This window comes from Actinomycetospora sp. 2LY8.5 (genome assembly GCF_057180585.1).
The window spans coordinates 1-42,555 of the sequence record NZ_JBXUHE010000047.1 but is presented as its reverse complement, the minus strand read 5'-3'; the positions used below and the strand labels follow the sequence as shown (position 1 = coordinate 42,555).

General features: G+C 70.7%; 41 protein-coding genes and 1 pseudogene. 24 read left to right on the top strand and 18 right to left on the bottom strand.

Features of this window, described 5'->3' with window-relative positions; translation table 11 throughout:
• The 5 genes from AC2A1K_RS31030 to AC2A1K_RS31010 form a co-directional block, all read left to right on the top strand.
• Positions 1–804: dolichyl-phosphate-mannose--protein mannosyltransferase (locus AC2A1K_RS31030; RefSeq protein ID WP_483900209.1), on the top strand; the 804-nt coding region annotated here is incomplete at its 5' end.
• Positions 805–1,109: 305 nt separating this feature from the next.
• Positions 1,110–1,238, top strand: coding sequence for a lasso RiPP family leader peptide-containing protein (locus tag AC2A1K_RS31025; RefSeq protein ID WP_483900208.1), 129 nt, complete (start codon positions 1,110–1,112; stop codon positions 1,236–1,238).
• Positions 1,239–1,283: 45 nt separating this feature from the next.
• Positions 1,284–3,134: an asparagine synthase-related protein gene (locus AC2A1K_RS31020; protein ID WP_483900207.1), complete on the top strand. Its 1,851-nt coding sequence runs from the start codon at positions 1,284–1,286 to the stop codon at positions 3,132–3,134.
• A gap of 11 nt (positions 3,135–3,145) precedes the next feature.
• On the top strand, positions 3,146–3,403 hold the full coding sequence (locus AC2A1K_RS31015; protein ID WP_483900212.1) for a lasso peptide biosynthesis PqqD family chaperone: 258 nt from the start codon (positions 3,146–3,148) through the stop codon (positions 3,401–3,403).
• On the top strand, positions 3,400–3,819 hold the full coding sequence (locus tag AC2A1K_RS31010; protein ID WP_483900206.1) for a lasso peptide biosynthesis B2 protein: 420 nt from the start codon (positions 3,400–3,402) through the stop codon (positions 3,817–3,819). Before AC2A1K_RS31015 ends, AC2A1K_RS31010 begins: the two co-directional genes overlap by 4 nt.
• Before the next feature lie 106 nt (positions 3,820–3,925).
• Here AC2A1K_RS31010 and AC2A1K_RS31005 read toward each other — a convergent pair whose 3' ends face one another.
• Positions 3,926–4,741, bottom strand: coding sequence for an ABC transporter permease (locus AC2A1K_RS31005; protein WP_483900205.1), 816 nt, complete (start codon positions 4,739–4,741; stop codon positions 3,926–3,928).
• A complete protein-coding gene (locus tag AC2A1K_RS31000) occupies positions 4,738–5,622 on the bottom strand; it encodes an ABC transporter ATP-binding protein (protein ID WP_483900211.1) in 885 nt (294 codons plus the stop codon). The genes AC2A1K_RS31005 and AC2A1K_RS31000 overlap by 4 nt, the downstream gene beginning before the upstream one ends.
• An 849-nt stretch (positions 5,623–6,471) precedes the next feature.
• On the opposite strand from AC2A1K_RS31000, the gene AC2A1K_RS30995 reads away from it, so the two are divergent.
• Together AC2A1K_RS30995 and AC2A1K_RS30990 are read left to right on the top strand one after the other, a co-directional pair.
• Complete coding sequence (locus AC2A1K_RS30995; protein WP_483900204.1) at positions 6,472–7,488, top strand: hypothetical protein; 1,017 nt, start codon at positions 6,472–6,474, stop codon at positions 7,486–7,488.
• 15 nt (positions 7,489–7,503) lie between these two features.
• Positions 7,504–8,118 carry a GNAT family N-acetyltransferase gene (locus AC2A1K_RS30990; RefSeq protein WP_483900203.1) on the top strand — a complete coding sequence of 205 codons (615 nt, stop codon included), beginning with the start codon at positions 7,504–7,506 and terminating at the stop codon, positions 8,116–8,118.
• Positions 8,119–8,176: 58 nt separating this feature from the next.
• Here AC2A1K_RS30990 and AC2A1K_RS30985 read toward each other — a convergent pair whose 3' ends face one another.
• The 5 genes and pseudogenes from AC2A1K_RS30985 to AC2A1K_RS30965 form a co-directional block, all read right to left on the bottom strand.
• A complete protein-coding gene (locus tag AC2A1K_RS30985) occupies positions 8,177–8,845 on the bottom strand; it encodes a response regulator (RefSeq protein WP_483900202.1) in 669 nt (222 codons plus the stop codon).
• Entirely contained in the window at positions 8,842–9,795 is a 954-nt protein-coding gene (locus AC2A1K_RS30980; RefSeq protein WP_483900201.1) for a sensor histidine kinase, read from the bottom strand. The genes AC2A1K_RS30985 and AC2A1K_RS30980 overlap by 4 nt, the downstream gene beginning before the upstream one ends.
• Positions 9,792–11,225 (bottom strand): serine hydrolase domain-containing protein, encoded by a 1,434-nt coding sequence (locus AC2A1K_RS30975; RefSeq protein WP_483900200.1) that lies wholly within the window; start codon positions 11,223–11,225, stop codon positions 9,792–9,794. Before AC2A1K_RS30975 ends, AC2A1K_RS30980 begins: the two co-directional genes overlap by 4 nt.
• 60 nt (positions 11,226–11,285) lie before the next feature.
• Positions 11,286–11,980, bottom strand: a pseudogene (locus AC2A1K_RS30970) (IS5 family transposase); the annotation flags it as partial.
• 4 nt (positions 11,981–11,984) lie between these two features.
• Positions 11,985–13,271 (bottom strand): FAD-binding oxidoreductase, encoded by a 1,287-nt coding sequence (locus AC2A1K_RS30965; protein ID WP_483900199.1) that lies wholly within the window; start codon positions 13,269–13,271, stop codon positions 11,985–11,987.
• 167 nt (positions 13,272–13,438) lie between these two features.
• On the opposite strand from AC2A1K_RS30965, the gene AC2A1K_RS30960 reads away from it, so the two are divergent.
• Complete coding sequence (locus AC2A1K_RS30960) at positions 13,439–14,338, top strand: trypsin-like serine peptidase (RefSeq protein WP_483900198.1); 900 nt, start codon at positions 13,439–13,441, stop codon at positions 14,336–14,338.
• Between the two features lie 108 nt (positions 14,339–14,446).
• Complete coding sequence (locus tag AC2A1K_RS30955; RefSeq protein ID WP_483900197.1) at positions 14,447–14,653, top strand: hypothetical protein; 207 nt, start codon at positions 14,447–14,449, stop codon at positions 14,651–14,653.
• Positions 14,654–15,904: 1,251 nt separating this feature from the next.
• Here the strand turns inward: AC2A1K_RS30955 and AC2A1K_RS30950 are convergent.
• The 3 genes from AC2A1K_RS30950 to AC2A1K_RS30940 form a co-directional block, all read right to left on the bottom strand.
• A complete protein-coding gene (locus tag AC2A1K_RS30950; protein ID WP_483900196.1) occupies positions 15,905–16,351 on the bottom strand; it encodes a hypothetical protein in 447 nt (148 codons plus the stop codon).
• A gap of 347 nt (positions 16,352–16,698) precedes the next feature.
• On the bottom strand, positions 16,699–16,884 hold the full coding sequence (locus AC2A1K_RS30945; protein ID WP_483900195.1) for a hypothetical protein: 186 nt from the start codon (positions 16,882–16,884) through the stop codon (positions 16,699–16,701).
• 369 nt (positions 16,885–17,253) lie between these two features.
• Entirely contained in the window at positions 17,254–17,631 is a 378-nt protein-coding gene (locus AC2A1K_RS30940) for a hypothetical protein (protein WP_483900194.1), read from the bottom strand.
• Positions 17,632–17,941: 310 nt separating this feature from the next.
• Between AC2A1K_RS30940 and AC2A1K_RS30935 the strand changes: the two genes are divergently transcribed.
• From AC2A1K_RS30935 to AC2A1K_RS30905, 7 genes are all read left to right on the top strand, one after another.
• Entirely contained in the window at positions 17,942–18,688 is a 747-nt protein-coding gene (locus tag AC2A1K_RS30935) for a heparin lyase I family protein (RefSeq protein WP_483900193.1), read from the top strand.
• Positions 18,689–19,932: 1,244 nt separating this feature from the next.
• Positions 19,933–20,976 (top strand): hypothetical protein, encoded by a 1,044-nt coding sequence (locus AC2A1K_RS30930; RefSeq protein WP_483900192.1) that lies wholly within the window; start codon positions 19,933–19,935, stop codon positions 20,974–20,976.
• Positions 20,976–21,296, top strand: a complete 321-nt coding sequence (locus AC2A1K_RS30925; RefSeq protein ID WP_483900191.1) for a hypothetical protein — start codon at positions 20,976–20,978, stop codon at positions 21,294–21,296. The genes AC2A1K_RS30930 and AC2A1K_RS30925 overlap by 1 nt, the downstream gene beginning before the upstream one ends.
• A 7-nt stretch (positions 21,297–21,303) precedes the next feature.
• Positions 21,304–22,173 carry a hypothetical protein gene (locus tag AC2A1K_RS30920; protein WP_483900190.1) on the top strand — a complete coding sequence of 290 codons (870 nt, stop codon included), beginning with the start codon at positions 21,304–21,306 and terminating at the stop codon, positions 22,171–22,173.
• Positions 22,173–23,999: a TrbL/VirB6 family protein gene (locus tag AC2A1K_RS30915; protein WP_483900189.1), complete on the top strand. Its 1,827-nt coding sequence runs from the start codon at positions 22,173–22,175 to the stop codon at positions 23,997–23,999. The genes AC2A1K_RS30920 and AC2A1K_RS30915 overlap by 1 nt, the downstream gene beginning before the upstream one ends.
• Positions 23,996–25,495, top strand: coding sequence for an SCO6880 family protein (locus AC2A1K_RS30910; protein WP_483900188.1), 1,500 nt, complete (start codon positions 23,996–23,998; stop codon positions 25,493–25,495). Before AC2A1K_RS30915 ends, AC2A1K_RS30910 begins: the two co-directional genes overlap by 4 nt.
• A 45-nt stretch (positions 25,496–25,540) precedes the next feature.
• Positions 25,541–27,148, top strand: coding sequence for an ATP-binding protein (locus AC2A1K_RS30905; protein ID WP_483900187.1), 1,608 nt, complete (start codon positions 25,541–25,543; stop codon positions 27,146–27,148).
• Positions 27,149–27,286: 138 nt separating this feature from the next.
• Here AC2A1K_RS30905 and AC2A1K_RS30900 read toward each other — a convergent pair whose 3' ends face one another.
• From AC2A1K_RS30900 to AC2A1K_RS30890, 3 genes are all read right to left on the bottom strand, one after another.
• Positions 27,287–27,745, bottom strand: a complete 459-nt coding sequence (locus AC2A1K_RS30900) for an SRPBCC family protein (protein ID WP_483900186.1) — start codon at positions 27,743–27,745, stop codon at positions 27,287–27,289.
• Between the two features lie 79 nt (positions 27,746–27,824).
• The gene (locus AC2A1K_RS30895; RefSeq protein ID WP_483900185.1) at positions 27,825–28,406 is read right to left on the bottom strand and encodes a TIGR03086 family metal-binding protein; all 582 of its coding nucleotides are present in this window, start codon (positions 28,404–28,406) and stop codon (positions 27,825–27,827) included.
• Complete coding sequence (locus AC2A1K_RS30890) at positions 28,403–28,963, bottom strand: TetR/AcrR family transcriptional regulator (protein ID WP_483900184.1); 561 nt, start codon at positions 28,961–28,963, stop codon at positions 28,403–28,405. The genes AC2A1K_RS30895 and AC2A1K_RS30890 overlap by 4 nt, the downstream gene beginning before the upstream one ends.
• 92 nt (positions 28,964–29,055) lie before the next feature.
• Between AC2A1K_RS30890 and AC2A1K_RS30885 the strand changes: the two genes are divergently transcribed.
• Entirely contained in the window at positions 29,056–30,051 is a 996-nt protein-coding gene (locus tag AC2A1K_RS30885; RefSeq protein ID WP_483900183.1) for an NAD-dependent epimerase/dehydratase family protein, read from the top strand.
• 299 nt (positions 30,052–30,350) lie between these two features.
• Positions 30,351–31,502 carry an aminotransferase class V-fold PLP-dependent enzyme gene (locus AC2A1K_RS30880; RefSeq protein ID WP_483900182.1) on the top strand — a complete coding sequence of 384 codons (1,152 nt, stop codon included), beginning with the start codon at positions 30,351–30,353 and terminating at the stop codon, positions 31,500–31,502.
• Positions 31,503–31,544: 42 nt separating this feature from the next.
• Here AC2A1K_RS30880 and AC2A1K_RS30875 read toward each other — a convergent pair whose 3' ends face one another.
• Complete coding sequence (locus AC2A1K_RS30875) at positions 31,545–32,852, bottom strand: amidohydrolase family protein (protein ID WP_483900181.1); 1,308 nt, start codon at positions 32,850–32,852, stop codon at positions 31,545–31,547.
• Positions 32,853–33,139: 287 nt separating this feature from the next.
• Positions 33,140–34,714: a carboxylesterase/lipase family protein gene (locus tag AC2A1K_RS30870; protein ID WP_483900180.1), complete on the bottom strand. Its 1,575-nt coding sequence runs from the start codon at positions 34,712–34,714 to the stop codon at positions 33,140–33,142.
• A 193-nt stretch (positions 34,715–34,907) separates the two neighbouring features.
• Here AC2A1K_RS30870 and AC2A1K_RS30865 point away from each other — a divergent pair, with 193 nt between their 5' ends.
• From AC2A1K_RS30865 to AC2A1K_RS30855, 3 genes are all read left to right on the top strand, one after another.
• A complete protein-coding gene (locus tag AC2A1K_RS30865) occupies positions 34,908–35,459 on the top strand; it encodes a TetR/AcrR family transcriptional regulator (RefSeq protein WP_483900179.1) in 552 nt (183 codons plus the stop codon).
• Between the two features lie 82 nt (positions 35,460–35,541).
• Positions 35,542–36,228 carry a hypothetical protein gene (locus AC2A1K_RS30860; RefSeq protein WP_483900178.1) on the top strand — a complete coding sequence of 229 codons (687 nt, stop codon included), beginning with the start codon at positions 35,542–35,544 and terminating at the stop codon, positions 36,226–36,228.
• 33 nt (positions 36,229–36,261) lie between these two features.
• A complete protein-coding gene (locus AC2A1K_RS30855; RefSeq protein WP_483900210.1) occupies positions 36,262–36,465 on the top strand; it encodes a helix-turn-helix domain-containing protein in 204 nt (67 codons plus the stop codon).
• 99 nt (positions 36,466–36,564) lie between these two features.
• Here the strand turns inward: AC2A1K_RS30855 and AC2A1K_RS30850 are convergent, their stop codons facing one another.
• Positions 36,565–37,548: a hypothetical protein gene (locus AC2A1K_RS30850; RefSeq protein WP_483900177.1), complete on the bottom strand. Its 984-nt coding sequence runs from the start codon at positions 37,546–37,548 to the stop codon at positions 36,565–36,567.
• 111 nt (positions 37,549–37,659) lie between these two features.
• On the opposite strand from AC2A1K_RS30850, the gene AC2A1K_RS30845 reads away from it, so the two are divergent.
• Positions 37,660–38,925 carry a sensor histidine kinase gene (locus AC2A1K_RS30845; RefSeq protein WP_483900176.1) on the top strand — a complete coding sequence of 422 codons (1,266 nt, stop codon included), beginning with the start codon at positions 37,660–37,662 and terminating at the stop codon, positions 38,923–38,925.
• Entirely contained in the window at positions 38,922–39,602 is a 681-nt protein-coding gene (locus tag AC2A1K_RS30840) for a response regulator (protein ID WP_483900175.1), read from the top strand. The genes AC2A1K_RS30845 and AC2A1K_RS30840 overlap by 4 nt, the downstream gene beginning before the upstream one ends.
• A gap of 42 nt (positions 39,603–39,644) precedes the next feature.
• Here AC2A1K_RS30840 and AC2A1K_RS30835 read toward each other — a convergent pair whose 3' ends face one another.
• On the bottom strand, positions 39,645–40,730 hold the full coding sequence (locus AC2A1K_RS30835) for a hypothetical protein (RefSeq protein WP_483900174.1): 1,086 nt from the start codon (positions 40,728–40,730) through the stop codon (positions 39,645–39,647).
• 675 nt (positions 40,731–41,405) lie between these two features.
• Between AC2A1K_RS30835 and AC2A1K_RS30830 the strand changes: the two genes are divergently transcribed.
• Complete coding sequence (locus AC2A1K_RS30830; protein WP_483900173.1) at positions 41,406–41,834, top strand: hypothetical protein; 429 nt, start codon at positions 41,406–41,408, stop codon at positions 41,832–41,834.
• Between the two features lie 51 nt (positions 41,835–41,885).
• Here the strand turns inward: AC2A1K_RS30830 and AC2A1K_RS30825 are convergent.
• A partial coding sequence (locus AC2A1K_RS30825; protein WP_483900172.1) for an IS256 family transposase occupies positions 41,886–42,555 on the bottom strand: 670 nt, incomplete at its 5' end.

Sequence of the window (42,555 nt, the reverse complement as noted above, 5' to 3'; positions counted from 1 at the left end):
GCGGCGTCGTCCAAGGCTGGAAACCAGCCCTCGGCGCCCTCGCGCTGGCCTACCCCGACCGCATCGGCCCCTACCTCACCTGACCACCGACAGATCAACTTACACAGACAGATTGACAGGCTCCCGTGGATCGCCTCCGAGACCGGCACCGACCGCCACGCGGTCGGCCAGCAGCTCGCGCCCGGCGGCCCGTTCGGATGGCTCCCGGACTGGCTACGCGGATTGATCTACTACAGCACCAAGGTCCTCGAGTTCCACGCCACCCTCGACACCCCGCGCGGAGCGCCCCATCCTTGGGAGTCCAAGCCGTGGACGTGGCCGATGGGGCTTCGGCCCATGCTCTACTACTACGAGTCGGGCCCTCAAGCGCCTGGGTGCGGCAGTACCGACTGCGTGTCAGCGATCATGCTGGTCGGCACCCCCGCACTATGGTGGATCTCGCTGCCCGCGCTCGGGTGGGCCCTGTGGCGCGCTGTGACCCGCCGCGACTGGCGCTACGGCACTGTCCTGGCCGCCTACGGGGCAGGGTTTCTTCCGTGGTTCGCCAATATCGACCGGCAAATGTACTTCTTCTACATGACCCCGACCGTCCCCTTCCTTATTCTGGCAATCGTACTCGCTCTCGGAGAGATTCTGGGGCGCTCCCGAAGCGGACTCGAACGACGCCAGACCGGAACGCTCGTCGTCGCCGTCTACACCGGTGTCGTCGTAGCCAACTTCGCCTGGCTCTGGCCCATCCTGATCGGCAACCCCATCACCGCCGAGCTATGGAATGCTCAACTATGGCTGCCTTCTTGGAGATGAGCCATGACCTCCGAAAAGAGCAGCGCTCGACTCCGAGCTGCCCGCACGAGATGATCTTGTGCCATACCTGCGCATCACTATGGGTGACCCAAGAGACTCTCAGTCCCAAGCCCACCTCCCCACATGCCGGGGACCTTACGCCTAGACGTCACAGACAGTAGTAGGCAGAAGACGGTCATTCTACTAACCAGGTTGCATGCCCACCGGGTTGCCCGTACCCGTTGAGGCCATTCATCCGGCGTGCGACGGTCGTGATGCCGAGGAGATCCTCTCTCGGCGCCCGTGACCTAAGTGAGGAGGAACGGATGAACACCGAGGAACAGGCAATGTCGTACGAACCGCCGCAGTTGGTCGAGCTCGGGGAATTCTCCGAGATCACCCTCGGCCCGACGACCTACCCGGTCCCAGACGGCGCTGGCTACTACACAAGCTGACGTCCGTCAGTTTGGCCCCGCTAAGAGAGCCTGGAAGGGCTGGCCGTGCTTGAGACACCTTGGTTCGTGGCTTTTCCTGATCACGACGTGGGCGACGCACTTGAGCATCAGGTCGCCTCTCTAGCTCATGTCACCGAGCGGGTTCTCCATCCTTCCGGTCGGCCGTGGGTCGTGGGCTCGTGGCCGACCGGAAGCGGCCAGCACGTCGCTTCCAACGACTTCGACATCCTCGCGCTCGGCGTATGCGAGCCCCTCTTCGCCAGGCCCCTTGAGCGTTTTCGAACCTTGGAGGCCTTGGACTCATTCGCGGAACTCTTTCCCGGTCAGTATTTCCTAATTGCACGCTCGGACCGTTCAATTCGCGCGCAAGGCAGTATCAGCGCCACACACGTGGCTTTTCATGCGCTCGTGAAGGGCCAAACGCTCTACTCGGACCGTCCGAGCCTTCTTGCCGCTCTTCAGCAATCGTCTATTGATCGCAACAGTGTCGCTCTCCGGCTCTTGTCTCCGACCATCACGTACCCACTCGATGAGCGGCCACTATGGGCAGGTATCGAGCGGTTACCACCTGGCTCAGCTCTTATCAGCGGGCCGGAAAGGTCGACGAGCGGTCGGCAGTGGTGGGAACCCCCTGAGGCCATAAGTCCGCTGGAGACCGGCGCTCGAAAACTGGCTGATGCGTTGACGAGTGCCGTGTCCCGACACATACGCGGAGCTGGGCACATTACAGCCGACATGTCCGGCGGCCTTGATTCAACGACGCTGACCTTTCTCGCCGACAGACGGCTCATCGATACCAGCCGAGGCGCTTCCCAACCGCGGCTAACCACGGTCCACTGGGCGGAATCAGACGCAGCAAACGATGACGCTATCTTCGCTCAATCCGCGGTAACGTCACTCAGCGCGTGGGGTCACGAACAGCTCAGCCAGGAAGAGATGCCCGCGTGGTTTGACGACCTCACAACCCTGCGGGTGGACCCCGACGAACCATACCGCTGGGTCAGGGCGCAAGCCCGCATCGCATACACCGCCCGCGTTCTTTCCCGACTCGGCTCGCAGCTCCATCTCGCAGGACACGGCGGCGACGAGCTCTTCATGACCCTTCCTTCCTATTTGTACGGACTCGCCCGCAGCAACCCGTTGGTTGCCCTGCATCGTGTCCGGGCTCACCGAGCTCTGTCGCGCTGGCCCCTTACCTCCGTGGCGCGACAGCTTGCGGATCACCGAGATTTTGGCCGGTGGCTGTTGGATGCGAGCCGCGAACTCGACGCGTCGCTGCTCGCCAGGAACGAGCCACAGTTGGGCTGGGGGCCGCCGATTCGCCTACCTGCGTGGGCGTCCGACGATGCCTTCCGAATCGTGCGGTCGCGTATTGCGGAGTGCGCGCAAGTCGCGCCCCTCTCGCCTAACCGGAGTCAAAGCGAGACCCTGCAGTACCTGCGAGGTGGCGGCGCCATTGCCTCGCAGGTCACCCGTGTGATGGCTGGCGAGGGTATAACCGTCGCCCTTCCATACCTCGACCACGACGTCATCACCGCGGCTCTATCGGTCCGCTCTCATGATCGAATGTCACCGTTCACGTTCAAGCCACTTCTAGCGCGAGCCGCCGACGGCATTGTCCCGGTCGACATTCTCAGGCGGACCACCAAGGGAGACTTCAGTGTCGACATGTTCCGGGGCCTCGAAAGGAACATTGAAGCGATCGAGGCCATCGTCTCCGACGGCCGTCTTGCGGAGATTGGGCTGATCGAACCGAGGAAGCTGCTTAAAGTGCTGCGTGGTCCCCACGCCGACGTGCGCAAACTGATACCGATTGAGGCTACCGTCGCCGCTGAGCTCTGGGTTCGGAGTGCCTTGTCGGCTCATGTTGACAACAGAGACGTGGTGGCACCGTGAGTTATGAGGCAATGCACCTTCACCCGGACGTTCTCATCACGTCCTCTCCTTCTGGAGACACGGTGCTGCTCGACGGGATGTCGGGCAAGTACTGGCAGCTCAACGCCACTGGAGCACGTGTCGTTCGCGTACTCCTCGATGACGGATCGTTCGATGACGCTGTGCAGGCGATTTCCCTCGACAGCCGGACACGGACCCCTGCCGAGGTTCGCCAGGACGTCGAAGCGTTCATGGACGCGCTACTGGAAGCGGGGCTCGCGCGCAGATGAGTATTCCAGTCGCACTTTCATCGACGACGACCGAACTCAGCACTCGTGATCGGTTGGGCGCCCTGGCCGCAGTCGCGGCCGCACGGGGTCTGGCCAAGCTTCCACCGCGGCGCATCCGCCGCGTCCTTGCCTCGGCTTGTCGCGGCGCTCGTCCAGCCAGCTATACAGAGGCCGAAGCCGCGCGCTCCGCCGTAGTCGCAGTGAGCATGCGGTGCGCGGGACGGGGCTGCTTAGAGCGGTCCATCGCGACAGCATTGCTGTGTAGGTTGAAGTCTAGCTGGCCTGATTGGGTTGTCGGTGTACGGTCCAGGCCATTTGGAGCACACGCGTGGGTTGAGGCTGCCGGACAGATGGTTGCAGAACCAGTTCCTAAAGACTATTTCGCCCCGATTCTTCAGGTTCGTGCTCATGACTAACGTCGTCGCGAGCCTCCCTGATCTACGTAGCTCCCGGGGTCAGCATGCCTTGCGGGAGCTGCATTTCTTCGGTTATCGGCATGCTATCCCTCCGGCCGCCCCTACATCACGCGCCGCGGGTCGTGTTTCCAGACACGCGCCGAGCCATTCGACGTAGGACCAAGGGAGCCAGAAGCGAACCGAGAACTATCCAGGCCGCCAGGACAGCAATAGTCGGCAACGGGCGCCACGAACCGGAGACCTCGACTGCGGCGAGGGGGTCCGGTAATAGCGCGCTTCGCGTTCCAAGGCCAAGCCAGTACAGCGGAAACATCTGCCCGACCCACTGCAACCATGGCGGCAGGGCGGTAAGGGGGTAGACTAGACCCGAGATGCCGACAAGAACCATCACGAGGATCATCGCGACCTGAATGCTGTGAACGCTGCGAAACAGCGAACCTATAATCGCGCCGAACGGCAATGTCGCGAAGAGTCCAACGATAACGACGACCATTAGGGAAAGCCAGGCTGTCGGCTCATTGAGGCGCAAGCCCCTGAACAGCAATGCCGCTGGGGCCAGTACCACCGTCACACTTGCTAGGGCCATCATGGCCTGCCCAAGAACCTTCCCAACCAAGTACCCCACGATCCCGTGTGGGAGTGTCTTCGCGCGCAGGAGTGTCCCGTCCTCGCGCTCGACCACGAGCGCTACGGCAAGGCCCACCACGGCAGTCAGGACGAGACTCACAACGAGCAACCCGGGGACTGCCTGGCTCCCGAGGGAAAAGTCAGCCCCCGGGACCTGACTGTCGCGTAGGAGATACATAATGGTCAGGACGATCACGGGAAGAAACGTCCAGTTGAGGACCTGTGGCCAGTTCTGGCGGACCTCGATCCACCCGCGCTCCACCCCCGCGAGGACAGCATTGAGTATCGGCGTCATGACCACTCCGCAGCCAAGGCTTCGGGGGTCCTCGCGCGACCATCGGCCTCGAACTCGCGTACGAGAGCCAAGTAGACGTCCTGCAGGCGAGGGCGGCGCACCTCCAGGTCGTCGACCGAGTCTCCATAGTGGCTCAACAGCGCGTGAACGAACCCGGTGGCGTCGGCAGTTCGCCGACGGTGCGGGTTTCCGTTGATGGTGAACCGTATCTCGGCCTCGCCGGAGAGGCGCGCGGAGAGCTCTGCAGGTGTTCCGGAGGTTAGGACGCGGCCGCCAGCCAGGATCACAATCCGGTTGGCGAGTTTCTCGGCCTCGTCCAGGTCATGGCTGGTGAGCAGGACCGTCGTGTCGTCTTGAGTCGAGAGTCTGATGACGAGATCGTGGAACTCCTCACGCGCCTGAGGGTCGAAGCCGGTCGTGGGTTCGTCGAGAAACAGGAGCTCGGGGCGGCCAACCAACCCAATGGCGACGTCCAATCGTCGTCGCTGACCGCCAGAGAGGTTCCCCACCTTCGTAGTTGCCTGCGCGGTCAGCCCGACGCGGGCCAAGAGCTCGTCAGCGTCGTACGGACGATCGCGGCCGAAGGTGCGGTAGGCGACGTAGAAGCGGCCCAGGTGTCCGAGAAGGTCACGGACCCGCCATCGAGCGTGGTCCCGCCATGACTGCAAGACAATCCCGACACGGGCTCGCCACGCCTCGGTAGCCTTGTCTGGGTCGACGCCAAGGACGCGTACCGAGCCAGCCGATCGACGGCGAAGTCCCTCGAGAATCTCGATCGCTGTGGTCTTGCCCGCACCGTTCGGTCCCAGCAGCGCCACAACCTCGCCGCATTCCACCTTCAGGTCGAGCCCCTGTAGAACATCCTCGGAGCCGTAGCGCATCCGGACGTCGTCGGCTTCGATGACCAGCTCCACGGGCCCTGGCTCCTCATTGATCCCCGCCGCACCGGCTGATGTCGGTTCCGGCATCCCAACCTCCCCACCTTGAGGCGCGGCCCGTTTTCGGGTCGGCCAGCCGAGCGACCCCGGTTCCAACCCAGAGCACCCGAGCCCACGCATCTCGCCGCCGGCCGAGGTCCAGCATCCAACACACCCCCGAACGCTGAGAGCCGTTTGCGCGTATCCGACGACCAGCCCCGCCGCCGGGCTCGTGGCAGGCGCTCACACAGCGACACAGTTCGGCTTGGATCTTCCGGGACTGCTTGGCTCAGCTTGGAGCCGTAGCCTTCACACAGCAATATCGACTCCAGCGCAGCACGTCCATCGTAGCTCGGCGCGTGACAAAGTTGTTATCAAGTCGAATGCTATACAGCGGACCAAATGATCTCGCCCGAGCGAACCTCGAGGTACCGCCCGAAAAAGTCGATCAGCCAAACGTCACTCCGTCAGACGCGGAGACATGACACAAAGTACAAGCTGGCTTGCTCACTACGGAAGTCGGGCCATTCAAGCAACCACACGCCAGAACCCCCGTGACACCGTCCGTAAGGCTTTTGAGTTCTATTACCTTGCGCTACGATTTGCGATGTATGCCACGCCCGCACTTCAACTCCTGAAGGAAGGATCGGCACGATGTCAGCCACCACTGAGACAGACGCGCCCCAGGCCGAGCAGCCCGACCTTGACCTTACCCCCTACCTGGTAGACGAGACCCTTGAGTCGCCCGACCACGACCGCGCCGAGCGGCTTTCGTGGAATCCGCCCGGAAACCCCGTGATCTGGGTGTAGCCAATGGGTAGATCGACGGCGGGCGCGGCACCTGGAGCATCTATCGGTGCCGCGCTCGACAACTTCCTGGAGTTTCTTCCGGACGGCGTGGACCACTGGATACTGTGGACAGAGTCAGCACATTCGTTAGTCCGCAGCGCGCTGCTGCGGCGACTCACGATTGTTCACGACCTCGTTCTGGGGGAGACCGAGCCCGAGGTCGTCGCACGAGTTGCTAAGGAGGAGCTGGCGGACGCTGCCACCGGGTTCCTCTGTTTCCAGCTCGTCGCAGGTGAGTCCGAGGGCTTGTATCCGCCCTACCAGCGGGCGCTCCACAAGTTCATGGACTGGCCCCCCGGGCGAGTACGCCTGATGAATGACGTCCACGACGAGAACTTCGCCAGCCTGTTCTCTGAGCCGCCGTCTAGTCTCGCCGCTCGGTGTGCGGCCACCGCTGAACGTCTGCGCGCAAGCAGACAGCTCAGCTATTCGCCGGTCGACGGTAGTCGCCGGCGGCTCGACCTCATTTGCCCTCAGGAAGGCTGGACCGTATACGACGGCGTGAATGTTACGACCGACTATCAGCTTCCGATCGGCGAAGTAGCGTGTGAGCCGCTGAGCGTAGACGGGCGACTTGAGGTTGACGGCTGGATCATCGGGACAATTCCGTTCGGCGCGAAGTACGGCCGAATTACGCCCCCAGAACTCTCGATTGAGTTCGCGGGCGGTCGGATCGCCGAGGTTACCGGTTCCAACCAAAAACTAGTCGACGACTTATCAGTTTGTCTCGAGCGTGTGCCTGGTCTTCGCGCGATCGGAGAGCTTGGTGTCGGTCAATCACCTGCCATAGCCGAACTTGCTAGCGGTGGGACGTTCCGGCCCTCGCGTTGGTACGAGCGACACCTCGGTGTACATATCGGGCTCGGCGCGGAGCTGCCCGAAACAAAAGACCCTAACGAGAGACAGACGAACCATCACATCGACATTATTCAGGCCGCCGGCGAACTCTGTGGCGACCAAGGATCGATTCTTCGATGGTGATGGCGGCGAGCCGATATGGGCGAGGACGTCAACTGGCGCATCAGGCGAGCAACGAGACTGGACGTGCACGGCCTGGCTGAGTTGCACATCTTAGCCTCGTTGGCCGCGAAGCCAACGACTCAAGGAGACTGCGCGGAGCCCTGCGACCTTCTTGTTGCAGCAAATCGAGAGCCCTGGCACGAAGCGGTCGAGGCCGCCGAGAGGGACTCTTCGCGTACAATTCTCGTGGCAGAGACCTCCCAGTGCCATCTTGTAGGGTTACTATCGCTAAGACCGAGCTCTAACGCGCACGTCGGGGAGTTGTGCGCGATGTATGTTTCGCCATGTCATTGGCGACGCGGCGTCGGGACAGCGCTCCAGCAAGAACTCCTCGAAAGCCGGGACGTCTTGCGGTCCTATCGCGCGGCGACGCTACTCGTAGCCGAAGATGACGACAGGGCTCGTGGGTTTTACCGCAGAACCGGATGGCTTCCTCTGCTCACGGAGAGGTCGGCGCAGACACCACAGCGGGGCCGGCCGCTCCCGGCGAAGGGCGACGACGAGAGCACGAGCTTGGCGATCCGCTATATGTGCAGTCTCGACTCCGTGCCAGGCCACCGAAGACTGTATCGCCACATCCGGCCGGTTTAGACCTGGTCTCAAAACCTCCAAGGTGTCGCTGCGGCTCTGTTTCTGTGACTCCCGGTGTTCATTGCTGGCTCGCGGCGGTCCAGATGACGGCAGCGCGGACCCGGTTGTCCACCCCGAGCCGGGACAGCAGTGCGCTCAGGTGGGCCTTCACGGTGCCTTCCGAGACGAACAGTTCGCGGCCGATCTCGTGGTTGGACAGGCCTTGGGCGAGTAGGGCCAGAACGTCGCGCTCCCGGTCGGTGAGGGTGGCGACGAGCTGACGGGCCTTGGCGCGTTGACCGTCACTGTCGTCGTCGGGCCGGTCTTGCAGCCGGCGCAGGACGCGTGCGGTGATCCGTGGGGAGAGGTAGCCCTCCCCCTCGGCGGTGGCACGGATCGCCGCGAGCAACTCCCGTGGGTCGGCAGCCTTGAGCAGGAAGCCGTCCGCCCCGGCGCGCACGGCACGGGCGACGTAGTCGTCCTCGTCGAACGTGGTGAGCACGGTCACGGCGATACCGGGCTGGTGGCGGCGGAGCTCGTCGATCGCGTCGAGGCCGTCCCCGCCGGGTGTGGGGCCGGGCATTCGGACGTCGAGCAGCACCACGTCGGGTCTGTGAGCTTCGGTGAGGGCGATGGCCTGGCGGCTACTGGCTGCTTCGGCCACCACAGTGATGTCGTCGCTCTCGAGGATGGTGCGCAGGCCAGCTCGGATGAGCGCTTCGTCGTCAGCGAGCAGGACCCGGATCAACGCGGGGCCCGGAGCTCGGTGGTCCAGCCCTCGCCGGCCGGCCCGGCGTGCATCTGCGCGCCGAGGGCGCAGGCCTGCTCGTGCAGCTGGACGAGTCCGCGCCCGGTGCCGGGCTCACCTGCCCGACCGGGTCCGTTCGCGACGCGCAGGACGAGCTCGGCCGGCTCGACGGTGTACGAGACCGTGATCGGCGCGCCCTCGGCGTGGCGGGCGGCGTTGGCGATGCCTTCCCGGGCGACGTGTTCGGCGAGGCGGGCCAACGGCTCCGACACGTCGTCGGCGTCCCCGGTGTCGGGGTTGACACGCTCGAGCTCGACCTCCAAGCCAGCGCGTCGGGCCCGCTCGACTACTTCGTCTACGGGGGTGGGGGTGCGAGCGGGCTCGAGCAGGTCGAGGGCGCGGCGCAGGTGGTCGGTGGCGGCTGCGGCGGAGGCGCGGAGGTCGGCCGCGGCGTCGCGTTGGGAGGACGAGTAGCCGCTGAGCTCGAGGGCGCCGGCGCGCACTCCGAGCAGGGCGAGCTCGTGTCCGAGGGTGTGGTGGATGTCGGCGGCGAGCCGTGAGCGCTCGGCCAGGCGTGCCTGTTCGGCAACAGCGGTCCGCTCGGCGATCAGAGCCTCGTTGCGCGCCTGCTCGGTCGCGAGCAGCTCGACCTGCTGGCGCCGCGCCCGGGCCAACGACCACGGCAAAGCCACCGTCAACCCCGCGACCACGACCGCGGACACCGCCTCCCACACATCGAGAGCGGCGAGCACGACGACAAGCACACCGCCGGGCAGCAGCGCCCACCCAGCGCCGCGGATCGGGCGGAAACGGCCGATGGCCGCCGCGGCGGGAACGAGCACGACGTACAGCGGACCCGACCACGGTTGCAGGCCGCCGTCGAGGCCCAGCCCGGCGACCAGTCCCGCGAGGACCAGCACGGCGTGCTCGGCCATACGAGGCGCCCTCACGAGTCCGAACCTAGCCGAGCGGCGCTGCGCAGCGCAGCGACACGGGCGGTCAGCGTCACCGCCCCTGCGGCACCCGCTACGACGACGAGGGTCGTGACCGACGCCAGGAAGGTGGACATCACCGCCCAGGTCAGCGTGCGGCCGAACAGCACGCCGGCGATCCAGGGCAGGCTCACCGCCACCGCGAGGGCGGCGGTGGAAGGGAGGAGGCGCAGCACAACGATCCACCGGCGCGACGAGGCCCGCCGTTCGGACCATCGACGTGCTCGGGCGACACCGAGCGCGCCGAGCACCACCGCGAGCAAGGAGGCTCCGGCCAGGACTCCGTCGACGAACCGACGTGTGGGCGATGGCGGATCGACGGGCGCGCCGGCGGCCGCGGCGTAGAGCCGCCGGGCCATCTCGTAGGTGTCGTCCGACATCGACGCGCTCTCGGTGGCCACCGCGACACCGATGCCGGTGCGGGGGTCGACGATCTGTGCCGAGCTGCGGGACAGCATGCTGCCGGTGTGGCCGAGCATCGGGTGGTCAGCGGTGGCGTCGTCGACGATCCAGCCCATGGCGTAGGTCCGTCTGGGGTCGGCGGGGACGTGCGTGGCGGCGAGGTCGGCCGCGGATAGCAGTGGGGCTCCGTCGCCGTTCTGGAAGGCGAGCCAGCGGCTCATGTCGCGAGCGGTGGACACGACCCCCGCTGCGCCTCCCGAGGACAGCAGCGAGGCCGGCCAGGTACGGGGCACCCACACCCCAAGCACAGACACCGCCCCGGGCTGGGCGTCGGTACGGGCCCCCACGTGGGTGCCGACCATGCCCAGGGGCACGAGGACCTCCCGCCGCAAGATCTCAGCGAACGGGGCACCGCCCGCCACCTCCAGCAGGCGCGCGACGACCTCGTAGTTGCCGTTGGTGTAGGCGAACCGGGCACCCGGATCGGTCGCGAGGGTCGCGCTGTGCAGACGCCCGACCGCGGCGGCCGGATCCCACGCGTTGTCGATGGCCTCGGCGTGAGCAGTCACATCGGTAAGACCGGAGGTCTGGGTGAGCAGGTGGCGCGGCGTGATGAGCGCTCCGCGCGGGTCCGCCACTCCGAACTCCGGCAGCTGGGCGGCGACGGGGCGGTCGAGGGCGATCTCGCCCCGGGCGGCGAGGCGCAAGGCGGCGACAGCGGTGAAGGACTTGCTCAGCGACGCAAGGCTCAACGGGGTCGTAGCGGTCATCGGTGCGCCGGCGTGATCGACGCCGCGGCCGCCAGCGTAGAGCAGGGAGGCGCCGCGGGTCACCGTCACTGCGAAGCCCGGCAGGCCGCTGCGGGCGGCCTCCTCATCGACCTGAGCCGCAACGTCGGCCACGGGCGGGGAAGTTGCCGCAGCAGACGGCATGGTCAGTAGGAGCAGCAGGACCGGGAGAACCAGCAGGAGCGATCGGCGGGGCACGGCAGCGAAGGTCGCAGCTCCTGCCCGATCGCCGGATCGGTCGACCGGCTGGAGGAGTGGCTAGCCCGACGCAGACTTCGGCGGAGGCCGCTCCTCAGCGTGCCTCACGAGGCGACGGAGATTGATGATCGAGACAGCGAGCAGCAGCAGCGGACGCAGGGTGGCTTCGGCGCGGTCGTAGCGCAGACCGAGGCGCTTGAAGCGCAGCAGCCAGGACACGGTGCGCTCGACGACCCAACGGTGGCGTCCGAGCTTGGCCTTGTCTTAGATGCCGCGGCGAGCGATGCGGACCTTGATCCCGCGCCGATGCAAGTAGCGCCGGCAGCGGGGGTAGTCATATCCCTTGTCGGCGTGCAGCTTGGTGGGACGGCACCGGGGTCGGCCAGGTCGGTGGCGAGGTCCGCGCACGGCGGGGGCAGTGTCGAGCAGCGGCTCGAACAGCTTGCTGTCGTGGGTGTTGGCCGCTGAGGGCAGCACGTGCAGCGGCAAGCCGTGGTGATCGACCAGCAGGTGGTACTTGGAGCCGGGCTTGCCCCGATCTACCGGGTTCGGGCCGGTCAGCTCGCCCCCCTTTTCGCCCGCACCGACACCGCGTCGATGCTCGTGCGGGACCAGTCCAGTACGTCGGCGTCGGAGAGCTCGTCGAGCACGCGTCGGTGCAGCCGGTCCCAGACGCCGGCGACTTGCCAAGCGCGCAGCCGTCTCCAGGCGGTGTGCCCGGAGCCCCCGCCAAGCTGTGGCGGTAGGTCGCGCCAACGGCTAGAACCGTTCGGTGCTGATGCGGGCGCGGGGGACGCCGCGCGCGCCGAGCGCGTCGACGGCGGCGGCGACGAGGCGACCGCCGCCGGAGACGTAGTAGGCCCGGTGACCGCTGTCGGGCGGCAGGGTCCGCGCGAGCAGTTGTGGGTCGATCGCGGCGCCCCCGGTGCGGCGCACGGTCAGGTCGAGGCGGCGGGCGAGGAAGCGGTCGAGCTCGAGACCGAACAGTTCCTCGCCGTCGCGTTCGGCCAGCAGCAGGTGATGTGGGCGTGGGTCCTGGGCTTCGGCCAGCGCGCGCAGCGACGCGGCGATCGGGGTGATGCCGACGCCGCCGGCGATGAACACCAGCCCGTCGGCCGAGGCCGGGTCGCCGGGGTGCAGGTTGGGCACGAAGCTGCCGTAGGGACCGTCGACCCAGATGCGCTCGCCGGGCTCGAGCTCGGCGAGCCGGTGGGTGAAGGGTCCGCAGGTGCGGATGGTGATCTCGATACGGCCGTTGCGGGCGGCGTGGGCGATGGTGAACGGGTGCTCAGCGGTGGCTGCTGGGTGGCGTCGGTGTCGTAGCCACACGAACTGGCCGGGCTCGAGCGAGAGCGGTCGGCGCAGGTGCAGCGGCGCGAGCACCAGGGTGACCACGCGCGGGTTCTCCACGCGCACGGCCTGCACGACGTGCGCGCCGCGGTCGATCAGCGGGCGTACCAGCCAGCGGCCCGCGAGCACGGCCAGCGTCATGAGGGCGAGCGCGCCGAGCACGGCGGCGTTGAGCGGGTCGGAGACCAGCCGCCCGAGCAGCAGCACGTGCCCGGCCACGAGCGCGAACATCGCGATCCCGCCGGCGGCGTGCCAACGGGCGCGGCGGGCGTAGTCGCGGTCCCCGGACCGCGGCCGGACTCGCAGGCTGATCAGCGCCACGAGCAGCGCGGCGCCGATCCCGGTTTGCACCGCGGGCCCGGCCGCCAGGGGGTTGAGCGCGGCCAAGCCGTGGGGGCTGCTGGCCACCGCGAGGATCACGTGCGCCGCGCTCATGGCCGCGGTCGCGGCGCCCAGGCGGATGTGGAGGGCCTTGCCGGTTTCGATCCCCAACGCGCGCAGCAGAGCCTTGACCCGGGAGAGCAGCACGATGGTTACGACCATCAGCGATGCCGCGAGCAACCCGCTGTAGGCCGACAGGTTGTCAAGTAGCCCGTCGTCCTGGGTCGCGGCCGCCACGGGGGCCACGGCGACCGGCGCGAGGATCGCGACGTCGATGACGGCCAGCCATCCCCACCGTCCGAGCTTGGTTCCCATGCCAGGACAGACCGGCGACGACACCGCCCCGGTTCGTGGTCCACGTCACATGCGTGTGTGGAGGTGGAGGGACCATCCGGGATGGGCGCGCGGTCTGTCCTGGCATGGGGTCGACTACCCGCCGGACCAGCACAGCTCCGGCCGTTGTTCGGGCGGTTGTTCGAGCGGTGGCCGTCGCCGCTGTGCTGGTCACGCTGGTGACCATGGGTGCTGCGCTCTCGCCGGCGCGGCCCACCGACCCGGCGACCGCGCCCGCGAAACCCCTGGTGTCCGGCGTGTGGCTGGCGGCAGGACCCTCCCCGGTTCCCAAGGTGCCGCTGGCCGACGTGGCGACCGCCGAACCGATCAACGGGCAGGCGGTGGGCTCAACGGTGGGCCAGCTGCTCGCCCGCGACGGCGGCGGGCGCCAGCGGTTGTGCAGCGCCACGCTGGTCGCCTCCCGGTCCAGGTCGGTGGTGGTGACCGCGGCGCACTGTGTCTACACCCCGCCGCAGGTGGCGGGGGCGACGATCGCTCCGCCAGGGCAGCGCGGCTGGGTCGAGTCCACCCAGTTCGTGCCCGGCGCCGACGGCCAGCAGCGCCCGTTCGGGGTATGGGAAGTCGAGCAGATCGCGGTCGACCCACGCTGGCAGACCGACGGGGACCCCGTGCACGATGTCGCGTTCCTGCGCCTGGCGCAGCGCGACGGGCAGCGTGCCGGGGACGTGCTCGGCGCCCAGGGCATCGGCGAGGCCCCGGAACAACCATCCGGCCCGCTGTCAGCAGTCGGCTATCCCGCCGCCGGGCGATTCACCGGCGACGAGGTCCTGCGCTGCTCAGCCGACCAGCCCGAAGTCGAGCCTGGGCTCGGCGGCGACTACACGATCCCGTGTGACATGACCGAGGGATCGTCCGGCGGCCCTTGGCTCGCTGACCTGGACGAATCGTCCGGGCTCGGGGTGGTCCAGGCCGTCACCAGCCTGCGCGTGCTCGGTGACGAGCGCATCGCGGCGGCCCGGTTGGGCCCCGAGGCGATGGCGTTGTTCGCCGCGGTCGACGACCAGCTCGAGCAGGCCCCACCCGAGTGAAGCCCAGCTCCTGTCCCCACCGAGAGCCGCCGCCAGGGACCGACACGGTGCCCGCGCCGGTCTATGAGGCCGAGGACGTATTCGGCCGACGATCGGGGAGGAGCGGTGATGACCACCGAGGGCGAACACGACGACGACCAGCTCGCGGGCGACGACGAGCTGTGTGCGCGACTGATCGAAGAGATCGACGACACCAACGCGATCTTGGAACGGGTGCGGCGGCGGCCGACAGTCCGCGCCCAGGTCGCCCGCCTGCTGCGCCCTCAGGTGATCCTTCACCGCCGCGGCGAGACGCCGCCGACCACCGATGCCTGAGCATCACCCGGCCCCTGAGGCCGGGGGCCGCCGAGCACCCCAGCAGCGAGCCTCGGCGCGCTGCCCGACGAAGAACTCCCCCACGCCGGGACCGATGCGGTCTCACACCCGGTCTGTGTAGGCGCAGGGAAGTCCATGTCCAGGGAGCGATCACGGTGGCAATCACATCGGCGGGGCCCTATGGCCAGGCCCGGAATGCGACCGGCGACGGCGCGCCCGGAGGACCATCATGACCCGGTGGGGTGCTGACTCCGGCGGGGACCGGTGGGACTCGCGGCCGGCCAGCCGCGCCCCCCGCGAGACAGGCGAGTACGGCGAGTACGGCGAGTACGGCGAGTACGGCGAGTACGGCGAGTGCGCGACCGAGACCACGATGCCGCTACCGCCGGTCGACGACCGCGGCGAGCCCGATGACGACCGAGAGTCCGGCCAAGGTGGTGCGGCGGGCGCCACGCCGCTCGACCGGCTCGGCTGGGGAGACCCGGGCCCGGAGCGCCGCCGACCGGCCGGCGGCAGGCGGGCCCCAGGCCCGGCTGCGGGACGCGCGGTGATGGCGGCCGCGCTGGCGGTCGCGGTGTTCGGAGCCGCCGGTATCGCCGCACTGGCCAACGCGGGTGGCCCCGACGTGATCGCCGACCCCGGACGCAGTGGATTGACGAGCCCGACACGCCCAGCCCCTTCCCGAGACCTCGAGCCGACCCCTACACCCGACCCGACACCTGCCCAGGAACTCCCGCCCCGCACCGCTCCCGAACCGTCGATCACACCGGGGATTCCGAGCCCTGCAGTGCCGGTCCAGCCGCCGATCACCGACGCCGACGAACCGTCCCTGCCCGACGGGCCGCCGCTGCCCTCCGACGACGCGCGCGGAGACTCCGATGCCGCCGGCGACGATGACAACGCCGAAGACACAACGGACGACACGGCGGACAACACAGCTGACGACACGGTCGGTGGCGAAGCAGGTGAGGAGTACCCCGGGCCTCGCTCGGCGCCGCCACGCTCAGAGACCCCGGACAGTGCAGACGACGCGGATGACCCGTCAGGGGACCCGACCCGGCTGATCCCGATCAGACCGGAACCACCCCAGGACTCGCAGGCCCCCACCGAGACCCTCACGCCCGAGACGGCCACGACCACAACGGCCCCGACCACAACGGCCCCGACCACAACGAGGTCGGTGGCCCCCACGTCCGCGCCCCCCACTTCGGTACCCCCTACGTCGGTGCCCCCTACGTCGGTGCCGACGGATCAGCCGGGGGGACCGCGAACGATCGGGCCGATCGTGATCCCGGCCGAGCCGGACGGGTCGCTACCCGCGGGCGCGATCGTCATCCCGACCGGACCGGACGGCGCACTGCCCACCGGAACAGTGACCGCCACCCCGGACTCTGAGCGGGGCGAGCGGGACGGCACGGCGAGCAGCACGACGCCCGTGGAGCCGCCCACCACGACCGCCACGACGGCCACCCGCGGGCCCGCGCCCCGGCCCGATGAGCTGCCGAGAACCGGCGCCGAGCCTTCGGGCGGGGCCACGTCGCGCCCCGCGTCGCCGACCACCTCGGGGTCGTTGCCGCCGGCGGCGGGGCGTCTGTCCGCGCTGCTGCCCACCCAACCGCCCGGGACGAGGTGGGAGTGCCGCCCTCTGACGCCCGGGGTCGACGGGACCTCGGAGTCGAACCGGTGGTTCAGCTGCACACCCGTCCGCAGTGCGGACCCGGCGCCGGCGAGCGGCGCCGCTGCTGCTTCACCACGACCGGCCGGCCGGGGCCGTCGTCGTGGTCCTTCCCGCTCTGGCCTGGAGGTCGTGTGATGGACAACTGGTTGTTCGAGGTACGCCGCCGCGTCGAGTCCGGCTGGGACCGGCTGCTGGACATCGGTGCCGAGCTGCGTCACACCCGCGGCCAGCGCGGGCCCCGCAGTCGTCCACGAGGCTCCGCATGGTCGGGCCGAGCGTGGTCGAGGCGGTCGTGGTCGGAGCGCTCGTGGGCATCGACCGTCGCCGCGGCCGTGGCGATGGCCGTCGCGGGCGGCGTCGTGGGCCACTACGCCACCGAGCCCGCCACGCTGGCGATCGAGTCGACCGCGCAGAGCGCCGCGAGCCCTGACAACTCCAGCGACACCGGCACCGGTACGGGTGGGGGAGCCGGTGCGGCTACGGGCTCAGAGGTGTCGATCTCGTCGGCCAACGGCGCCGACGATGCCAACGAGTCCAACACCACCGGGAACACGGGTGCAGGCACCTCTGACGATGAGCCTGCCGAGGCCGAACCGACCCCGGTCACGCCGCCACAGACCGGCACAGACTCCGGAACCGGAACCGGAACCGGAACCGGAACCGGCGGCGGGGCGGGGCAGGCCGACAGCGACACCCGTGCTGGGACTGGCGCTGGGGCTGGCGCTGGCGAGGAGCCGACGGTGTTGGGCCCGATCATCGCGGGGGACACGACGGTCGGACCGATCACGATCACCCCGGGGCCGGACGGGCCCGCGGTGGCCGGGGAGGTCCCGGTCACCACAGGCGGCGCCGCTCCCGGCGACCCCGACGCTGCCGAGGGCCAGCAGCCGGGACAGGGCGAGCAGGGCGGCCAGCAGGGGGGTCAGAGCGGATCGGGGACGCTGCCGACTACCACCAGCGCCCCATCCACCAGCGGCGCCGCTCCGAGTGGCTCGGCGGGAGGTGGCGCGGCGGGCGGTGGCTCCGGGCGCGGTGGTGCTGGGAGTGCCGGCGGCGAGTCCGCGGGGTCGGAGGGCGCCGGCGGCCGGGGTTCGGGGTCGTCGAGTGCTCCGGTCACTTCCGGTGCGCCCGCGACCTCGGGCGCCGCCGGGGGGTCCGGGCAGGGCGCGGCGGGATCGGGTGCTGGGGGCCAGGTCGGCGCGGGCGGGTCGAGCGCGCGCACCAGCGGGGCCAATCCGTCCGGGTCGTCGGGCTCCCCGAGCATCACGTCCGGCGCCCCGGAGCCGAGCGGCAGCGACACCGAGACACCATCCGGGGGCGGGGCATCCGGCGAGTCGGCTGGTGAGGATGAGTACGGGGCTGAGGGCGGCGCCGGATCATCGGGGCAGGGGTCTGGCGCGTCGCCCGGCGGGTCGTCGGGGTCGTCGGGTGCGCCGTCGACGACCCCGACGAGTCCGGGATCGGACGGGCCGGGCGATACCGAGGGCGATCCGGCCGGAGACAGCTCCGGTGGGCAGGACGCGGCCGGGCAGGACGCGGGCGGGCAGGACGCGGGCGGGCAGGACGCGGGGGGCGGCGTCGGTGGCGCGGTCGGTGGCGCGACGGATGCGGTGTTCTCGCTGACCGAGGGGCTGGCCGGGTTCCAGGAGCCCCACGAGGGCAATGTCGAGAACGGGGAGGACCCCGCTCCGGTGGCGAGCCCGAATGTGCCGGGCCATGAGGCGATCCGCCTGGCGCTTCCGGCCGGCGGGAAGCGCTCGGAGCTTCGCCCCGAGGAGGCCGCGCAACAGATCCGTGCCGGTGAGCGCCACTTCTTCGGCTACTCGGCGTTCCTGCCCGAGGACTTCCCGGTCGACTTTCAGGGCTTCCAGGTGATCTGGCAGCTCCACGACGGCGGCACGAACACCTCGCCGCCGGTGGCGCTGGAGGTTCAGCAGGGCAGGTTGTGGCTGGCCAACGTCGGCGAGCTCGTGCAGGACCTCGGCCCGGTCACCGCGGGGGAGAACCTCGCGGTCCAGATGGAGATCGAGTTCGCTCAGGGCGGCGGCACCGTGTCGGTGTGGCGCGACGGCCGGGAGGTCCTGACCGACTTCGCCCCGCCGCAGGGCACGATGATCGACGACTTCGACTACCTCAAGACCGGCCTCTACCGCTCCGAGAGCGGTGACGCCCCCGCGACCGAGCTGTTCCTCAACGACCTCAAGATCGGCGACAGTCTCGAGAGCGTCTCCGGGCTCGCGGGCGCTCCCGCCCCGGGGGGCAGCGGCGTGGGCCAGGTGGCCGGGTCGGCGGCCAGTGCCCTGCTCGGCGCGGCGCTCCCGATCGGGTTCCGCCGGTTGCGGAGCCGGCAGTGGTAGCGGGACCGATCGAGGCCCGGACCCGGTCTTACCCGCCGAGGGGCTCAGACGACGCGACCGACACCGCGGTGACGTCGCCGACTCCTCGGGCCGCGCCACGTCGTCGATCCTCCGGGGGCCCCATGACCGGCAGCCATACGACCTGCTGGCAGCCGTCTGCACGACTGCATCCGCCCCAGTTCGCGGTGCCCAGCGACACCGGGTGGGACGGCAGACGCTGGGACCCCGCCGACTCGACACCGAAATCTCGCCCGGACCCGGCCGCCGACGATTCCTGCGAGAGGTCCTCGGGCGAGGACGCGGAGTCGACCTTGCGCACGTCGACCCTGACCTCAGCGGCACCCGCCGGCGGCTCGACCGAGGATGACGCCGTCGAGGCAGAGGTCACGCAGGTGGTGCGTGGGGTTGGCACGGAAGACTCGAGCCGCGGTGACGTTCCCCGCGACGAGACCCCCCGCGACGAGGCTCCCCGTGACGAGACCTCCCGCGACGTCGCCGTCGTCGTTGAGCCGAACGAACCCTCGGACGGGGGGTCGGGCGAGAGGTCGATGGGGGAGCCGAGACGTCCCACCGAGCCGGCGCGGGTCAACGGGCATCGCCCGAGGCCGGCGACCGGGTTCGTCGGCCCAGCGTGGCCGCCCGCGGCGAGCTCACCGAGCTCGCCGAACTCACCACCGAATGGGCACGGCCTCAACGGATCGGCGTCGCGGCTCGGGGCGGGCCCGCCTCGCCCACTAGAACGGCGCGAGAGCACCGCGGCGGCGGGCTCGCCGCAGAGGGGGCCCAGTATCTCGGACGCGACCCGAACGCAGCGGGTTTCCCCGCCGCCGTCCGCACCCCCGCCGACCACTCCCCAGCCCGCGACGGCGTCCCCGTCGACCGCGGCCGCAGGACCGGATGGAGATCCCGACTGCACGCAGGTCGTGCCCGGCGGGGCTGTGGGCCCGTCGGCCGGGCCCCCAGCGGCATCCGCACCGCCACGAGCCCCGGCCCTCGTACAGGACTCATCGCCGGGCCCGAAACCCGCGGCTACGTCGCCGACGACCGGGCCACCCCCGCTCCTGGCGCCGCCGGGTTTCGGCGCTGCAGCTGCCCCAGGGGTCGGTCCGGCCTCGACACCGAGGTCTGGTGCGGCGCCGGGGACGGGGTCGGCGCTGGCTCTGGTTCCGGACACGCCGCTGGTGCCGGGCGCGGGTCAGGAGGTGGGACCGTCGCGGCGCGCGGCGGCATTGCTGGACGAGGCGATGACCGAGACCGCGCGGGAGGCCTGGCCGCCGATCAGCGACGCGGACATGGAGACATCGCTGGCGGCCGGCGAGCTCGCCCATGCCCGCGCGTTGGCGGACCCGCGTGCGCCGGTGTCCGCAGCGGCGGAGCACGCCGCGTTGGACGCCGTGGCCGACGCGACCGAGCGGGCGGTGGCGGTGGCCCGGCTGGGCCCGCGCCACGAGCCGGGCCGGGCCCCGTGGGGCCGGGCCGGGCTGGTGATCCCGGTGCTCGGCGCCACCAACGGGGTCGGGGCCAGTGTGGTCGCGGCGGCCCTGTTCGACGCCTTGGACGCCGCGGGGGTGCGGACCCTGTTGGTCGACGCGGCCGACCCGCAGCGGTCGGGTCTGGCCGCGGCGGCCCGCAACCAGGGCGTGGCCAGCCGCACCCTGCACCCGGATGTCGGGGTGGCGTTCGCGCGCCGCGGCGACGGGTGGATGGCGCAGATGGCCATCACCCGGGGCGCGGTGATGTCGGCGTCGATGGTGCCCGCCCCCGGGTGGTGGCTGCCCGAGGACGAGGCCTCGGCCCCGGAGGTCACCGTGGTGGATCTCGGCTGGGATCCGTGGGCGATGGCCGCGGCGCCGCTGCGCGGGCCCGGCGCGTGGCTGGAGGCAGGCTCGCCGCTGCCGCGCCCGGTGCTGGTCGTGGCGCCGACCCGGCCGGGCCTGGCGCAGGCCAACCAGCTGCTCGAGCGGCTGCGCCCCTGGACCGACCACGGTCGCGTCGCGTCCCCGGCCGGGCTGGCGGTGGTCGGCGCGCGGCGCTGGCCCCGCGACGTGCCCGGGGTGGCCGCGCGGGCGCTTGGCCCGCTGACCTCCGACGCGGTGTTCCTCCCGAACGACGCCGAGACCCGCACCGCTGGGGTCGGGCCGCGCCCGCTTCCGCCGCGGCTACAGCGGGCGGTGACGCCGCTGCTGGCCGACCTCAACGTCATGCCCGCCACCGGGCGGGCTCCCAAGCGACACACCAGGACCTACCCAGCGACCCACCAAGCTGCCTACCGAAGGACCAGATCGTGATGATGATCAGCGCAGTCTCCGCGCTGCACGTGGTGGCCGACGTCGTGACCCAGGCGCCGCTGGCGGCGGTGCCGAACCCGGCGCCGGCGGCGCCGCCGGGCTCGGAGCGTCTCGAGGAAATCCTGTCGTGGGTGAAGTGGCTGGCGCTGATCAGCGCGGTCGCCGGGTTCTTCGCCGGGCTGGTCGTGTTCGCCGCCGGCCGGATGGTCGATCACCGCCGCGCCGGGTCTACCGGGGCGATGATGGTCATCTCCTCGTTGGCGGTCGGGCTGCTGTTCGGGATCGGCCCCGAGATCATCACCAGCATGGCCGGCGGGTGAGCAGCCGATGTCCAAGGTGATCTCGCTGAACGAGGAGACCCGACAGCGCGACCAAGCGCGGCTGCGAGCCGCGTTCGGGGTGTTCGCGGTCGTGGTGCTCGCGGTGATCGCCGGGCTGGTGTGGGCCGGGCACCAGACGGCCCCCAGCAACCCCGGCTCGGGCGACGACGCCGGCGCGGCGGCCGCGGGCGCGCCCCCGGCCGCCGGGCCGCAGCCGGGAGCTGGGTCGGGGGGCTGGGACCTCGCGCGGCAGGCGGAGCTGGCGACCCGGCCGATGCCGGCCTTCCCCGACCAGGCTGCACTACCCGCCACCCTCGCGCGCGGTGCGGGGCATCCCGCGATGACCGTTCCCGGCGGGACCCGGGCCGGCCTGGTGGTGCCCGAGGGGTTCCCCGGCACGCCGGAAGGTGCGGTCGGTCAGCTCGCGGCGCTGCTCGAGGTGGGCCTGCGCGACGCGAACCCGCGCAGCTTCGACGCCGCCTACCGGTCGGTGTCGCTGCCCGGAGCGCCGGACCCGGCATCGACGCCGCTGGGGGCCGATGTGCGCTCGCTGCACGCCCAGGCGGTGACCGCCGCCTCGGACCCGACCCCGGTCGCGTCGCGCTGGCAGCTCGCCGGGGCCCTGATCAAGGGCGAGACCGACGGGGGCCGGTTCGTGGTGGCCTGCGTGCTCGGGGAGCTGCAGGTCGTGAAGGTGAACTCGATCAGCGCGGGCACCGGTGACTGCCAGGCGATGCGCTGGACCGGTTCCGACTGGCGGATCAGCCCCGGCCCCGCGGCCGCGCGGGCGCCGGTGGTGTGGCCGGGCAGCACCGAGTTCGTCCAGGCCGGATACCGACCGATCCAACAACCGGCTCGGGATGGAGGTGCTCGCTGATGCCCGGCGGAGGACTGATCAGTGATGCCGTCGGGGGGCTGCTCGACGGCATGATGCGCGAGATCTGGACCGGCACCCTCGCGCTGCTGCGCGCGGTGATGGGGCTGGTCGGGGAGCTGGGCAGCCTGGACATCACCCCGGGCGGCGGCGCGATCTCCAACGAGCTGTGGACCACGATGCTGCAGCTCGCCGCGCTGATCGCGGTCACCCTGTTCTTCGCCCAGCTCGCCGCGGCCGCGCTCAACCCGCGCCGGCACATGTTCCAGGCCGCGACCGGACCGGTGCAGTACGGCGTCGCGCTGGCCTTGAGTGTGGCGGTGGTAGCGGGTCTGCTCGGCGCCGCGGACGGGCTGTCCGCGGTGATCCTGGCCCAAGGCGCGAACGTCACCGACACCGCCGCAGCGATGGACCAGCTCGGCCTGGTCGACGACAACAACGCGGTCAAGGCCACCGTGCTCGGCCTGCTCGGGATCATCGCGGTGGTGCCACTGGCCATCGGCTACGGCATCACCCTGCTGTTCCGTTCCGCGTCGATCCTGGTCCTGGTCGCGACGCTGCCGATCACCGCGGCCGGGCTGACCAACCTGGCCACCAAATCGTGGTTCTGGCGGGTCGCGCGCTGGCTGCTGGCGCTGATCTTCCTCAAGCCCGCGTTTGCGCTGTGCTTCGCGCTCGGCTCCGGCATCGTCGCCGCCGCCGGACGCACCGCGGGCCCGAACGCGCCACCCCCGACACAGCCTCCAGTGCCGGTGTCGCCGGGGGCGCCCGCCGAGGGGCTGGCCCCGGCCGACGGCAGTGGTGTGGTCACCCTGCTGCTCGGGCTCGGGATCATGTTCGTGGCCCTGTTCGCGCCGTACGCGCTGTTCCGGCTCTTCGCGTTCATCGAGCCCGGCACCCAGCCCCACCAGGCCATGATGAGCGCGTTCTCCTCGGCCACCGCCGGGCTCAAGTCCACCGTCAGCGGCGCCGCCAACGCCGACATCGGCTCGGTCCTGTCCGGAGCCACCGGCGGCCGCTTCGCCGGCAGCGCGGGCGAAGGAGCCGGCGGTTCCGGGCTCGGCGGCATGCTGCCCGGCTCCAGTTCAGGTGGCGGGTCGGGTGGCTCCGGCGATGACACGAAGAAGCAACAAGCCGCGGCCGCGGGGTTGGCCGTGGCCACCGGCGGCGCCAGTGCCGCCGCCGGAGCCGGTGCCGCCGGGGGCGCGAGCTCGGGTGCGGCCGGGTCCTCCGGGGCTGGTGCCAGCGGCGCAGCACGCTCGGCGGCGGCAGCCGGCGGTAGTGGGGGTGGCGGCCAGGGCACCGACAGCGCGCCGGACACCGGCCAGGCCGACACCACCGAAGAGGACCTGGCCGGCGCCGGTGCCGCCGCCTCCGGTGGCGGGGGCGGGGTCAGCGGCGGCGCCACCGGTTCCACCGGCTCTGCGGGCGGCTCGAGTGGGGGCTGGTCGGTGGCCTCGAAGGCCGCGGCGGCCGCGAGCAGCGTCGGCTCGGCCGCAGGCGGGCGGGTCGGGGCGGCCGCCCAGGCGCTCGGCGGCACCGCCTCGGGGGTCGGAGCTGGCGCGGCCGGGGTCGGTGGGGCGACCCCGATGGCCCCGGCCCCGATGGGCGGCGCTACCGGGTCGGTGGGTGATCACGGGCTCGGGGACTACAGCGGCGGGCACCTCGGCGCGTCCGCGCCCCGGGCGCCGATCGCGCCGCGGGTGGTGCACAGCTACCGCGACGAGAGTTTCGATCCCGAACGGCACTACCGCGACGAGGGCGACGACGGTTGGGGTGACGGTGGGGATGACCAGGGCGACGAGGGCATGGCAGGGGTGATCCGATGACCGAGTCCCACACAGCGACCTATGCGCCGGGGCGTCCGGAGCGCAACGGCTGGATCATGGGGCTGACGATACCGCAGGCGCTGATCTGCGTCGGGGCGTTCTTCCCGCTGGTGTTGCTGTTCGGCTCCAACCGCCCGGGCACCGCGCTGGCGCTGCTGCCGGCCGCCGCGCTGGTGGTGGCGCTGACCGTGGTCCCGATCCGCGGCCGCCCGGCCGCTCGGTGGCTGGTGGACACCGTCCTGTTCGGCGCGGGCCGGCTGGCGGGCTGGTCGTCGTGGCAGTCTCGCGCCGCGGCGGGGCTGCCGGTCGACCCCGACGAGCCCGACCTGCCTGGCCTGCTGTCCCGGCTCGATCTCATCGACGGGCCGCAGATGCCTGGCCACGGGCGGGTCTGCATCCTGCACGACACCGCCGAGGGCCGCTGGGGTGCCACGGCGAGGCTCTCCGCGCGCGGGGTGGGGCTGGCCTCGGCGATCGAGTGCCGCGGCCTGGCCGCCGGTTTGGGTCGCGCGCTCAAAGGCCTGGCCGACACCGACCGCATCGACCGAGCCAGCCTGGTGGTGCGGTCGGTGCCCGATGACGGCACCGCGCACGCCCTGTGGCGCGAACGCCACCAGGTCGACGACGCCCCCGAGCTTGCGGTCGCGGTGGCCAACGACCTGCGCTCGATGGCCACCGTGGCCGTGCGCCAGGAAGCGTTCCTGACCGTGTCGGCCACCGACGACGCGCTGCGCCGCGCGGCCAACGCCGCCGGCGGCGGCGCCGCCGGCCGGGCGTTCACCCTGCACCGGGCCCTGCACGCGCTGACCGAGCCGCTGCAGCAGATGGGCTGCGACGCCCCGGAGTGGATGACCAGCGCCGGTCTCGCCGAGTCGATCCGCACCGGGTTCAACCCGGCCGCGGCCGGGCTGCTGACCCACCGCCGCCTCGAGACCGGCGACCCCGGCCTGCCCCGGGCCGCCGCCGGCCCGACCCGTGCCCCCGGCCCGGCCGCCCGCAGCTACATCCACGACGGCTACACCACCGTCAGCTTCGCGATCATCCCCCCGCGCGCCGGGGTCAAGTTCGGCTCGCTGGCCCCGCTGCTCGCGGTCCGCGCTCCGGGCGAACGCCGCAGCCTGGCGATCCACTACGAGGTCCTGCCCCAACGGATGGCCCAGAAGCTCGCCACCCGCGAACGGCAGACCTCCACGCTGGTCACCGAGGTCCGTGCCGCCAAGGGGTTCGGGACCGCGGCCAAGGACGCCCAGGACCAGGGATCGTCGTATCGCCAGGAGCACTCGGTGGCCGCCGGGGAAGCGATGGTCCGCTACGCCGTGGTCGCCTCGGTGACCGTGCCCTCGGACTGGAACGTCGAAGACCACGCCGAGGCCCTCGAAACCTCGGTGGCCGGCGCCTACCACGTGGTGCGCCTCGAGCTCGCCCAGGACTCCGGGTTCGTCGCCGCCAACCTGCCGGTCGGCCTCGGCTTGGTCCGCATGCGCAACGCCCTCTAACGCCAGCCCCAAGAGCCCACGCCGCGTTCGACGCGAGGAGTACCGGTGACCGGTCCGATCCCCACCACCCCGCCCGCGCGCGGGTCCGCTCGATCGGCCAGGGCGCGCGGCTGGCTCGCGCCGCGCGATACCGCCTCGCTGCTCTCGGACTACGAGCTCGGCGTGCCCACCCGCCCCGCGGCCACGCCACCGGTGAAACCGGCGAAGGTCAACCGGGACGCCCGCCCGCGCCGCGGCCGCCGCGAGAGCGGGCTGGGCTGGACCGCGGTCGAGGCGCCGCTGACCACGCTGCGCACCACCACCGACCAGATCGGCGGGCTCTACCCCCTGCTGGCGACGCCGGGGATGCCGCCGGTCGGGGCGCAGCTGGGCTACGACGCCCTGTCCGGCGGCGCGTTCTACGCCCACCCTGTGGAATGGGTGCTGCGCGGGATCGCGACCAACCCCAACATGATCGTGTTCGGGGAACCCGGCCGCGGGAAGTCCTCCACGATCGCGGCGTTCGTGCTGCGGATGATGGCCTACGGCACCAAGTGCCTCATCGCCGGCGATGTCAAGGGCGAATACTCCCCGCTGGTGCGCGCCCTGGGCTACGAGCCGATCGCGCTCGGCTGGGGCCGGCGCACCCGCATCAACCCGCTCGACCTCGGCCCGCTCCAAGCCCGGTGGACCTCGCTGTCGGACGCCGAGGCCGGCGACGCGCTCAACGACCTCATCGGGCGCTGGTCGCACCTGCTGGCCGCGCTGTCGGACTCCCAGGGCCACCCGGTGAACCCGACCGACACCGAGGTCCTCTCCCACGTCCTGCGGCGGCTGACCGGGATCGCCGAGGGCAACACGCGGCTGCGCCCGATCACCATCCCCGACGTTCACCGCGCGCTCGCCCAGCCCGACGACGAGCTCTGGCAGGTGCACCGTTTCGCCGGCCGCCAGCACTTCCTCGACTTCACCCGGCCCCTGACCGACGCTCTTGGCGCCCTGGTCAACGGCCCCTTGAAAGGTCTGTTCGACGAGCAGACCAACATCGACGTCGACTGGTCGGCCCCGATCCAGTCCCTCGACGTGTCCGGACTCGAGGGCCGCGGCGACAAGCCCCTCGCGGTGGCGATGACCTGCCTGGGGTCGTGGTCGCGCTCGGCGACCGACCTGCGCAGCGACGGCGAGCTGCGCATCATCGTCCGCGACGAGATCTGGCGCCAGATGCGCCTGGGCGCCGGGATGGTCGCCGCCGTCGACGCCGAACTGCGCCTCTCCCGCGCCCAACAGATCATCTCGGTGCTCGCCGCGCACAAGCCCGGCGACATGCTCACCGTCGGCGACACCGGCTCCCAAGCGGTCAACATCGCCAAGGACCTGCTCGCGTTGTGCGACACCCGCGTGCTCATGGGCCAGACCACCGCCGTCGCCGACGACCTCGCCTCCGAGCTCCAGCTCTCCAGCCGCGAACAGGACCTCATCACCGACTGGTGCAACGGCGGCGCCGGCCGCGGGCTCTGGAAGGTCAAGCGCTCCGGGTATCAGGTCCAGTGCCTGCTCACCCCGCGCGAGAGGGCGGTGTTCGACACGAACGCCCAGCTTCGTGGCAACCCTGGTGGGTTCACGAATTCTGAAGGTCTTGGGGTCGCGAACCCGAAGCCCAAGGCACGGCGATAACGGTACAAGTACCCATGGGTTCGGGAACTCACGACTCCGGGCCCGAACACGCAGTGCGATGGGCGGTCGGCGACAACGTCGGGCGGTGGATAGCGGTCGGTGTCGTGGCGACAAGGCGGAGGCGACGTTCCGGCCGGACTAGATTCGGTGGTGTCCAGCCTCCAAGTACGCCTTGGCGCGGTGCAGCTCCCGCGGGATCGCGGTGCGGAGCCAGCGGTCGAACAACGGGTCGACGAACCAGGACAACGGCTTCGCGAAGCGGAAGTCGAGGGCACGCGTGACCACGGTGCCGGCGGCCGTTGCCTCGCAGCGGAAGGACGCCTCGAAGGTGAGAAGTGCGTCCGTCCAGGCCGGAACGCCGCAGATGGAGATGTGATGGCCTTCCGGCACGATGTGCTGTGTGGTCCTCGGGCCGGGCACTCCCATGAGCCTGGGGGTGAAGGTCACCAGCCGCCCCCGTCCGTCCGGCGCGTCCCGGACGGAATGGATGGTCCCCAGCTTCTCATCCACCCTGCGGTAGCGACGGAGGTCCATCACGAAGTCGATGATCTCGTGCGGTGGCCGCCGGATCACGACGGCGGCTTCTCTGTAGGCCATAGCTCGTTCCTTCTGATTCGACACCCAGAGGAGCACCTCGACCTGCCCGCGCTGGGCGATGCACGTTGCCCATGACCCTTCACCGCTGAGCGGATACCGATGGGGCGCGTCCTGTCGCTGCAAGTAGTCGTTCCTGCTCGGTCGCGCCCTCTCGAATAGCCACGGGGGCGGCGTACATGCCGGTCGCGGCGAGCTCGACCTCGAGGGCGCGGACACCGATCAAGGTGGCGTGGACGGCTTCGGGGTCCAGGATGATGGCGCGATCGATGGTCGTGGCGAGGTCCCAGGCGTGAATCAGGGGTTCGATCACTCCGATCGTCAACAGCTCGTCGACGGTGCGTGGTCTTGTCGGGGTCGGTACGACCGTGTCGAGGTCGAGGTCGGCCAGCATCCCGTTGAGTTCTTGCACGGTGGCGTACCACGTCGCGACGAGCTCCGGGCCGGCTCCGGCGACGGTGTCAGCCTCGGCCGGGCGAGGCCCGTGGCCCCTGAGCATCGACATGATCTGTTCTTGGCCGTCGACGAGGTGGCCCAGCAGGTCTCGAGCGGTCCACGGCGGGCACGGCGACATGTGCCCCCAGGCGGCTGGCGGAAAGGTCGCGGCGAGTCCTGTGACCAGGTCAAGTGATCGTTGGTAGCGCTGCGCGGAGCTGGTGGTCACGGTTCGCACCGCCCTTCCAGGAGGGGGGCAAGAGCTCGCCATGCGCCGCAGGCGAGATCGTCGGCCACGGTCGACGGGTGGTCGACCTGGTCGGCCAGCCAACGGCGGGCGTAGGCCTGCGCCGGGCCTGTCCACAGCGCCAGAACCACCGGCAGATCCGGTCTCCGCGTCCAGCCGTGTGCGGTCAGCCACGCGGCGACCTCACCGAAGATCGCCCGGTTCTCGTCGGCGACCGCTGCTTCCAGGCCGCGGGGCGGCGCGCCGGCAGGCGCGGAGAGCAGTAGCCGGGCCAGCGACGGGTTCTCGGCGATCCAGCCCAGGTGCGCGACGACAACGCCTTGCACTCCGGCGCGCGCGTCGTCTGCGCCGCGCAGCACGCGCAGCAGGGTCTCCTGATGGTTGGCCATTCCTTCGGCGATGACCGCGGTGGTCAGGGCGTCTCGCGAGGGGAAGTGATGGAACAAGCTGCCGTTGCTCACCCCGGCACGCGTCCGCACCGCGCCCATCGAGGTGGCCTCCCAGCCCTGCTCGGCTGCGCACGCCAACGCGGCCTGCACGATCCTCGACCGACCTGACAGTCTGGACATAGAGCTACACTCTAGAGCAGCACTCTGTCCGATGACGATGGGGCCGGTGGAGGGAGGCAACGATGCGGGTGGCGGTGATCGGCGGTACCTGGTTTCTGGGGCGACGCATCGTGGAGCGGCTGCACGAGCGCGGCGACGAGGTGCTCGTGATCCATCGGGGCCGCAGCACACCCGAACCCTGGGTGCCGGTCGCGCACCTGCTCTGCGACCGATACGACCTTGCATCGCACGCCGCGGAGGTTCGGAACTTCGCCCCGGAGGCGGTCGTGGACACCTGTGCCTTGACCGGCGCCGACGTCGACGCGGTGCTGCCGGTGTTCGCCGGTCTGCCGGCGGTGGTGCTCTCCAGCCAGGACGTCTACCAGGCCCACACCGGTCTGCGCAGTGGGCGCGATGTCGCGGCGGTGCCACTGGACGAGGACGCCGAACTGCGTCGAGAGCGCTACCCGTACCGCGGCTTGGGGCTCGACGTAGTCCCCGACGACTACGACAAACTCGACGTCGAGGAACGCTGGCTCGCCCACGCGGCCACCGTCCTGCGGCTGCCGTTGATCTACGGGCCGCACGATTGGCAACGCCGTGAAGACGTGGTGTTGCGTCGCCTTCGGGCTGGACGCAGCGAGATCCCGGTGGGCGCGGCGAACCTGCTCTGGACCCGCGGCTACGTCGAGGACCTCGCCGCAGGTGCGCTCGCCGCCCTCGACACCCAGGCCGGCGCCGGGCTACCCATCAACCTCGGCGAGCCCACCACTCGCAGCATTCGCTGGTGGCTGCACCGCATCCTCGAGGCAGCGAACGCCACAGCCGACCTCGTGCAGGTCCCCGAACACCTCCTGCCGCCCGACCTCGCGCTCACCGCCGCGCCCGCCCAACATCTCGTGGTCTCGGTGGCCCGGGCGCAGCGACTGCTCGGCTGGACACCCGAACCGGCCGAACGACGCATCGTCGAGTCCGTGCGCTGGCACCTCGAGCACCCACCCGCCGAGCCCACCTGGACACCCGAGGACGCGGCCGCCGACGACGAGGCCCTCGCCCAGCGGGAACTGTCGGATGCCTGAGCCATTGGCCCGCAGCTCTGCTGTGGCGTTCCGCCTGATGCCTACTTCGGTGGTCCGTGCTGGCTCGGTGCGTCGACGGCGATGGGGTCGCCGGAGAGACGGTCGACGCGGCCCGATGGGACCTGAGCACCACCACCGAGTGTGCCGCCCAGCCGTCTCCGTCACGGCAGTGGGTACGCCGACGCGCCCTACCCGCACGGTGCCCTTGCTCGCTGTGGCCTGGCCACCGTGGCCCCGGCGGCCACGTGCCGCGGTGCGCGAAGCCAGCCCACGTGGCCCGGCCTGAGGAGGGAGCGACGATGGTGACGCTGGGTGAGCAGCGCGACATGTTCGCGGTTCCACCAGAGGTCGCGTACTTCAACACGGCCAACCTCTCGCCGCAGCTGCATGTCGTGCGGGAGGCCGGCCTTGATGCGCTCGAGCGTCGGGCCCGGCCCTGGAGTATCGGCTCCCAGGACTGGTTCACCGACGTGGAGCGCCTGCGCGTTCTGTTCGCCGGGCTCATCGGCGCCAACGCCGACGGGGTGGCCCTCGTGCCGGCCACCAGCTACGGGTTCGCTGTCGCGGCCCGCAACCTGAGAGTGCGCGCCGGGGACAGGGTGCTGGTCCTCGCCGAGGAGTACCCCTCGGGGATCTACACCTGGCAAGCCGCGACCACGGCCGTCGACGCCGAGATGCTGACGGTGCATCGCGAGGCCGGGCAGAGCTGGACCGAGGCGATCCTGCCGGCACTCGACGACCGGGTCGGGGTGGTCTCGGTGCCGCAGGTGCACTGGACCGACGGCTCGATCATCAACCTGGAGGCGGTCGCCGCCCGCGCCCGTCAGGTCGGCGCGCGGCTCGTGATCGACGCCAGCCAATCGCTGGGCGCGATGCCGTTCGACGTCGAGGTGATCCGCCCGGACTTCGTGGTCAGCGTGGGTTACAAGTGGCTGCTCGGCCCGTTCGGCGTCGGCTACCTCTATGTCGCCGAGCAGCACCGCGACGGCGAGCCGATCGAGCACAACTGGATCCTGCGAGAGGGCTCGCAGGACTTCACCCGGCTCGTGGACTACCGCGACCAGTACCAGCCCGGAGCGCGACGGTTCGACGTCGGCGAGCGCACCAAGTTCGAGCTCCTGCCGATGGCCGTCGCCGCGCTCGAACAACTCTCCGCCTGGGGAGTCGACCGAGTCGCGGCCACTCTGGACACCATCACCACGACCATCGCCGACCACGCCACCGAGCTGGGTCTCCACCCACCCGAACGAGCCGGGCGCGGAGCCCACATGGTCGGGATCGAGGTCCCCGACGAGATCCGTGCGCACCTGGTGCCCGCTCTCGCCGCGCATCACTGCTACGCCGCGGTCCGTGGTCGGTCCCTACGGATCGCCCCGCACCTGCACGTCAATGAGGCCGACATTCGGCGGCTCATCGAGGCCCTGACCTTGGCAACCAACGCACTGCGTTAGTAGGGGCGGGGTTCGGGTCGTGGTCCGACGCGGGGATGGGTGTCATGGGCGGCGGTCCACCAGGTGGCCGTTGCGCCACACGTGACGGATGGAGCGCGTGGCGGTGATCTCGCGGGTCGGGTCCCCCTCGACGAGCACGAGGTCGGCGCGGTGTCCGGGCGCGATGCGTCCGCGGCGCTCGAGCCCGAAGCGGCGGGCCGGTTCGGCGGTGGCCGCGCGCAGCGCCTCGGACGGGGTCAGGCCGGCCCGGGTGAGCAGTTCGAGCTCGCCGTGCAGGCTGGCTCCGTGGGCCAGGCGCGGGCCGGCGACGTCGGTGCCCGCCAACACGGGGACCCCGGCGGCGTGCAGGGCGCCCAGGTTGGCGATCGCCGCGGGCAGGACCGCAGGTCGGCAGCGTCCGCCGACCTGCCCGGTCAGCCCGCCGCGTTGGGTGTCGGTCAGCCACGACGCGAGGCGCGGGTGGGAAGCCAAGGCAGGCCCTGTCCCGGCGCAAGCCAAGGCGTCGTAGACGCTGAGGGTGGCGACGACGAATGTGCCCTGCGCGGCGGCGCGCGTGACGAGCTCGGCGGGCATCGGTTCGCCGGGGACGTGGGCAAGCCCGTCGGGGCCGGCGGCTATGGCGGCGTCGGCGTCGCGGCGGCTCCCGACGTGCGCGACGCTGGTGGCGCCGCGTCGGCGCGCGGCGCGCACGAGGTGGCCGATCTGCTCGGCGCCCAACGTCGGGACAGGGGCGCCGTACACGCCGCCGTCTTCGACGATGATCTTGATGTGGTCGGAGCCTTCGTCGAGGCGTGCGGCGACGAAGGCGTCGGCCTGCTGCGCATCGGCACCGGGCGCGAGGGTGGGGACGGGGCCGTATTGGGTGCCGTGGCCGCCGGGCACGGTCGCGAGGGTGCCGGCGCTCCAGTGGTCGCAGAACGGTGTGGGCGCCGTCGAGGTGCGTTGCTCGCGGTAGGGGCCGAGCAGCTCGGTGAAGGTGAACATGTCGATCTCGGTGGTGACCCCGAACCGGGGTGCGTCCCGGTCCGGGGCGAAGGCGTGGACGTGGCTGTCGATCAGGCCGGGCAGCAGGGTGGAGCCGCGGCCGTCGATGGCCTCGACGCCGTCGGGGATGCGCACGTCGGGGCCGACGGCGCGGACGTGCCCGTCGTCGACGAGCACGATCGTCGGGCCGAGGGACTGCTCACCGTCGAACACCGCGGCGTCGCGCACCGCGAACGCGCGGGGGGCGCCCAGGGCCGGGCCGGGTGTCGATCCGGGTGCAGGTCGGGCCGATTCCGGGGCGCTACAGCCGGCCAGGCCCAGGCCGCCCAGGGCCGCGGCGCCGGCCAGGACGGCCCGGCGCGTCACCTGTCGGTGCGCTGGCGCCGGGAGATCGAGACACATCGTCGCTGACTCCATCTGTTCGGGCGTTTCGGAGGGGAGGGGAGGGTCTCCCCTCCCCTCCCCTTCGGGCGATCTTGTCCGCCTGCCCCGAGCGCTGTTGCTGACCGTAGCCGCGTGGCTACTCGATGACCGAGTCGAGGGCGGAACCCCTCGGGCCCGGGGACGCGGCTCGGGGACGGAACGGGCCGAGAGGGTGACGGGCATCGCGGCTGCGCCGTCGCGCAGATGGCCCCACGGCTGCGAGACGAGATCTATTCGGCCGGGGCGTCCCAGAGCCGAAGGCGGTGACGCTCGGCGAGGTCGGTCGCGGGTCGGATCCCCTCGGGCCCGGGTGCGAGAGTCTGGGCGGAGGTCGGCCCGGTGTAGGCAGCCCAGGACGGGGCGCCCTGGCCGCCGGGGTCGCCGTGGCGGGCGAATCGTGTCCAGTAGCCGATCATCTGGTCGGACAGGGCTCGTTGGTGGGGCGCGAGTGGTTCGGTCCAGTCGACGTCGAACAGGTAGGAGAGCTCTGCGGTGTGGTACGCGCCGGGCGGGAAGCGCGCTGGGGGCAGGGCGCGGAACCAGGGCGGGTGGGGGTCGGCGAACTCGTAGGCGAACGTCGGTGCTCGCTCGGAGAGTCGCTCGGCGGCGGCGACGACGCCGTGCGCGTAGTTCCGTGCGGTGAGCAGCTCGGCCAGGGTGGTGGCGGCGCAGGAATCGTCGGCGCAGGGGTATGCGGCGTGGACCGCGGCGGCTCGTGGCCCGGCGATCCGGTCCACTTCGGTGCGCAGGTCGGTCGTGGTTGTGGGGCGTCCGCTGCCGAGTTCGTCGCCGTAGATGCGGAAGCGTTCCTCGTCGCGGTTGAACCCGATCAACGTCGGGACGGCGCGCAGCTGCCCGGCGGCCAGGGCGCGGGCGGGATCCACGGGCAGCAGTGTTGTGCTCGTGGAGGGGCCGACGCCCTCGCCGTCGTCGGATGCCTGGCGTATCTCGGCGACGGACTTGGTGCGCAGGCACGGTGCGGCGGTGGCCGGGTCGGGACAGCCGAGCCGGTCGGCGATCGCTCGGCCGCGCCGTTCGGCGAGGTCGCGGGGGCGTGGTGCGCTGCTGCGCTCCGGCGACCAGGTGGCGGTGCAGTCGGCGCTTTGGATGATCGCCTTGGCGAACAGTCCGTCGGCTGCGGGTGAGGCGAGCTGCGCGCAGACCGCGGCACCTCCGCCGGACTCGCCGGCGAGGGTGACGTTGTTCGGGTCGCCGCCGAACGCGGCGGCGTTGCGCTGTACCCACTGCAGGGCGGCCTGCTGGTCGGCCAGGCCGAGGTTCTCGGCACCCGGCAGGGAGGGGTGGGCGAACCAGCCGAACGCACCGAGCCGGTAGTTGATCGTCACGACGACCACGTCACCGGCTCGGGCCAGCCCGCTCGCGCCGTAGAGGCTGCCGCTGCCGTCCTTGTGGCTGCCGCCGTGCACCCACACCAGGACCGGTCGGCCGGTGCCGACCGCGGCCGGGGCGGTGACCTCGAGGGTGAGACAATCCTCGTCCAGGCTGGGGCGTCCGAGCTCCAGGCCGTTCTGCGCGCACATCGGCCCAGGGGCCGTCGCGTCCCGTGGTTCGCTCCAGGGCTCGGCCGGGCGGGGCGGCGCCCAGCGCAGGTCGCCGGTCGGCGGGGCCGCGTACGGGATGCCGCGGAACCTGGCGATCCCGCCGTCAATGCTGCCGCGCGCCGGGCGGGCATCGGTCTGGACGATCGGCGTGTCGCTCTCGGACCGCTCCCCCGCCCGGTCCGGCTGGTCGGCGGGTGCTGCTGGGGACTCCTGGGCCCCGCACCCCACCAGAACAGCGAGCACGACGCCGAGGGCACCTACTACTAGCGGCCTCGCGGCACGGTGAGTCATGAGCACCCCGATCCCGTCCCCGGACGGGACGCCGATCTCACCGTGACAAGATTTGGGCAAACGCGCAAGGCATATGATCAATGCGTTCGAACGACTAGCGCGGGCGAATCAGTCGATCGCCTGCCCTGTCGCTACGCTGCGAGCCGTGGGCAACCGCGACGATCTGCTGGCCGGAGCGAAACGCTGCCTGCTCGAACGGGGATACGCGGCCTCGACCGTCCGGGACATCGCCACCGAGGCCGGGGTCAGCATGGCGGCGATCGGCTACCACTACGGCTCGCGGGAGGCGTTACTGACGCGGGCCATGGACGACTTGATCGACGAGTGGGGTCAGGCGGTCGCCACATCGATGGGCGGCGCCACCGACCCTCGCGACATGTGGGCGCGCATGATCTCCTCGTTCGCCGCGAATCGCGCGCTGTTCGTGGCGAGCCTGGAGGCCGCGGTCCTCGCCGGGAGATCCGAGCCGCTGCGCGACCTGCTGGCCAACAGCCTCGAGCAGGGCCGCGCCGGCACGGCCGCCGCCGTGCTCGGGGTCGACGAGGACGACCTCGATCCCACCACGATCCGCACGACCGGCTCGGCGCAACTGGCCTTGGTGACCGGGATGTTGGTGCAGCACCTCTGCGACCCCGACCGCGCCCCGTCGGCCGACGACCTCCTCACCGGCCTGCGGCGCCTGGCCAACCCCACCTGAACGCGGAATACGCTGCGCACCCCTTGCGCTCTTATCGTTTATCGATAATATCGAGTAACGATATGTATCGGGAGGTGTCGGCATGGACGCGTGGTGGCAGCAACTGGTGATCCGCTGCTCGCGCGGGGCCCTGTTCCTGTGGGCGCTGTGGCTGATCGTCGCTGCCCCGCTCATCGCGGCGGGCACCGTGATCGGCGCCGTGAACGGCGCCGCGGGCGCCATCGAGTCCGGGGTGCGCGTGCCGGTCATGATCGACGTGCCGGCGCCGGCGCTGACCCCGCAACCGGTCGCGGCCTCCCCAGTGGCGTCAGAGGCGTCGGCGGCACCAGTGGCGTCAACATCAATGGTGTCGTCGGCCGGTGGACCCGACACCGTGCGGGTCGCGGTCGAGTTCGGCGTCGCCGGCCTCGGCGTGGGCACCGCGGTGCTGTGCTGCCTGCTCTGGCTGGGTATCAGTGCCGCGGCCGCGCCGGTGCTGTGGCAGCTCTACCGGCTCAGCCATGACCTCACGCGCGAGCGGTTCACGTCCTCGATCGTGGAGCAGGTGCCCCGACTCGCCGCGCGGATCGTGCTGGCGGGGGCCGCATGGAGTGTGCTGTCCGCGGGGTCGTCCGCCGTCGCAGCCGCCGCCGCACCGATGCCCGCGCACACGTCGGTGACCTTCGCGCCGGGGCTGGCGGCGCTCGGCGGTGCTGGGCTCCTGCTCCTGCTCGCCGTGGCGCTACGTCGGGCCGAAGTGCTGCAGGCTGAGCAGGACCTCACCATCTGATGGTCGTGATCGTCTGATGGGGATGATCGTCTGATCGCTGTGATCGTCACCCTCGACGAGCTGCTCGCCGAACGCGGCATGACCCTTACCGAGCTGTCCTCGCGTGTGGGGCTGACCTTGGCGAACCTGTCGATCCTCAAGAACGGCCGAGCCAGGGCCATCCGCTTCAGCACTCTCGATGCCCTGTGCCGAGAACTCGGCTGCCAACCCGCCGATCTCCTGCGCCATCGGCCCTAGCGGTGATCGTCAGCGCGGAGACTGTCCGCCGTGACCGTCATCCGGGCCCCTGACCTTCGACCCCGCGAGCCGGGGGAGAATCGAGCCGGGGGAGAAATGTCATCCCCAGTTCTGGAACCCGTTGACCGCGCTGAGCAGGTACTGGCCGGCGAGGAGCGCCAACGCTGCGACACCACCCCACCACGCCCCGCGCGTCACCGGCTCGGCGCGCCGCCACAGACGTGCTCCGAGGGGAACGAACACGGTTGCTAAGAGCACCGCGGCGATCAGAGAGTTGAGGTCGGTGCCCTTCAACACGCCGCCGTAGTGGGTCATCATGAACGCCACGCCGAGGGCGGGCGCCCAACCGAGCACCCCGGCGCGATAGGCACCGATCGCAAGAAGCGCCCATGCGAGGTTGTCGCTGCCGTTGACGGTCTGCAGGACATACCAGGCCCCGTAGGTGTCGCTGACCGCCGCCGTCGCGGCCTGCACCCCTTGCGCGTCCACCAGCTGCAGGGCCAGGAAGCTGATGCCCTCCTCGAAGATGCGGACCGTGCTGCCCACGACGGCGATGGTCGCTGCCCAGAACCCCCATCCGGGGCGCGCCCGCCCGATCAGACCGGCCACGGCGAGGAAGGCGGGGATCATCAGCACCAGCCCGGCGGTGTAGAGGGCGTAGGAGGTGAGCATGGTTCCCGGGGTCCTGGCCATGGCGGCGAGCTGCGCGGGGAAAAAGTAGTGGTGCCCGGACCGGACGGCCTCGCCCGCCAGTAACAGCAGCGGAGCCACGATGAGCGCGCCGGCGCCGACACGTGAACCTGGCCAGCCGGTGACCGGCCCCGCCGCGTGCACCCTCATGGCCGGGCCTGTCGCCCCCAGCAGCAGCCGACCCGCCGCGGCCCCCACCACCAGCGCGCCGAGCGCCGAGGCGAGGGCCGAGACCTCGGTGCCGCCCCAGCGATACTCCCCGACCCCGAGCAGTTCGGTGAGTGCGAACGCGCCAATCCCACCCAGCCCCACCGCCCCGACGAACACCGCGACGGCGCGCAGATCGGACCCCGAGCGCCTCGGCGGGCTGTCGGGCTGGTGCCGCGTCGTCATCAGGGCAGCGTCCCGCCCAGGAACGCCGTGAGGCCTCTGGCTGGAGTCGGATCTTCGGTGTCGGACCTGAGGGGGACGCGGTGGCGCCACGGTCGGCGTTAGCGTGCCGCTGTGCCGCAGCTCGCCGGCCTGGACCAGCACCCGGTAGCCCGGGTTCGCCGTGCGGTGCTTCTCGACTTCGCCGTGGCGGTGGCGGTGGCGTGGCTGGTGGCGTACACGGTGCTCGACCCGCCCGGGCCGGCCTACCCCGGCCCCGCCTGGGTGGCCTGGTCGGTCGGGGTCGCCGCGGGGCTGCCGTTGCTGGTGCGACGCCGGTGGCCCACTCCGGTGCTGGCCTGGGTCCTGCTCGTCGCCACGTCGGCGACCCTGCTCGGCATCGCCGGCGCAGGCGCGTTGTGGGTGACCTACGCCCCGGTCGCGGTCGCCTCGTACACGGTGGCGAACCTGACCGATCGGATCACCACCGCCGTCGTCGCTCTGGTCGTCGGCCTCGGCGCGGCGGCGGCGACCGTCCCCTCCTTCTACCGCCTCCACGGGCCGATGGATGCCCGCGCGTCGGCCAGCGAAGTACCCCTGTGGTGGCAGTTCGAGCTCGGGCTCACGGTTGTCCTGCTCGCCACGGCATGGTCGGCCGGGAGGGTTGTGCACACGCGACGCGCAGCACGAGCCGAGTTCGCGCGCCGCTCAGCCGTCCAGGCGGTCGCCGACGAACGGCTCCGAATCGCCCGCGAGCTGCACGACATCCTCGGCCACACCATGGGCCTGATCACGATCAAGGCGGCCGTGGCGGGCCGTGTCGCGGACGAGAATCCTGAGCACACCAAAGCCGCGCTCAGCACTATCGAACAGACCAGCCGCGACGCGATGACCGAAATCCGTCGCCTGCTCGGGGTGCTTCGCCCCGCCACCGACGCGGCCGGCGAGCATCCCCACGCTGACAGCGCCAACGGCGCCAACAGCCCAGGGCTAAGCCCGCTGCCCGGCAGCGCGGACCTGCCCGCCCTGGTCGATCGACTCGCCGGTCCGGACCTGGAGGTCGACCTCACGATCACGGGAACAGCAGGGCTGGCGCCCGGGGTCGACCTGGCAGTCTTTCGCATCGTGCAGGAGGCCCTCACCAACGTCGTCGAGCACTCCGAGGCCCGGCGCTGCCGAATCGCCGTGGACACAACCGCCGACACCGTTCGCGTCGAGGTCGCCGACGACGGCCCCACGCGCCCGACCGCGCGACGCCGCCCAGCCGGCGGTCACGGCCTGATCGGGATGCAGGAACGCGTCGACGCCTACGGCGGCACGCTGAGCGTCGGCCCCCGGGCCCACGGCGGGTTCCAGATCGTGGCCGACATCCCCCACACCGAGCCCGGCAGCGCTTCATGACCACCACGGATCCCGAGACCCGCGTGCTGCTCGCCGACGACCACGCCCTGGTCCGCGAGAGCTTCCGCGTCTTGCTCGAGGCCGAACCCGGACTGCAACCCATCGGTGAGGTCAGCACCGGCACCGAGGCCGTCCGACTAGCTCGCCAGCACCAACCAGACGTCGTGCTCATGGACGTCCGGATGCCGGACATGGACGGAATCGAAGCCACCCGACGCATCTGCACGAACCCGGAGACCCCGGCGGTCCGCGTCCTCATCCTCACCACGTTCGACCTCGACGAATACGTGTACGCCGCACTTCGCGCCGGAGCCAGCGGATTCCTGCTCAAGGACTCCACCGCAGCTGAACTGATCACCGCCATCCAGGTGATCGCCGCCGGCGAGGCCCTCCTCGCGCCCCGCATCACCCGTCGTCTCATCGCCACGTTCGCGCGCCAAGGACCCCCCACCGGGCCCACCGGCGCGGCGCTGCACAGCCTCACCGACCGGGAACGAGAAGTCCTCACCCTGATCGCACGTGGCCTGTCCAACACCGAGATCGCCCAGAACCTGCACGTCACCCTCGGCACGGTGAAAACCCACGTCGGACACCTGCTGGCCAAACTCAACACCCGAGACCGCACCCAACTTGTTGTTCTCGCCTACGAGGCCGGCGTGGTCACTCCCGCGACATAGCGGAGCCCCCATCTCTCGGGGCACGGTTCCCACTGGTGGAGTTCATGCGAGGTCGGGATGCTCAAGGGCGAGCGTGTAGCGCGTGGCTGCTGTGACGCTGAGGCCGAACAGGTCGCAGATTCGGCGTACGTCTCCACTGGTCGCGTGGACCTCATGCAGGATGCGGTCCTCGCGCAGCCGCCGGGAATCCACTAACTGACGGCGCCAGGGGTACGTGCTACTGACCGGCATCAGCCGGGCGGCGGAGCGCCGGTTGACCAGCAGGTAGGGGTTCCTCGTGCTCGGGAATCGGTGTTCTCGATAGTCCAGATAGACGGTGAGCCGAGCCCTTACTGGCGCGGCGAGGAGAATCGTGCGATCGGCGACGGTCAGGCGCCCGTCGTGTGCGTCGATCAGACGGAGCCTGGATATCTGTCGGGCGGTGAGTCCGTGGAACGCGACCAAGGCCACTGCCAGCGCACGGGCGGGGTCAGTGGAGTTGAGCGCGTCGCGGATTGTGTCGGTGTCGATCGGGACCGGGATGTTTTCTCCCGCGGACCCAAAGTCGATACCCCGGGTCGGGTTGGTGAACACCTCCTTCCGCCCCCGAAGGACGTCGAACAGCGACCGCAGTCCGGCGCCCGCGTGCAGTCGCTCAACCCTGCCGTGCGGGAGCGCGGCCAAGACGTCGTCCCCGCCGATCCCGGCGAGTGTTCGGTGTCCGGCGCCGGCCCAGGCGTGCAGTACCGGTGCCATGCCCCTGATGCGCAGATGGATGGTGCGGTGGTGGCGGGGGCGACGTCGCGGTGGGCTGCTACTCCCCTCGTTCATCACGCCGTACCAGGTTTCGAGCTGGTGGATCATCGCGGTCGGCAGCCCCGCGATCCGGCTCTCGAAGTAACGGCGGACAGCCGGGACCTGATCGTCGTCGAGCAGACCCGCGGCGGCGAGCACTTCCAAGGTGCTGTCGACCGTCAGGCCGCGCTGGCTGAGCAGGGCGCGGGCCTCTCGCGTAGAGATCGTCGCGCCGGAGGTGTCCTGGTAGGCCTGCAGTGCCTGGATGGAGAGTCCGACTGTGTTGATGAGTCGGCTGCTCCAACCGTGGCGGGCGGCATGGTTACGCAACACCTCGTCGCAGTAGTTCGCCATATGAGGGTCGGGAGCCGGCGGTACCTGGTCCGGAGTACGGAGCTCGCGGCGAGCGGGGAACAACGAGAGCTGTCGGTGCTGGACCGGGTGAAAGGTGGGCACGGGAGCCGGCTGCGCCGACGCTCGCATCCGTCGTGGCGTCTCGACGCGGTGATCGACTCTTCGGAAGTGTGGTGGGTGCAGGTTGGCGAGGTAGAGCTGCTGCCCGACCCGGGCTACTGCTGTGGGGTCGAGCGGACCGGTCTCGGTGCCGAGCAGCTGGGCTTGGTGCCAGCATAGCCGGCAGACGCCGTGCCCGCCGAGTGGGAGCGGGCGTCTGCAGTGGGGGCAGGGCGCTACCGGGTGGCGGGCACGCCATCCTCGGCAGCCGAAGCATCTCCAGTTGTGGCGTCGCACCACGCCCCAGGCCAGGCAGTCTTTGCACGAGCCTGGGTGCTTGAGGATGTCAACCTCCTCTGGCCCCACCGTGACGGTCTGATTCGGCTCCACCGGGGTCGGCTCGTCGGGAGGTTGTGACGGTCTGATCTGGCCCCACCTGCCGACACGCCGGTGTTGTGACGGCTTGAAGTGGCCCCACCTGGCGAAGATCGCTGGGCATGACACGGGCCGGGTTGGGGATATCGAGGGTGGAGCTGTTCGAGGCGATTCGGCGACGCCCGGCGTGAGGACGCTGGGGTGCGCGAGCTCGCTCGCCGCTACGGGGTGCATCGACGCACGGTGCGCCAGGCGTTGGCCTCGGCGGTCCCGCCGCCGCGCAAGACTCCGGCGAGGGCGGCGCCGCGCCTGGATCCGGTGAAGCCGTTGATCGACGCGATGCTGCGCGAGGACCTGACCGCGCCCCGCAAGCAGCGCCACACCGCGCGGCGGGTGCTGGCGCGGCTGGTCGAGGAGCACGGCCACGACGACATGAAGTACCCGACGGTCCGGGACTACGTCGCGCGCCGCCGCGCCGAGATCGCCCTCGAGGCCGGAAAGTCGCTGGTCGAGGCGATGGTGCCGCAGTCCCACGAGCCGGGAGCGGAGGCCGAGGTCGACTTCGCCGAGCTCTACATCGACCTCCAAAATCAGGGCCGCACGAAGGTCTTCCTGTTCACCCTGCGCTGAGCCTGTCAGGATTCCGGTGTAAGCAACGGGTCGTTGATTCGGTGGAAAGTATCAGAGTTTGAGTCGTCCGGGGAAGTGGATGACCAGGCTGTTGAGTGCGGTCTTCCAGCCGTGGGTGCCGGTGCCTGACTCGCCGCCGCGGTTACTGGAGATGTTCCGTAGGCCGAGGTAGAGCAGTTTCATGGCGGCTTCGTCGGAGGGGAAGTGTCCGCGTGCTTTCGTGATTTTGCGGAGCTGGAAGTTAATGGATTCGATGGCGTTGGTGGTGTAGACGACGCGACGAAGTTCGGGTGGATAGTCGAGGAAGGGTACGAACTCCGGCCATGCGCGTTTCCAGACGTCGGTCACCCCCGGGTATTGACGTCCCCACTGCTGGTCGAGGTCTTTGAGGGCGAGCTCGGCGGCTTCGACGGTCGGTGCGGTGTAGATCGTCTTCATGGCGGCGTTGATCTTCTTGCGGTCGCTGTAGGACACGAACCGCATGGCGCTGCGGATCACGTGCACCACGCAGGTCTGCACCACGGTGTCGGGGAAGACGGTGGTGATGGCCTCGGGCAGCCCGGTCAGGCCGTCGCAGCAGGCGATGAGGATGTCGCGCAGCCCGCGGTTGCGGAGCTGGGTGAGCACCGAGTGCCAGAACTTCGCGCCCTCGGCCTCGGCGATCCAGGCGCCCAGCGCGTGCTTGCGGCCCTCGACGTCGACCCCCACGACCAGGTGGGCG

Coding starts and splice junctions, on each gene's coding strand:
- AC2A1K_RS30990 (WP_483900203.1), top strand. CDS start 7,504: ATGGGCGAGGACGTCAACTGGCGCATCAGGCGAGCAACGAGACTGGAC.
- AC2A1K_RS30860 (WP_483900178.1), top strand. CDS start 35,542: ATGGACGCGTGGTGGCAGCAACTGGTGATCCGCTGCTCGCGCGGGGCC.
- AC2A1K_RS30920 (WP_483900190.1), top strand. CDS start 21,304: ATGTCCAAGGTGATCTCGCTGAACGAGGAGACCCGACAGCGCGACCAA.
- AC2A1K_RS30885 (WP_483900183.1), top strand. CDS start 29,056: ATGCGGGTGGCGGTGATCGGCGGTACCTGGTTTCTGGGGCGACGCATC.
- AC2A1K_RS30925 (WP_483900191.1), top strand. CDS start 20,976: ATGATGATCAGCGCAGTCTCCGCGCTGCACGTGGTGGCCGACGTCGTG.
- AC2A1K_RS31015 (WP_483900212.1), top strand. CDS start 3,146: ATGCACCTTCACCCGGACGTTCTCATCACGTCCTCTCCTTCTGGAGAC.
- AC2A1K_RS30910 (WP_483900188.1), top strand. CDS start 23,996: ATGACCGAGTCCCACACAGCGACCTATGCGCCGGGGCGTCCGGAGCGC.
- AC2A1K_RS30930 (WP_483900192.1), top strand. CDS start 19,933: ATGACCGAGACCGCGCGGGAGGCCTGGCCGCCGATCAGCGACGCGGAC.
- AC2A1K_RS31000 (WP_483900211.1), bottom strand. CDS start 5,622: ATGCGCTACGGCTCCGAGGATGTTCTACAGGGGCTCGACCTGAAGGTG.
- AC2A1K_RS30995 (WP_483900204.1), top strand. CDS start 6,472: ATGGGTAGATCGACGGCGGGCGCGGCACCTGGAGCATCTATCGGTGCC.
- AC2A1K_RS30850 (WP_483900177.1), bottom strand. CDS start 37,548: ATGACGACGCGGCACCAGCCCGACAGCCCGCCGAGGCGCTCGGGGTCC.
- AC2A1K_RS30900 (WP_483900186.1), bottom strand. CDS start 27,745: ATGGCCTACAGAGAAGCCGCCGTCGTGATCCGGCGGCCACCGCACGAG.
- AC2A1K_RS30880 (WP_483900182.1), top strand. CDS start 30,351: ATGGTGACGCTGGGTGAGCAGCGCGACATGTTCGCGGTTCCACCAGAG.
- AC2A1K_RS31005 (WP_483900205.1), bottom strand. CDS start 4,741: ATGACGCCGATACTCAATGCTGTCCTCGCGGGGGTGGAGCGCGGGTGG.
- AC2A1K_RS30840 (WP_483900175.1), top strand. CDS start 38,922: ATGACCACCACGGATCCCGAGACCCGCGTGCTGCTCGCCGACGACCAC.
- AC2A1K_RS30835 (WP_483900174.1), bottom strand. CDS start 40,730: ATGGCGAACTACTGCGACGAGGTGTTGCGTAACCATGCCGCCCGCCAC.
- AC2A1K_RS31010 (WP_483900206.1), top strand. CDS start 3,400: ATGAGTATTCCAGTCGCACTTTCATCGACGACGACCGAACTCAGCACT.
- AC2A1K_RS30915 (WP_483900189.1), top strand. CDS start 22,173: ATGCCCGGCGGAGGACTGATCAGTGATGCCGTCGGGGGGCTGCTCGAC.
- AC2A1K_RS30955 (WP_483900197.1), top strand. CDS start 14,447: ATGACCACCGAGGGCGAACACGACGACGACCAGCTCGCGGGCGACGAC.
- AC2A1K_RS30965 (WP_483900199.1), bottom strand. CDS start 13,271: ATGGGAACCAAGCTCGGACGGTGGGGATGGCTGGCCGTCATCGACGTC.
- AC2A1K_RS31025 (WP_483900208.1), top strand. CDS start 1,110: ATGAACACCGAGGAACAGGCAATGTCGTACGAACCGCCGCAGTTGGTC.